Source organism: Marinitenerispora sediminis (genome assembly GCF_003336425.1).
Taxonomy (GTDB): Bacteria; Actinomycetota; Actinomycetes; order Streptosporangiales; family Streptosporangiaceae; genus Marinitenerispora; species Marinitenerispora sediminis.
Genome location: NZ_QEIO01000023.1, coordinates 1 through 51,229, shown reverse-complemented (window position 1 = coordinate 51,229; position 51,229 = coordinate 1). Strand labels below are relative to the sequence as shown.

The window sequence follows — 51,229 nt, the reverse complement described above, 5'->3', positions numbered from 1 at the left end:
CCGGTCCCGAGCTGGGGGAATGCCGGGACGGCCTGACCGAGGGTACGCATGACCTGCGCGTGACCAACACATGGGACCACAAAATGTGGAAGATGTCACGAATGTGAATGTTGTCGGGATTCGCGGCTTCCGCCATGTGTCATGCGGGCCGCCCGCGCACCGCCCGCCACCGCCCCGCCCGGCGGGTGCCGGTACCCCGCCGCCGGGGCTCCACCTTCGCGTGAGCTCGGCGCCGGCCCGAGCGCCTCGTGGCCCCGCCGGGCCCGGAAGTCCACCCGCCGACCGGGGCCGCGCCTCGCCGGCCCGTCCCCGGCGTGCCCGGCCGCCGTTGCGCGCGGTGCTCACGCACCCGGGGCGCGCGGCATGCACCCGGCGGAACCGGCCGCGAGGCGTCCGCGCCCGCCGCCGATCCGGACCGCGCGGTCACCGACCCGGGACGTAGCGGTCGCGGAACCCGCCGGGCCCCGGCCGCGGCGCGCACCATGCGGGCACTGCCGGGCCGCAGCGGGCGGCCCGGCCCGGTGAGACCCCGGTCGCGCCCGCGGAACGCCCCGTATCGAGGCCGCGGGCGCGGGCCGAGCGCCCCTCACGCGCGGCGCGGCGGGACCGCGATCCGGTCCAGGTCCGCCGCCAGCACGATGTCGCCGTCGAAGTAGCGCGCCGCCTCCGCCGCGAACCGCGGATCGTCATCGGTGCCGTAGCGCTCGGAGATGTGGGTCAGCACCAGCGTGCGCACCCCGGCCTCGGCCGCGATCCGGCCGGCCTGCCCGGCGGTGAGGTGCCGGTACTCCGCCGCCAGCGCGGCCTCGGCGTCGAGGTAGGTGGACTCGATCACCAGCAGGTCCGCGCCCTCGGCCAGCCGCACCGCGTTGTCGCAGACCCCGGTGTCCATGACGAAGGCGAACACCTGGCCGCGCCGCACCTCGCTGTAGTCCGCCAGCTCCAGCCGGGCGCCCGACGCGTCCACGATGCTGCCCTCGGCCTTGAGCCGCCCCACGTCCGGCCCGCGCACGCCGCGCTCCGCCAGCCGGTCGGCCAGCATGCGCACCCCGTCCGGCTCGGCCACCCGGTAGCCGTAGGTGGGGACGCTGTGGTCCAGCGGCAGGGCGGTGACCGTGAGGTCGTCCTCGCCGTCGAGCCGCGCCCGGGCGCCCTCGACCGGCTGCGCCACCAGCACGTCGCCACGGCCGAACGCCCCGGGCCGGGCGAACTCCGAGGCGAGCCGCAACCGTTCCCAGTACCGCCGCCCCGCTGCCGGGAACGCCACCCGTACCGGGTGCCGCACCCGGTCCCGCGCGATCCGCTGCACCACGCCCGGAAGGCCGAGGCAGTGGTCACCGTGGAAGTGCGTGACACAGATCCGCGTGACGTCGTGCGCCGACAGCCCCGCGTACCGCATCTGCCGCTGCGTGCCCTCCCCCGGATCGAACAGGATGCCGTGCGCGTCCCAGCGGAGCAGGTAGCCGTTGTGGTTCCGCCGCTTCGTCGGCACCGCGCTGGAGGTCCCCAGGACCACGAGTTCCCGCGTCGACATGCCGGTGATCATGACAGGTGGGGCGTGGAGCGGCAATTCTTGTGATGCGGACGCGTCATGACATGCCGCCCGGACATGAGGGCGAATCACGGAGACCCGGGTCCGGGCGCCGGTTGGCGGTGAAGCGCGCCTTCTTCTGGCGGTTTCCGCACGTGTTCATGTCACACCATTTGCGGGTGCGACTTCGGCTGGTGTCGAAGAAGGCGGCCCGGCAGGTCGGTGATGCGCACAGGGCCAATCTTCCGTCTCGTTCGCCGGCGATGATGCTGATCGCGTCGGCGGCGATCACGCTGAGGGCGTCCTCCACGCGGGAAGCCGGGCCGAGCCGCCATTGCCGCCCGCCCTCGGGCGTCAGGATCGCGGCGGCCCGCCCCTCGGTGCTGCGGTCATTGATGACGTGGACGGCGGATGCGGGGAGAGCGTTCCGGGTCGCGGCCGCCGTCGCGGCGGTGTGAATCGACTCCCGCAGTTCCCGGGCGAGGTCGAGCTGGGCGGTGGTGCACGAGTCCACGGCGAAGCCGTTCACCGCCAGCCAGTCCACGAGCCGGTGCGGCGTGGGGATGCGCTCCACGGCTTTGCCATGACGCTCCGTCAGCGTCGCCGTGAAGCTGGTCGCCAGCACGTTGCCGAGACGAAAGTCAGGGAACCCAGCACGCATGGAACCACCTTAGCCGGTTCCATGTCACCATGAAGCCATGCTAGAACCGTCTTAGCCGGTTCGTGATGGCGCGTGGCCGGTCCCGCGATGGCCAGGAGGTCCCATGCCCCGTCCGACCAGCGACGTGCGAGCGTTCGAAGCCCACGCGACCGACGCCGAACTCGAGGATCTGCGCGCGCGACTGGCCGCGGCGCGGCTACCGGAGGCCGAGACGGTGCATCGCGCCGCGCCCGGACCGCGCCGATGGGAACAGGGCGTCCCTCTCGCCGACCTCGTCGATGTCGTGGACCACTGGCGCACCGGGTACGACTGGCGGTCGTTCGAGGAGCGCCTGAACGGTATCGGCCAGTTCCGCACGACCATTGACGGTCTTGGCGTCCACTTCCTGCACCGCCGATCCGCGCGCGCCGATGCCACTCCGCTGATCTTGACGCACGGCTGGCCGGGCAGCATCGCCGAGTTCATCGACATCGTGGACGAGCTGGCGGATCCGGAAGCGGCGGACGCGCCGGCGTTCCACGTGGTGGTCCCGTCGCTTCCCGGCTTCGGTTACAGCGACAAGCCGGCCGCCACCGGGTGGGGGACCGAAAAGATCGCGGCCGCCTGGGTGGAACTGATGGGAAGGCTCGGCTACCGCAGGTTCCTGGCCCACGGCGGCGACTGGGGAGGGAACATCACCACGGTCCTCGGCGGCAGGTTCCCGGCACACGTTCTCGGCATCCACACGACGTTTGCGGAGGCACCGCCCGGATTGCCGACGGACGGGCTGACGGCGGCCGAGCGCGGATGGACCGAGGAGACCCGCCATTTCTGGCGGCACCGCGCGGCGTACGCGAAGCAGCAGGCCACCCGGCCGCAGACCATCGGCTACTCGCTCGTCGACTCACCGGTCGGGCTGCTCGCCTGGATACTCGACAAGTTCGCCGAGTGGTCGGACACCGAGGACAGCCCGTTCGAGACGATTTCCCGAGACCGGATTCTTGACGACGTCACCCTCTATTGGCTGACGCGGACCGGCGCATCGGCGGCCCGCATTTACTACGAGAGCCACAACTCGCTCGATCCCGAACTCCGGGTCGACGTCCCGTCGGCGATCACCATGTATCCCCGCGACATCGAGAAGTGCCCGCGCCCCTGGGCACAGGAGCGGTACCGGCGGATCGTCCGGTGGAGGTCGCCGGAAAGCGGGGGGCATTTCCCGTCGCTGGAGGTTCCCGGGTATTTCGTCAAAGACCTGCAAGACGGCCTCGCGGCGGTGCTGGCCGCTCATCGGTGAAACACTCGGCGGCCCGGCGAAGGGCGCCGACGCGCGCCGCTAACCCGGCGGCATCCGCGTCACCTCCGGTTCCCCGTCCGGGAACAGCGCCCGGGCGGGGTCCTCCAGCCGGACGCCGTTCAGCGCCGCTGCCGCCCGCGCCAGCTCCGGGTTGCGCAGGTGGCCGCCGACCGCGCGGATGACCGCGCGCAGGCCCTCCCGCACGTCGGCCCCCCGGGTCAGCGCCGCGTAGTGCGCCGCGACCGCGGGGGTCCGCGACTGGCAGGCCCAGCAGTGCAGCAGCACCCGCTTGCCCTCGGCGCGCAGGGCCGCGACGGCCCGGGCCGCGTCGTCGAGCACGAAGTGCAGGTTCGGGTTGGCGCCGGGGGTGTCGTACAGCCACACCTGCACGGTGTCGCGCGCCGGGAGGTGCGCGGGATGGTCGTCGGTCCCCATCCGGCACAGCGAGACGACCGCCTCGGCGTCGCGCGACGTGCGGACGTACTCCATGTCGCACAGCACCACCCCGGGATCGTGGGGGTGCGGCACCTGGAACGCCGGCTCGCGCAACCGCTCCGCCTCGCTCCTGGCCAGCGACCGGCAGTGCGGCCAGTCGCCCGGATCCGCGCCGGGGAGCGCCCCCAGCGCGATGGTGACGAGGAGCCGGGGCGGGAGGATGTCGGCCAGCCGCCGCTGCGAGTCGAGTGCGATCCCCGAGGCCCCCCACCGCGCACCGGCGAGCGCCCCCGCGTACATCGCGGCCTCGTCCCCGCCTCGGGCGTGCGCGGACCAGATCGCGCCCACCAGCTGCGAGCAGGGGAACACCCTGCGCACCGGGTCCAGCCGCGGCACCGGAGTCTCCAGGGCGCTGCGCCATCCGACCAGTGCGGGACCGTGCGGAAGCGCGAGGTCGGCCGGCGGCACCCGGCCGTCGGCGACCGTGCCGCGCAGGGCGACCGCCCACGCCCGCTCCGGTGCCGTACCGATCACCCCGGCCAGCCCGGCGGGGTCGTCCAGGTGGCCCAGTGCGGTGGTGACCAGCCAGGCGAGCTGGGAGGGACCGACGCTGTCGCCGTCGGGGTGGGCCAGCTCCCCGGCCATGGCCGGCGGCGCTCCTACGAGGCACACCGCCACCGCCGCGCCGAGCAGCGTCCCCGCCGCGCGGTCCAGGTGGGGTGCCTCCCGGTCCCAGGGGCGGTGGTTGACAGGCTCGTCGACGCTCAGTCCGGTCTCGGGGGGCATGCCGCTCCTCGCGTGGGGGATCACCGGCCATGACCGGTATTCCCCGCAATGGCAGCGGATCACCGGCGATGCCGGTTCCGGCCACGCCGTGGCCGACCGGAACGGGATCCGGGCACCGCGGGCCGCTCGGCCGGTCGCGGGTCCGTGGCAGGCCGCGGCCGCGTGCGCCGTCCGCGCGGTCGGCGGCCGGTCCCCGGCGCTCCCCGCTGCCGCCGCCGGCCGGGTCGCACCGGTTCCGAACAGCCCCACGGCATCCCCGCCACATGCGCGAGGCCGACGCGCACGGCAGGAAGAGGCCGACCCGCACAGCAGGAAGAGGCCGACCCGCACAGCAGGAAGCGACGGGAGGCCGGTCGCCGCCGGCCACCCGTGCCTTCCCAGCTGCCCCCGTACCGCCTCCCGGCGGGAGCAGCCCGAACGGTACGGCCCCGGGCGCCCACCGCAGGACGGCACCGCCGCCGGCTCCTCGACGGCGCCTGGAAGCACATCGCCGGACAGCCGCATCGGCACCGGAACCGGGCCACAGCACCAGCATCGCCCCCCGCCACGCCCCGCGGGACGCACTCCCGCGCCGCCCGGAGGCGGGAAAGGACGGGGCCCAGCCCGGCATGGAAGCGGCGGCTCCGAAGCGTTCCAGCGCACCGGGAGGCGGGGGACGGACGGCCGTGGCCGGGCCTCCGCGCCGCCCGGCCGGAGAACGCTCACCACCGCGCGGCGGCCCGGGCAGGCGCTGCCGCGGCGGTTCCGACCCCCCGGTGATCCCGGTAGGACGCCCGACGACCGGGACCGCCCGCTGGGGCGGCGGTACGCACCCGGGTGTCCCCCGCTCCCCGGGGCGCGGTTTCGGGCGCGGTCGCCCGGTCCGGGCGCGCGGCGGCAGGCCACCGGCCCGGAGGCGCGGCGCGAGGGCCGCGGCGTCACTCGGGCGCGGTCAGACCGCCGCCGGGAGCACCGCCGCCCGGAAGCGGGCGACGACGGCGTCGGCGACCGCGTCGTCCGGGCACAGCGGCGCCGCGACGGCGTCGGCACCGCTGCCGGACAGCCGGGTGTGGAACAGGCCCGGTGCCAGCAGCCACGAGCCGACGGCGACCCTCCGGTGGCCCGCGGCGCGCAGCCCGGCGACGGCGTCGGCGACCGTCGGCGCTCCGGTGGCGATGTAGCCGACCCGGACGGGGGCGAAGAGCTCCCGGGCGAGGCGGTCGGCGGCGTCGGCCACCTCGGCGCGCGCGGCCGGGTCGGAGGACCCCGCCGCGGCGAGCACGACCGCGTCCCCGGGCCGGTAACCGGCCCGGCGCAGACGGCGGGCGGCGGTGGCGACGAGCCGCGGATCGGAGCCGAGCGCCTCGGTGACACGGGCGTCGGCGCGGCCGGCCCGTGCGAGCTGCGCGGGAATGTCCACCCGCACGTGGTAGCCGGCCGCGAGGAACGCCGGCACCACGACCACCGGGCCGGTGATGGCACCGGCGACCTCGCCCACGTCGGGGGCCAGCACGTCGGCGAACCCGAGCCGCACCGGCATGCCCCCGAGCGCGGCCACCCGCCGGGCCAGCCCGTGCGCGACGGCCGTGCCGCGGGGGTCGCGGGTGCCGTGCACCGCGAGCAGCAGCGTGGGGTCCGGCCCGCTCACCTGGCTCGCCCCCTTCCGTTCATCCGCCACGAGGGCTCCGTTCTCTGTTCACTCGCCACGAAGAACCCGCTCCACCGTTCACTCGCCACGAAGAACCCGCTCCACCGTTCACTCGCCACGAAGGCTCCGCTCTCCGTTCACTCGCTCCGGGGGTCGCAGTCGCCCGTGTCGAGGGACAGCCGGTAGCCGCGTTTGACAACGGTCTGGATGATGCGGGGGTCGCCGAGCGCGGCGCGCAGCCGGGCCACCGCGGTCTCCACCGCGTGGGCGTCGGCGTCGCCGCCGAGGGAGGCGAGCAGCTCGGCGCGGGCGCGAACCTGGCCGGGCCGCCGAGCGAGTTCGCGCAGCACCCGCATGAGCGCGGGCGAGACCGGGCGCAGCTCGCCGTCGAGCAGCACCGCCTGACCGCGCAGCCGGAGCACGTGGCCGGCCACCGGCAGCGTCGGGGCGGACTCGGGCAGCTCCTCGGCGAGCCGCTTGACCAGGGCGCCGATCCGCGCGCGGGCCGGCCAGACGGCCGGGATGTCGCGCGCGGTCAGCGGACCCGCCGTGACCGGGCCGACGCACATCGCGAGCGTCGCGCCGCGCAGCGCCGCGACCAGCCGCCGCTCCGCGCCGGTGACGCGGGCCCGCTCCAGCAGCCCGGCGGCGGCGGGCGCGCTGGTGAACGTGACGGCGTCGACCTGCCCGGCGGCGACCGCATCGATCAGCCGGTCCAGTGGGGCGACGTCCTCGGGAGTGGTCCACCGGTACACCGGGACCTCCACGACCTCGGCGCCGGCCATCCGCAGCGCCGCACAGAAGTCCGGCAGCGGCTCCCCGTGCAGCTGGACGGCGACCCGCAGACCGGACACACCGCGTTCCAGCAGGTAGTCGAGGACCTCGCCGGAGGACTCGGAGGGAGGCGACCACTCCTCGGTGAGCCCGGCGGCACGGATGGCCCCCTTCGCCTTGGGGCCGCGGGCGATCAGCCGGGAGGAGCGCATGGCGGTGAGCAGCGGCTCCGCCAGTCCCCAGGTCTCGCATGCCTCGACCCAGCCGCGGAAGCCGATGCCGGTGGTGGCGACGACGATGTCGGCGGGGCGCTCGGCCAGCGTGGTGGACACGGCGCGCAGCCGGCGGTCGTCGCTGAGCGGCACGATCCGCAGCGCCGGGGCGCAGAGCACCTCGGCGCCCTTGCGGCGGAGCAGCGCCGCCAGTTCGTCCGCGCGACGGGCCGCCGTGACGGCCACCGTGAATCCGGCCAGCGGCTCGATCGGGGCAGCGGGTGCGGGGGCGCCCAGCACGTCGACCGGCTCGGCGAGGCGGTTCATGTCCGGGTGCGGGCGTCGGGGGCGGCGGCGATCTCGACGACGCCGCCCCGCTCGCGCACCGGGTGGGTGTCCAGGCGGACCTCGGGGTCGTCCAGGCAGGCCCCGGTGCGCAGTGCGAAGACCTGCTTCAGCATCGGTGAGGCGACGGTGGGCTCGCCGGCCCGGTCGCCGACGATGCCGCGCGACAGTACGGCCGCGCCGCTGAACGGGTCGATGTTGTCGACCGCGTACAGCTCGCCGTAGAAGGTGCGGAACAGCGCCGCCTGCCGGCCGTCCGGCAGCAGCACGGCCACGCCACGCTCCGCGGCGAGCCGGTTCGACGGGCAGGCGGGGATCCACGTACGGTCCGGGGCCAGGGTGGCGACGGTCATGGCGGTCACACCTCCACGTGGTGGGGTCGGGTCGTGGGCATGCCCAGGGACACGGGACCGGCGGGCACGGGCTGCTCGCGCTCGGTCCCGAAGGTGATCGTCGGGTCGGGCGTGTCCGGGGCGTTGGCGAAGGAGACGAACCGGGCCAGCTTCTCCGGGTCGTCCAGGACGCCGCGCCACTCGTCGGCGTAGCCGGCGACGTGCCGCGCCATGGCGGCCTCCAGTTCGGCGGCGATGCCGAGGGAGTCCTCCACGACGACGGCGCGAAGGTGGTCCAGTCCGCCGTCCATGGCCTCCATCCACGCGGCGGTGCGCTGCAGCCGGTCGGCCGTGCGGATGTAGAACATGAGGAACCGGTCGATGTAGCGGACCAGGGTGTCGTGGTCGACGTCGGACACCAGCAGCTCGGCGTGACGCGGCCGGAAGCCGCCGTTGCCGCCGACGTAGAGGTTCCAGCCGTTCTCGGTGGCGATCACCCCGACGTCCTTGCCGCGCGCCTCGGCGCACTCGCGGGCGCACCCGGACACGCCGGCCTTGATCTTGTGCGGGGCGCGCAGCCCGCGGTAGCGCAGTTCCAGCTCCACCGCCAGCGCCACCGAGTCCTGGACGCCGTAGCGGCACCACGTGGTGCCGACGCAGGACTTGACCGCGCGCAGCGCCTTGCCGTAGGCGTGCCCGGACTCGAAGCCGGCGTCGACCAGCCGCCGCCAGATGGCGGGGAGCTGCTCGACGCGGGCGCCGAACATGTCGATGCGCTGCGCTCCGGTGATCTTGGTGTACAGGCCGAAGTCGCGCGCCACCTCGCCGATCACCACGAGCTTGTCGGGGGTGATCTCGCCGCCGGGGATGCGCGGGACGACGGAGTAGGTGCCGTTGCGCTGGATGTTGGCGAGGAAGCGGTCGTTGGTGTCCTGGAGGGCGGCCTGCTCGCCGTCCAGGATGTGCCCGCCCTGGGTGGCGAGGATGGAGGCGATGGCGGGCTTGCAGACGTCGCAGCCGCGGCCCCGGCCGTAGCGGGTGATGAGCTCGGTGAACCCGGTGATGCCGGTGGCCAGCACGATCTGCATGAGCTCGGCGCGGCTCTGCGGGAAGTGCTCGCACAGCGCGCTGGACTGCGCGACACCGGACTCGGCGAGCAGGCTCTTGAGCATGGGCAGGCAGGAGCCGCAGCCGGTGCCGGCCTTCGTGCAGGTCTTGAGGGCGGGGACGTCGGCGGCGCCCTCGGCGATCGCCGCGGTGATCGCGCCCTTGGTCACCGCGTGGCAGGAGCAGACCTGCGCGTCGTCGGGCAGCGCGCCCACCCCGGCCCCGCCGTCGCCGCGGCCGGGGGCGATGAGGTCGAGGGGGTCGCCGGGCAGCGGGCGGCCGACGAGCGGGCGCAGCGAGGCGTAGGCGGCGGCGTCGCCGACCAGCACCCCGCCGAGGAGCGTGGCGGCGTCGTCGGAGACGACCAGTTTGGCGTAGCGGCGGCCCGGCGCGTCGTTGAGGACCACCTCCAGGGCGCCCTCGGTGCGGGCGTGCGCGTCACCGAAACTGGCGACGTCCACGCCGAGCAGCTTGAGTTTGGTGGAGGTGTCCGCACCGGGGAAGGTCGCCGAGCCGCCCAGCAACCGGTCCGCCGCCACCTCGGCCATGGCGTTGCCCGGCGCGAGCAGCCCGTAGACGGTGCCGTCGATGCTCGCGCACTCCCCCACCGCGTACACCGCCGGGTCGGAGGTCCGGCAGGCGGCGTCCACGGCGACGCCGCCGCGCGGGCCGAGCTCCAGTCCGGCGTCGCGGGCCAGCTGGTCGCGGGGGCGGATGCCGACCGCGAAGACGACGATCCCGGCCGGGATCTCCCGGGCCGACTCGCCCTCCCCGATCCGGACCCGGGCGACCCGCCCGTCCGCGCCGGGGACCACCTGGGCGACACCCGCGCCGGTGTGCACCGTGACGCCGGTCTCGGTGACGAGGTGGCCGAGCAGCGCGCCGCCGCCCTCGTCCACCTGGGCCGGCATGAGCCAGGGGGCGAGCTCGACGACGTGCGGCTCGACTCCGAGCAGCCGCAGCGCGTTGGCCGCCTCCAGGCCGAGCAGCCCGCCGCCGACCACGACGCCGGTCGTGGCGGTGCGGGCGTCGGCGGTGATGGCCTCCAGGTCGTCGATGGTGCGGTAGACGTGGCAGCCGGGCAGGTCGTGGCCGGGCACGGGCGGCACGAACGCCGAGGAGCCGGTGGCGAGGACGAGGGCGTCGTAGTCGAGCACGCTCCCGCCGGCGGTGCGCACGGCGCGCCGGGCGCGGTCGACGGCCACCACCGGGTCGCCGAGGCGCAGTTCCACGCCGTCGCGGGCGGTGAGGTCGGGGAGGCGCAGCCCCTCCTCGGTCGTGCCGTCGAAGTAGGAGGACAGCGCCACCCGGTCGTAGGCCGGGCGGGGCTCCTCCCCCAGCACGACGACATGCCAGGCTCCGGCCGAGTCGCGGTCGCGCACCGCCTCGACGAGGCGGTGCCCCACCATCCCGTTTCCGATGACGACGAGTTGTCTCATGCCGCGTTGCTCTCCTCGCGGTGGTCGGCGGGCGTCACGGCGGCGCGTCCCGAGAGCCGTGGTACGCCCTTCAGGCAACCCGGACGGTGTTTCACCCCCGTCAGACGGACGTGTCGGCCGTGTTTCGTTCTGCTGTCACCGCAGGTGACGAACCGGTGAGTGGCTCCAGAACCGGGAGAATCCAAGGTCAGAGCGGCTGTCCCGGGCGGTGCGCTGGGTGGGAGCGGGGCCCCGTCCGGGCACGCGTCCGCGCCCTCCGTCCGGGCGGCACCCCTCGGACAGCTCTGGACGGACCGGACGCGCCCGGGCGGTCGGAGGGTGCGGCGGCCACTGGCCGTGGACGGTCGGCGCCCGCTCGGACGGGGTGCCGACCAGCCGGCCGCAACGGATCGCGGACTCCGGTACCGGAGTCCGGTGGCGGGTGCGCGCATACGGCGGCCGCGAGCGGTGCGGACCCGCTCGGCGCGGCCTGCTTCGGGGGTCAGGCGACCGACGCGCCGCCGCGGTGGGCCGGTCCCGTTCCTCGGGCCAGCCGGCTCTCGGCCGCCCGGACCGTGCTGCGCCCCGCGCCGTGCCGGACGCCCCGGGCGACGGCGGTGGTCACGCCCAGCGGCGCGGCCGCGGCCGCCTGCGGAGTGGATCCGAGGACCCCGCGTGCGACGTCGATCGTGTGCCGGACCTCCCGGATCGCGTCCGCGACGAGCGTCTCCGCCTCTCGGTGGCCCCCGGCGTCGCGAGCGGCGCCCTGCGGCTCTCCCGGGGCGTCCGCACCGCGCGGGGCCGCGGCCGTGCCCAGCAGTCGGTCCATGGCCGTTTCCTGCCGGCACCGGTCCAACCGGTGCTCGGCCTCCGCGAGTGCTCCGGCACGCTCGGAGCCGGAGCGCGCGTCCCGCCGTGCCGTCGCGATCCGCGTCCGGAGGCCGTCGAGCTCCTCGTGCAGGGCGGCCAGTCTCGCGCCCTCCTGGACCAGGGTGAGGGCCTGCGACACCGTCATGTCCGGCAGCCTCGGAGCGGCCGCCGGCGCGTCGGCCGCCGTGGTGGTGGGGGCGGTCGTACGCGCGGAGGCGCCGGTGCCGGCGGCCGCCGCGTCCGGGGCGTCGGCCGGCTGGAGGCCGGGGTCGCGCCGGACATAGGCCCGCGCTCTCGCCGCGAGATCATTGACCACCCGCCGGGCGGACCGCGCCTTGTGCGTCGCGTCGCCGTACACCTGCAGGCTCTCGGTCAGGCGTTCCGCCTCCGTGGGCTGCTTCGGCGCCCGCCTGGTGAGCCTGCTCGCGGCGGAACGCCAGCGGGGCTGCGCGGCGCGGGCCTCGGCCAGCGCCTGCCGCAGGATGGCGTCGCCTGACCAGATGTCGGTCCGCAGGTAGTCCTTGAAGGGGAGTCCCTCACCCGGCTCCATGCTGGAGGCCGAGCGCCACGCGCCCCGGTCCATCCTCGCGCTGCGGACCCGGTCGGCCGCCTCGATCAGCGGGGCGGCGGCTTCCAACGCCGCCGCCAACTCGCGTGCCTCCGTCTCGAACTCGAGTCTCGCGGCGTCATGGACCCGCTGGAGCGCCGTGGGGCCCGGGGCAGATACGTCGTCGGCCATGTTCTGCCTTTCCAAGAGCGCGGGCAACGGGCGCGCCTCGGGACTCGACCGGGGGGCTTTCGGGCCGCTGCCTCGTCGCGTCATCCTAGCCTTCGGCGTCCGCCGCGGCCGGCGTCGCGCGGTGCGCGGGCTCCGCCGAGGGCCGCGGTCGCCGGGCGCCCGGAGGACGCGGGCGGCGCCGGTCTGCTGGTGCCGGGCTCACGGGCGTAGCGGGGCGCGCCGCGGGCTCGGCCGCTGCCGCCGGACGCGCTGCCCCTGACGGTGGCGAGGGCGCGACGCACCGGTCCACCGTGCGGCGGGTGCCCGTCGCTGCTGGCGCCGACGGCGGCCTGGCCGCCCGGGGTCCGGCTGGCGCACGCGGCGCGGCGGGGGGAGCGGCTGTCCCCTCGGCCGGAGCACGGCACACGCCGGCCGGCGTCCTGCCGGCCTCGTCGCCGAACCGGCGGTCGCGGTGCTGAGGCCGGCCGCGCGGCCGAGCTTTCCGTCACCGGCCGCCGGATCCGCGCTCCAGCTCGTTGTTGTAGAAGACCCCGAACACTCCGGCGACCACGAGGACCACGAGGGCGGTGACCCCCCAGCGGACGTCGCCGAGCCAGATCCACAGCAGCACCATGGCCGGGCCGCTGAGGCCGAGGACGGCGGCGATCCAGCCGTGGACGGTGGCGGCGGTGGAGCGGGGGCGGCGGGGGATGACGGAGTCGCGTCCGTCCTGGAGGACGGCGCTGGCGTCGATCCCGTAGCCGTCGAGCCACTCGTCGACGAGGTCGCCCATGTTGTCGGCGACGGTGGCGCTGAGGTTGCGCGCGGTCTCGTCCGCGGCCTCGGGCGAGTGGCGGATCAGGGCGCGCATGAGGTAGGCGACCGCGTAGGCGTGCACGGCGACCTCGACCGAGGCGGTCCGGGCGGCGGGGTCGGCGGCGGCGTCGATCCGGTCCAGCCGGCCCAGCTCGAAGGCGGCACGCGCGGTGTGAGCGCGCGCGATATGGCCGGCGGTGGCCTCGTTGGGGAGCTCGGGCCACGGGCGGAGGATGTCGGGGTCCACGGGGGGAGGGCCTTCCTGGCAGGCGGTGCGGTGCGGCCCGCCGTGTCGCGGGCGCTGATCATTATGGCCCGGCGCCGCCGCCGGATCCGCCGTGTGGCCGCTTCCCGCCGCCGGCGGCGGGCGGCGACGACGGCCGGGCCCGGGAGTTGCCTGCCCGCAATCCGCCGGAAGGCACGTCCGGTCGCGGCGCGGCACCCAGCGGGACTCCCCCGCCGCGGCCCCCGACCGGGCGCATCGCCGCTCCACGAGGCCGGCGCGGACGCGTTGGCGCGTCCCGCTGGCGGCCGGGCACGGCGCCGGCGGCCACGGCCGCGCCCGCCTTCCCGGCCTGCGGCGGTGCCGGCCCTCCGGCCCGGTGGGTCGTGGCGGGGGGACGGTCCTCGCTTCCCCGAGCCGCAGGCACCCGCGCTCCGGCAGGCGGCCGAGGCCGGCGCACGGATGGTGAGCCGGTACGGCCTGCCGGAACGGAGCGCCAGCACCGCCGGCCGCGGTGCTGAGGGCCCGCGACGCGGCCGGTCCCCGGCTCCCGGGGTCGCGGCCGGGGGACGGGCGCGGCTCCTCCGCCGCGCCCTGGGCCGGGTGCGGTCGCCGCCAGCGGTACGGGCGGCGGAGCCGCGAGCTGGGCCGGGCCGCAAGCGGCGCCCGTGTCTGCGCCGCCATGGCGACCCGGCCGGGTCGATGCGCCGCGGCCGCGGACCCTGCCGCTCCCTCCATGCGGCGCCGCTCGCCGCGGGCCCGGCCTTGCGTCCCGCCGGCCCCGCGTCTCCCGGGGCGGGCCAGGCGTACGCCGGGCGTTGGACCGGCACGCCCGTCGCCCGCGTGCCGGCCGCGGCGGCGCCGCCGCGGCGTCACCCCGGGACGGTCACCGGCGCGGTGTCGTCCCAGGCGGCCAGCAGGGCGTTGACGTCGCGGACGCACCCGCCGCAGCCCGTGGTGGCGCGCGTCGCCTCGGCGAGGGCCTCCCGGGTGCGGGCGCCGCACCGCCAGGCGTCGGACAGCTGGTCGCGGGTCACGCCGTTGCACCGGCAGACCAGAGCGGGGGCCGCCCCCTGCGGGTCACCGGCCGCGGGCTCGGGCAGGGCGCGGCCGAGCAGGAGGGCGAGCCGGTCGGCGGGGACCGGCGCCCCCAGGTCGAACAGCTGCGTGATGGTGGCGGCGGCGTCGGGGAAGCCGAGCAGGATCGCGCCCACCACCCGATCGGAGCGGACCGACAGCTTGGCGTAGCGCCGGCCGTGCGGGTCGGAGAGGGTGAGCGTCTCGGCCTCGGCGTCCACCTCGCCCAGCGAGGTCAGCTCGACCCCCTCGGCCTTCAGCCTGGTCACCACCGCGCCGCCGCGGTAGCGGGCGTGCGGGGCGCTCCCGGTGAGCAGGTCGGCGAGCACGGCGGCCTGCTCCCAGCCCGGCTGGACGAGGCCGGCGCCGCCGTCGGGGTGCTGGGCGCAGTCGCCGATCGCGTGCACGCGGGGCGCGGAGGTGGCGAGGGCGTCATCGACCAGGATGCCCCGGTCGACCGCGAGGCCGGCCGCGCACGCCAGCTCCGTGGCGGCCCGCACACCGGCCGCGACGACGACGCTGTCGGCGGCGACCAGCCGGCCGTCGTCGAGCAGCAGCCCGTGCCCCGGCTCCCAGCGCGCGGCGGTGCGGCCGGTGAGCGCGTCGACGCCGAGCGCCCGGAGTTCGACGGCGAGGATCGCCGCGGCGGCGGCGTCGAGTTGGCGCGGCATCAGCCGGGGAGCGGGCTCGACCACCGTCACGCGGGCGCCGCGCGCGGCGAGCGCGCGTGCCGTCTCCAGGCCGAGCAGGCCGCCGCCGAGGACGGCGACCGGCGCGCCCGGGCGGGCGTGGCCGAGCACGCGGCGGCAGTCGGCGAGGTCGCGGAGCGTGCTGGCACCGGGCGCGGGTCCGCCGTCGGCGGTCAGCCCGTCCACGGGCGGCAGGGCGGCGCGGCTGCCGGTCGCCAGGACCAGCTCGTCGTAGTGCAGCGTGTCGCCGTCGTCGAGGTCGACCCGGCGCCGCGCGGGGTCGAACGCGGTGGCGGCGACGCCGGTGCGCACCGTGACGGCCGGGCCCTCGACCGCGGGGAACAGCAGGTCCGGCCCGGCGAGGTCGCCGGCGAGCAGCCGGGGCAGCAGCACCCGGTTGTAGGCGGGTTCGGCCTCGGCGCCCACCACCGTCACGCGGACCCGCTCCCCCGCCGGGTCGCGGCGGGCGGCCTCCTCGGCGAAGCGCGCGCCGACCATCCCGTTGCCGATGACGACCACGTGCCGGGGTCGCTGTGTCATGGCTGTCGCCCTCCCTCGATCGTTGGCGGGGCCTGCCCCACCGGTGGTGCCTCCGGCGGGCCGCCGCCGGACGCGCGGGGCCCGGACGCGGCCGCCGGACGCTAGCCGTCGTCCGCCGCGAGCCGCACCGCGCACGCCTTGAACTCCGGCATCCGGCTGACCGGGTCCAGCGCCGGGTTCGTGAACAGGTTGGCGCGCTGGTCGCCGGCGAAGTGGAACGGCAGGAACACGGTGTCCAGCCGGGCGTCCGCGCGGTAGCGCACGCGGGCGCGGGTACTGCCGCGCCGCGAGCTGACCAGCGCCCATCCGCCGTCGGTCAGCCCGCTGCGGGCCGCGGTGTCGGGGTGGACCTCGACGTAGGCCTCGGGCTCGGCCGCGGCGAGCTCGGGGACCCGGCGGGTCTGCGCGCCCGACTGGTACTGGGCGAGCACGCGGCCGGTGGTCGCGATGAGCGGGTAGGCGTCGTCGGGCACCTCGGCGGCGTCGCGGTGCTCCACGGCGGTGAACCTCGCCCGGCCGTCCGGGTGTCCGAACCGGTCCAGGAACAGCCGCGGCGCGCCCGGCGCGCCGGCGGGGCACGGCCAGTGCAGCGCCTCTCCGGAGTCCAGCCGCTCCGGCGTCACCCCGGAGTAGTCGGCGGCGCCGCCCGCCGACGCCGCGCCGAGTTCGGCCAGCACGCGGTCGGGGTCGGCCGGGAACTCCGCGGCCCGCCGCCCGAGCCGCACGGCGAGGCCGTGCAGCACGTCGAGGTCGCCGCGCACTCCGGTGGGCGGGGCGCAGGCCCGGCGGCGGCGCAGCACGCGGCCCTCCAGGTTGGTCATGGTGCCGTCCTCCTCCGCCCACTGGGTGACCGGAAACACCACGTCGGCCATCTCCGCGGTTTCGGACATGAAGGAGTCGGCCACCACCAGGAGGTCCAGGGCGGCGAGCCGGTTTCGGACGCGGTCCGCGTCCGGCGCCGAAACCACGGGGTTGGAGCCCAACAGCAGCAGCGCGGCGGGGCCGCCCCCGGTGCCGAGGGCGTCGAGGAGCTCGTAGGCGCTGCGGCCGGGGCCGGGCAGCGTCTCGGCGGGCACTCCCCAGACGCCGGCCACGTGGGCGCGGGCCGCGGGGTCGTCGATGCGCCGGTAGCCGGGGAGCTGGTCGGCCTTCTGGCCGTGCTCGCGGCCGCCCTGCCCGTTGCCCTGCCCGGTGAGGCAGCCGTAGCCGGAGCCGCGGCGGCCGGGCAGGCCGAGGGCGAGGGCGAGGTTGATCCAGGCCGACACGGTGTCGGTGCCCTTGGCGTGCTGCTCGGTGCCGCGCCCGGTGAGCACGTAGCCGTTCGCGGCGCGGCCGAGCAGCCGGGCGGCGGCGCGGATGTCGGCGGCGGCGACCCCGGTGACGCGCTCGGCGCGCTCCGGCCACCAGGCGGCGGCGTGCCGCCACGCGGCGTCGAACCCCGTGGTGCGCTCGGCGAGGAAGCCGGCGTCGAGGAGCCCCTCGGCGCGCGCGGCGTGCAGCAGGCCGAGGGCGAGCGCGAGGTCGGTGCCCGGGCGCGGTGCCAGGTGCATTCCGTCGTGGGCGAGGGCGTGCTCGGCGGTGGCGCTGCGCCGCGGGTCGACGACGATCAGCCGGGCGCCGGTCAGGTGGCCCATGAGCGGGGGCATGGTCTCGGCGACGTTGGCTCCCGCGAGCAGGACCGCGTCGGCTTCGGCCAGGTCGGTGACCGGGAAGGGCAGCCCGCGGTCGACGCCGAACGCGCGCAGGCCCGCCGCGGCGGCCGAGGACATGCAGAACCGGCCGTTGTAGTCGATCTGGGAGGTGCCGAGCGCCACCCGGGCGAACTTGCCCAGCAGATAGCTCTTCTCGTTGGTCAGACCGCCGCCGCCGAACACCGCCACGGAGTCGGCGCCGCGCTCCTCGCGCAGGGCGCGCAGCCGGCCGGCGACGTGGTCCAGGGCGGTGTCCCAGTCGACGGGGCGCGGCGGCGCGCCGCGTTCGGTGCGCAGCAGCGGCGTGGTGAGGCGGTCGGGGCTGCCGAGCAGCGATCCGGCGGTCCAGCCCTTCCGGCACAGCCCGCCGCGGTTCGTGGGGAAGGCCGCGGGCCGGGTCCGGTACCCGCCGTCGGCGGCGGGCTCGACGTGCATGGCGCACTGGAGCGCGCAGTAGGGGCAGTGGGTGAGCGTCATGAGGCGGCCACGGCGGCGGGCCGCTCGCTGCGGACCGGGCGGCGCAGGTAGACGGTGTAGGTGACGGCGATGCACACCACGTAGAAGGCGAGGAAGGCGGTCAGCGCGGGCACCGCGCTCCCGGCGCCGGCGAAGGACTCCCGGAACGCCAGGTTGATGGCGACACCGCCGAGCGCGCCGACGGCGCCGGCGATGCCGATGAGGGCGCCGGACAGCCGCTTGGCCTCCGCGGCGGCCTCCGGGCGCGGCACTCCGGCGGCGACGCGGTCCTCGGCCTTGGCGGCGAAGATGGCCGGGATCATCTTGTAGGTGGAGCCGTTGCCGACGCCGCTGAGCAGGAACAGCGCGATGAACCCGGCGAGGAAGAGCGGCAGCGACGCCTGCACGGAGGCGGCGATGATGACGGCCGTGCCGCCCGCCATCGCGGCGAACGTCCACAGGGTGATCCGGCCGCCGCCGAAGCGGTCGGAGAGCCAGCCGCCGACCGGCCGCGACAGCGATCCCAGCAGCGGTCCGATGAAGGTGACGGCCGCGGCCTCCAGCGGCGTGCGGTCGAACTGGTTCTGCAGGACGAGGCCGAACGCGAAGCCGTAGCCGATGAACGATCCGAACGTGCCGATGTAGAGGAACGACATGATCCAGCTGTGCCGGTCCCGGCAGACCGCGATCTGCGCCGCGGCGTCGGAGCGCGCGCCGGCGAGGTTGTCCATGTGCCGCCAGGCGACCCAGACCGCCGCCAGGATCAGCGGCAGGTAGGCCAGCGGGAGCAGCCGCGCCTCGCCGAGCCCGAAGACGGCGATCACCGCGAGCCCGATGAGCTGCACGGCGGGGACGCCGAGGTTGCCGCCGCCGGCGTTGAGACCCAGCGCCCAGCCCTTGCTGCGTTCGGGGAAGAAGAAGTTGATGTTGGACATGGAGGACGCGAAGTTGCCGCCGCCCAGGCCGGCGGTGGCGGCCAGCAGCAGGAACAGCCAGAACGGTGTCTCGGGCCGCTGGACGAGCACCGCGGCGACCGCGGTCGGCAGCAGCAGCACGGCGGCGGCGAAGATCGACCAGTTGCGTCCGCCGAACCGGGGGACGGCCAGCGTGTAGGGCAGCCGCAGCACCGCTCCCACGAGGGTCACGACGGAGACGAGCAGGAACTTCTGCTCCGGGGAGAACGCGAAGCCGTTCTCCGGCGTCATGAACAGGACGAGGACCGACCAGATGCTCCACACGGAGAACCCGAGGTGCTCGGCGAAGATGGAGGCCCACAGGTTGCGGTTGGCGACGCGGCGTCCCCTGGTCTGCCAGAAGTGCGGGTCTTCGGGCTCCCAGTGGCTGATCCAGCGTCCGCCCGCGCGCTGCTGCCCGGCCGCGGTCTCGGTTTCGGTGTGCACCGTTTCCCGCCTTCCTCAAGGTCGTCACCGGTTCGCCGACGACAGTAGGGCGGGGTGTTTGCCGATGTGTGACCGCTCGTAACGCCGGCGAAACAGCCGCCTCACGTTACGGACCTCGGCGCGGTGAGATCGCGGGATGGGTGGTGACTGCGTCTCGCTGCTACATGCACCGAATGACCGTTTTTGTCTAACGAGATTAGACTTGAATGTCTAATCCAGATAGACTACAGCCATGAAACACGGAGCACTGATCAGCCGACTTCAGGACATAGCCAAACGCACGGGGTTGTCACTGGATCTCGTCCGCCATGGCGGCAATCACGACCTCTACCGCATCGGCTCAGTGGCGCGGGTCGTCGGCCGTCACCGGGAGATCCCGGAGCAGACAGCGCGCGGGACCATCCGAAAGGCAGAGCAGGCATGAGTGTGAACGTCGAAGCAACGGCCGTCCGCGAAGGGCGGTGGTGGGCCGTCACCATCCCGTCACAGGATGCCGTGCCGGCGGGTCCGCATTACACGCAGGGGAAGAACCTCAAGGATGCCGAGGCCATGGCCGCGGACGCCGTCGCGCTGCTCCTGGACGTCGATCCCGCCACCATCACGGTGAACCTGACGGTTGAAGCCCCCGAGGAAGCGCGGGTTCACCTGCGCGCCATGGCCGACGCCGAGTCCGCCCGGGACGAAGCCGAGCGGAAGCGTCTCGCGGAACTCGCGGCAGCCGCACAAGCCCTCGTTGACGCGGGGATGACCGTGCGCGACGCGGGGCGGGTGCTGGGGACGTCTCATCAGCGGGTCGCCCAGTTGACCAAGCGGCCGGGCGCGCCCGCGTAGCCGCCGCCCTCGTGCGCTCCTGATCCGGCCGGTGCAGGGGCGATTGGCCGGACGCCGGTCCGGCGCGTGCGAAGACCCCGGCGTCCGAGTGATCCGGTGATTGCCCGGGCGGCGGGCGGTCCGCGATCGTGCTCATTCGCGACGGCGCAGCCGCCACAGGCGCACGGTCATCGGGTACAGCGACCCGGTTTCGTCCAGCCGCCGCTGCGCCGCGCGGGCGACGGCGTCGAAGAACGCCACCTGGCGGTCGGGGCCGGCGAGACGGCTGAAGTGGTCGCCGAACGTGGCGAGGTGGAAACGCACGTGCTCCGCCCCGTCCGCCGGGCGCATGGCGGGCCGGCGTTCCCGCACGATCTCGCTCTCCAGCGCGGGGGCGAGCAGCGCGGCGACGTCGGCGGCGGGCCGGGCGCGACGCCCCATCGGGGTGACGCCGTGCCGGCGGAGCAGGTCGGGGAACTTCTCGGGCGAGGCGAGACCGAGGTCGGCGGCCGCGTCGCGGACGATCTCGTCCTCGCCGCCCAGACCGTCCGCGTCCAGCGCCGGGTGGTGGGTGGTGAGCAGCACCCGGCCGTCGGGGGCGAGGTGGGCGGCGATCCAGCGGAACACGGCGTGTTCGTCGGGGTGGAGCCAGTGCAGCACCGAGGTCATCGTGATGACGTCGAACCGGCGTCCGAGGCCGGGCGGGTGCCGCAGGTCCGCGTGGCGGAACCGGACCCGATCGCCGAGGTCGGCGAGCACGGCGCGCGCCCGGGCCAGGCGGTGCGCGGAGCCGTCGACGCCGAGCCCCGTGGCGGCGGGTTCGGCGTCGAGGAACGCGCGGAGCAGTGCCCCGGTGCCGCACCCGAGGTCGGCGACCGTCCGCCAGCCCGCCGGGGCGTGCCGGCGTACCCAGTCGATGTCCTGTCCCTGGCGCAGGTGCCGGATGTCGTCGTAGCCCTCCATGGTGGCGGCGCGGCCGGTCAGCTCGGCGTCGGTGGTCATGGTCTGCTCCGTGTCGTGGGGCGGGCGGAGGGCCGGTGCCGGGCGAGCGGGCTCGCGGGCCGCGCTCACAGGGGGCGGGAGATCAGTTCGCGGACCCGGCCGAGGACGTCCTCCTGGTCGTGGCGCAGGAAGAGGTTGATCCGGTTGCGGGCGAGGTCGCCGCGGTGCACGAACTCATAGAGGTCCTGGCGCTGCCCGAAGCCGTCGCCCACCAGGTCCCACGCCAGCCGGAACAGCCGCGACTTCTCGGCGGCGCCGATGTCGCGCCCGCGCATGTACCGGTCGAGCTGCGGCCGCAGTTCGGAGGCCAGGTCGCGTTCGGTGGGCTGCATGAGCACCCCGGAGCCGCCGATCCGCCGCAGGATCTGCACGGCGCGCCCGGACGTCTCGGCCGCCCACACCGCGGTGGCGGCGAGGTCGCCGGGCGCCAGCAGCCCGCCGTCGGTCGGGCGCGCGTCGGCCTCGCCGGCGGCGATGAAGTGGTCCAGCACGCGGACGAACGAGGTGAGCTCCCCCAGGTCCTCCTGGATGTTGCGGAAGGCGGCCACCCCGATCGAGTCCGCGGCTAGCGTGGCCACCGCCAGCAGGGTGCGCAGCCGTTCCCGGTAGCGGACGAGACCGATGTAGGCGCTCCAGGCGGTGATCCGGCGCAGCCCTTCAAGAGCGAGCGCGCCGTCGTGCAGCAGGAACACCCGGTCCCACGGCACCAGGACGTCCTCGAAGAACAGCATGGCGTCCTGCTCGTCGAACCGCGCGGCGAACGGGTGCGCGTGGCCGTAGGGGGCGGCGCCGAACGGCTCGCGGCACAGGATGCGCAGGCCGGGCGTGGCGAGGGGCAGCGCGAACCACACGACGAACCGTTCGGCGCCGCGCCGCGCGAAGGACGCCGAGAGGTAGACGAGCACCTCGTTGGCGAGCGGTGCCAGCGTGGTGAGCTGCTTGGCGCCGCGCACCACGATCCCGTCCGGCCGCTCGGCGACGATCCGCAGGGCGTTGTCCGGGTGCTCGACCGGGTCGGCGGACCGGTCGATCTGCGGGTCGCCGAGCGCGTGCGTGAGGACGAGATCGTTCTCGGCGACGTGGGTGTAGTACCGCTCGGCGTTCGCGCCGAACTCCGGCCGCGCCGCCGCCAGCCGGTTCCGGAAGTCGTAGAGGCCGACGAGGATGGTCGCCATGAACGCGGGCGAACGCCCGTGCTGGCCCCAGGACTCGCGGAACCAGAACTCGGCGCCGCGCCGGACCGCGCGCAGGTCGGCCACCGAGCGGGGCGGCCGGTAGGACTGCGCGAGCCGGTTTCCGGTGCGCGGTGACTCCCAGGTGAGCAGGTCGCGGTGGTCGGGGTGATGCTGGAGGTCGAACTGGCGGGCGAGTTCGCGCGCGGCGCCGCGGAACGCCGGGTGCCCGGCGACGTCACTGACGCGTTCGCCATCGAGCCAGACCTCCCGCCCGTCGTCGAGGCTGTCGAGGTAGCGCTTGCCGTCCAGCACGCCCTGGGCGGCGGTGAGATCCTCAAGGTCGCTCATGCGGCGGCTCCGATCGGCGTCGGTCGGGTTCGGGCGGGGGTTTCACGGCGAAGGCGCACGGTGCCGTGCCGTGCAGGCGGCCGCGGTGGTAGATCAGGGGCGCTCCGGGGGCGTGCGCCGTCTCCAGGACGCGGCCGAGCAGGATCGTGTGGTCGCCGCCGGGCAGCCGGTGGTGCAGCGCGCAGTCGAACCTGCTGAGCGCGTCGTCGAGCAGCGGTGCGCCGCTGCGCCCCGGGCTGGTCGCGACGGCGGCGAACCGCCCGCGGGTCCGGCCCTGCCCGGGAGCGGCGAACCGTTCGGCGAGGTGGCGCTGTCCGGCGTGCAGCACGCTGACGGCGAACCCGCCGCTGGCGCAGATGACGGCGACGATGGGGCTGCGGGAGTCGACGGCGACCGAGATGAGCGGGGGCTCCAGCGACACCGATGTGAAGGAGGAGACGGTCTTGGCGAAGCTGTGCTCGCCGTCGCTCGCGGCGAGCACGGCGACTCCGGTCGCGAAGCCGCCGGCGGCCGCGCGGAAGGCGGCGGTCCTGCCGGTCACCGGATCCGCACCCGGTGGCCGCGCAGCCAGGCGTCCAGCGCCAGCAGGTAGTCGAGTCCGCCGGTGGGGTGCGGCGCGGCGCGCGGGCCGGGCAGCACCTGCCCGGCCGCCAGCGCGCGCCGGATCCGCGAGCGGTCCACCAGGGTGAACACCGGCGCGTCGGGGGTGGCCAGCAGCTCCCGCACGCCGTCGCGCAGCGCCGTGGCGTAGCTGTCGGCGGAACTGGCCGGGTACCCGCTCTTGCGGCGGTGTGCCACGGCGGCCGGCAGCAGGTCGCCGACCGCGCGCCGCAGCAGCCCCTTGGCGGCGCCGCCCGGGGTCTTGTGGTCCCAGGGCACGTTCCACAGGTACTCGGCGAGCCGGTGGTCGGCGAAGGGGACCCGCACTTCCAGGCCGGTGGCCATGCTCATGCGGTCCTTGCGGTCGAGCAGGGCGGGCAGCCAGCGGGTCAGGGCGAGGTAACCGATCTCCCGCTGCCGCGCGTCGCGCGGTGTCTCGCCGGCCAGGCGCGGCACCTCCGCCAGGGCCTCCCGGTAGCGCCGGGCCCGGTACCGCCCGGGGCGGATCTCGGCGCGGGCCTCGGGGGTCAGCAGCTCCTCGGGCAGGACGGCGGCGTGCAGCCACGGAAAGGTGTCGGCGGCCACCGCGGCGGGGTCGTGGAAGTAGGGGTAGCCGCCGAAGACCTCGTCGGCCACCTCACCGGACAGTGCCACGGTGACGTGCCGCCGGATCCCGCGGAACAGCAGGTGCAGCGACACGTCGGGCTCGCCCCAGCCGGGCAGGTCCCGGGCGGCCAGGCCGACGCCGCGCTCGGCGGCGAGTTCGGTGCCGGCCACGACGACCACGGTGTGCGCGGTGCCCAGGTGCGCGGCGGCCGCCCGCGCGTAGGGGGCGTCGTCCTCGCTGTTCCAGGCGCCCAGCGTCTCGGGCCGCTCGTCGGCGGGGAACTCCACGGCGAACGTGGCGAGCTTGTCGGTGCCGCCGGCTTCGCGGGTGTGCGCCGCGGCGAGCGCGGTGACGGCGGTGGAGTCGAGTCCGCCCGAGAGCAGCAGGCCGAGCGGCACGTCGCTGACCAGTTGCCCGGCCACGATGTCCGCCAGCAGGTCGCGGACGGTGCGGACCGTGGTCGGGAGGTCGTGCGGATGCGGGTGGGACTCCAGCCCCCAGTACCGGGTCTCGGTGACGCCCTCGGGGGACACCCGCACGAGGTGACCGGGGCGGACCGCGCGCATGCCCCGGTACACGGCGGCGCCGGGGGTGGGGGCGGCCGGGACGGCGAAGAGCTCGGCGAGTCCCTCCGCGTCGACCTCGGCCGGGAACTCCGGGTGGGCGAGGATGGCCTTGGGTTCGGATCCGAAGAGCACGCCGCCGCCCAGAGGCGCGTAGTACAGCGGTTTGACGCCGAGGCGGTCGCGGACGAGGAGCAGTTGGCGGGCGCGCACGTCCCAGATCGCGAACGCGAACATGCCGACCAGCCGGGTGACGGCGCCGGCGCCCCAGTGCAGGTAGGCGCGCAGCACCACCTCGGTGTCGGATCGGGTGCGGAAGCGGTGCCCGGCCGCGCTCAGCTCGCGGCGGAGGCCGGAGAAGTTGTACACCTCGCCGCTGTAGGTGATGACGGCCACCGGGGCGCCGTCCTCCTCGGCGACCATGGGCTGTGCACCGCCTTCGACGTCGATCACCGCGAGTCGGCGGTGCCCGAGCGCGGCGTGCCGGCTCAGCCAGACGCCGTGCGCGTCCGGGCCGCGGCAGGCCATGGAGTCGGCCATGCCGGCGGCGATGTCGCCGGCGCCGCGCAGGTCACGGTCGAAGTCGACCTGTCCGGAGATGCCGCACACCGCTCAGCCCTCCCGTCCCGGAGCCGGCGGAGCGGGCCGGTGCCCGGCGGGGGCGGACGCCTCCCACTCGCAGCCGTGCCCGTCGGGGCCGTCCAGCAGGCGGTGGCCGGCGCGGTAGCCCCGGACGGTGAAGTTCGCGGAGGTGGCGAGCGTGCAGTACTGGCAGGGTGACTCCAGGGTGATGGGGACGCCGCGCGCTCGGGCGCGTTCGCGGTAGTCCCAGATGGCGCAGTGCGTGATGGTGATCCCGGCCCGGTAGGGACCGGCGTGGGTCACCTCGTAGTCGGAGCCGTACAGTTCGGCCTGCCCGGCGAGCCGCGTGACGACGTCGGCGGCGCCGCCGCCCCGTTCGGGCTCCACTCGGCGGTGCACGGTGGCGTTGGCGCGCGCCCAGTGCTGGAGTTCGGCCAGGCCGTAGCGGGAGACGAGGAAGTGCTCCATCAGCGCCTGGGCGCGGAAGAACACCCGTTGCCACGCCGCCGGGTCCTCGTCGCCGGGTTCGGGGAGGCCGGCGAGGATCTCCGACAGGGTGTGCGGCCATTCGGTCACAGCGGTCTCGGGGTGCCGGCGGACGAGGTGGTCGGTCATGCCGGCGGTGGCCTCGACGACGCGCCGCCGCCACAGCGCGGCGCGTTCGGCGGCGGACATGGTCACGACGGCGGCCGGGCGTGGGTGGCGTGGTTCCAGGTCGGTCGACGTCACGTGGGGTTCCCTTCGGCGAGGACACGGGTGTCGGAGGCGAGTGGGCGGCCGAGCGCGCGCAGGAGGGGGCGCAGGTCCGCCATGAGCCGGTCGAAGTCGGTGGCCGTGAGCGCCTGCGCCCCGTCGCAGCGTGCGGTCTCGGGCGCGGTGTGCACGTCGAGCAGCAGACCGTCCGCCCCTGCGGCCGCGGCGGCGAGGGCGAGCGGGCGCACGAGCTCGCGACGGCCGGTGGCGTGGCTGGGGTCGACGAGTACGGGAAGGTGGCCGCGGCGCTTGGCCACGGCGACGGCGCCGAGGTCGAGGGTGAACCGGGTGGCGGGCTCGAAGGTGCGGATGCCGCGTTCGCAGAGGATGACGTGCGGGTTGCCGGTGCGCAGCACGTACTCGGCGGCGCCGAACCACTCGTCGACGGTCGCGGCGAGGCCACGTTTGAGCAGCACCGGGCGGCCGCTGCGCCCGGCCTCCTTGAGCAGTTCGAAGTTGTGCATGTTGCGCGCGCCGATCTGGAGGATGTCGGCGCTCTCGGCGACGGCCGCGACGTGCCGCGGGTCGAGCACCTCGGTGACCACGGGGATCGCGGTGATCTCCCGCTGCCGGGCGAGCAGCGCCAGCCCCTCGGCTCCGAGCCCCTGGAAGCTCGCCGGGTGGCTGCGCGGTTTGAAGGCCCCACCGCGCAGGATGGACGCGCCGCCGAGGGCCACGACCGAGGTGATGTCGTTCAGGACGGCCTGGCTCTCCACGGCGCAGGGGCCCGCGGCCACGACGAAGGCGTCCCCGCCGACCTCGACCCCGAACCCGACGTCGACGCGCGTGGTCCGTGGCCGGACCCGCCGGGCGGACAACCACTGGTCGCCGGGAGCGGTGAGGACGTCGATGACGCCGGGGGTGGCGGCCAGCCGGGTGACGGTGGCGGTGCCCGCGTGGCCGTCGACGGCGAACACGCACCGGTCCGGGCCCGGGTGGCGGGTGTGGGTGAGGCCGTTCTCCACGAGGATCCGGTCGATCCTCGCGAGGACGGACGGTCGCGCGTTCGTGATCACTAGCACAGTCGGGGTTTCCGTTCCTGGCCGTGGCGGCAGCGATTAACTCGAATTTAGAAACCGGAATAGTAGGAAAACAAGGATCCGATCGGATCCTCTCCCTCCGTGTCGCTCTCGACTCGGCCGGCCGGCGCGGCGACGCGGGTCACATTGCCGGGCGGCCGCTCGTCGGTCATCGACTCCCACATCGGCATCCGGGGTTCGGCTCGGCCTGCCGCGCGGTTCCGTGATCGCTGGCCACGGCGAGGTCCACCCACTGGCCACAGACGCGCACGCCGGGTCCGGCGGCCATCGTCCCCGGCGTCGGCGCGGACGGGACGACGAGGGGTTGTGGCGCCCGGACCCGGGCTCCATTCTCACCGGGATCGGGCCTGACAGGAGGGCGCAGGATCGTCAGGCCGCACCCGGCACCGGCCGCCGCCCCGTCAGCCTGTGACCCGAGGTCACAGCACATTCCCAGTTCTGGCCCGCGCGCGGCGTGCTGCCGAGAATCGGTGCCGTGGCCGCCGCATGCCCGGCCACAGCCCACGCCTCCGCCTGCGCTCCGGCCGTGCCCGCCGTGGCACGGGGAGGCCCGGCGCAGACGCGCAGACCCGCACCCGCACCCATGAGGAAGAGAAGAGTCGACCGTGTCCGAGACCGCCCCCTCCGGCACCTCCACACCGGCAACGTCACGCCGCGCCCCCGCCTGGCTCGGCTACACGGGTGTCTATCTGCTGCTGTTCCTCATCGGCACCGAGACGTTCCTGGTCTCCCCGCTGCTGCCCACGATCGCCGCCGACCTGGACGTCAGCGAGGTGGCGGCAGCGCACACCGTCACCGCCTACACCCTCGCCTACGCGGCCGGGGCGCCGTTCCTCGGCGTGCTCTCCGACCGCTTCGGCCGCTACCCCACCATCGTGGCCGGCGCGGCGCTGTTCTGCGTGAGCAACGTGGTCGCCGGTCTGGCACCGTCCCTGGCCGTGCTGATCGCGGCGCGGGTGCTCGGCGCGCTCGGCGCGGCGATGGCCGGGCCATCGATCTGGGCACATCTGGCCGAGACGTCGCCCGAGGAGAGCCGGGGACGGGCCATCGGCACGGGGATGGCGCTGTTCGCGGCCGGCCAGGTGTTCGGGGTACCGGCGGGCGGATTCAGCGTCGGGCTCGGCGGGTGGCCCGCGCCGTTCCTGCTGCTCGCGCTGCTCTCGGCGGTCGCCGTGGCCGGGGTGGCCGTGCAGACCCGGCCCGGCCGCTGGCCGGACGCCCCCCGGCCGGGCGGGACGGACCTGCGGGCCGTTCTCACGGTGTGGACGGACGGCACCCTGCGGCACGTGCTGGTGACGGTGCTGTTCCTGCAGGCGGCCAACCTGGGCGCCTACACCTTCCTCGGCGTGGTGCTGCACGCCCGCTTCGGGCTCACGGTGGACCAACTCGGCCTGCTGGGAATCCTGGTCGGCGCGGGCAGCTTCGCCGGATCGCTGGCCGCCGGGCGGCTGGGCGACCGGGCCCGCCGGCTCGGGCGCAGCGGGACCGGCCTCGTCGTGCTGTGGTGCGCGCTCCTCGCCGCGGGCGTGGTGGTCGCCGCCCTGGGCGCGCCGCTGTGGGTGTGCCTCGCCGCGGTGATGGTGTGGTTCTTCGCCAGCGGAGCGTTCGGCACCGACGTGCAGACGCTGCTCATCAACCTGCGTCCGCGCCTGGGTGCGACATCGAGTTCCTGGAACACCGCCTGCCTGTACATCGGAGCGGGAGCGGGGACCTGGGCCGTGGGGCTCGTCGCCGACCAGCGGATCGGGATGGCGGCGGTCGGCGGGGCGCTGGCCGGGGTCGCGGCGCTGCTCGCGGCCGGGCTGGCGCCACGTGTCCGGCGCGGTGCCGCGATGCCGCCGTCCGGGCCGGACGAGGCGTGACCGTTCCCACCGCCGGACCGCCGGGGCGGCGAAACGACCACGAAATTCTATTTCACAAGTGGGAAATAGGTAGATTGGCGGGGTCGCGTCCGTCGCCCCAGGGAGGCGCCATGCCCGGCCCCGATCACCGCCCGACCTCCGCACGCCGGAAGGAACCGGCCCGTGGCAAGGAACTGGGACGGTTCCTGCGCTCGCACCGCGAGCAGATCCCGCCGTCCGCGGTCGGTCTACCGGAGACCCCCCGCCGGCGCACCCCGGGGTTACGCCGCGAGGAGGTCGCCACCCTGGCCGGCGTCGGGCTCGCGTGGTACAGCTGGCTGGAGCAGGGCCGGGTCAACGCCTCCAAGCAGGTCCTCGACGCCATCGCCCGCGCGCTGCGCCTGGACGGCGCGTCCTACCGCTACATGCTGATCCTCGCCGGCCTGCAGCCGCCGCCGGCCGACGAGGAGCGGCACGACTCACTCGCCCGGCGCCTCGACCCGCTGCTCGACCAGTGGACCAACGGGCCGGCCGTCCTGCTGGACCGCCGCTTCGACTTCTCCGCCTGGAACCTCGCCTACGCCAGCGTCTGGGGTGACCCCGCCGAGCTGCCGGAGAGCCGGCGCAACCTCATGTGGTACCTGGCCGCCGACCCCGGCGCCCGCCGGCTGGTGGTGGACTGGCGGGCCTACGCGGTGGCGGTGCTCCACCAGTTCCGCGCCCAGACCGGGCCGATCGGCGACGACAAGCGGGTCCAGGAGGTGTACGGCCTGCTCCGCGAGGACGCTCCCGACCTGGCCGACTGGTGGGACTGCCAGGGCGTCGCCGACCTCACCGTGGCGGAGCTCGCCGTGCGGCCGGCCGGTGATCCGGTCCGGCTCACCTACGCCGCGCTGCGCCCGGTCGACGACCCCGACTCGCTGCTGATCCTGCAGAGCCCGGCCGATCCGGAAAGCCAGCGACGGCTGGCCCGGCACATGATGGCGGGCGGCCGGCCGCGCGACCTGGGCCGGGGATGCGACGAACGGCCCACTGCAAGCCTGTGAGTGATGGTCACCGTACAAACGCCGATCTGCCTGGCATATCGGCGCCGGGATCATGATGGGCGGCGTCCGCGCGGCCGCCCCCGTCGGCCGCCCTGTCCCGCGCGACGCGCCCCTGCCCACGGCCCGCGTCGCGGCGCCGCCCCTGGAAGGGTCCATGCCCGTCTCGCGATCACCGCACGTCCGCACCGGGTCCGCCGTGGTCCTGCTCAGCGCCGTCCTCACGGCCTGCGCGGGCTCCCCGACGGCGGAGGCGCCCGCCGACGGCACCCTCACCTTCGCCGTGGACGTCGGGCCGGACTGCTACGACCCGCACGTCAGCCCGGCCGACATCACCGCCGCCCTCCAGCGCAACGTCTACGACTCGCTGGTCGCCCAGCGCCCGGACGGCACCGTCGAGCCGTGGCTGGCGCGGTCCTGGGAGGTGTCCGAGGACGGCACGCGCTACACCTTCCACCTGCGCGAGGACGTGACCTTCCACGACGGGACGCCGTTCGACGCCGAGGCCGTCAAGATCAACCTCGACCGGATCGCCGACCCCGAGACCGGCTCCCAGTACGCCGCCCAGCTGATCGAGCCCTACGCCTCCTCCGAAGTGCTGGACGACCACACGGTCGAGGTGGAGCTGACCGAGCCCCACGCCCCGTTCCTCCAGGCGCTGAGCACCACCTATCTCGGCTTCCACTCCCCCGCCTCCATCGAGGAGTACGGCACCGACCTGTGCAACGGCGGCCCGCGGCACGTCGGAACCGGGCCGTTCACCTTCACCGGGTTCACCGAGGGCCAGCAGGCGGTCCTCACCCGCAACGATGACTACGACTGGGCGCCGCCGACGGCCCGGCACACCGGGCCGGCCCACCTTGAAGAGCTGGTGATCCGGTTCATCCCGGAGAACTCCGTACGCACCGGCGCACTGACCAGCGGCGAGGTCGACGTCATCGACCAGGTCCCGGCCGCCGACATCACGACGCTGGAGACCGCGGGCGGCGCCCGGATCGTCCGCCAGGACTCCCCCGGCGCCGGCTACACCTACTTCTTCAACACCACCCGGCCGCCCTTCGACGACCGCCGCGCCCGGCTCGCCGTCCGCGCCGCCCTCGACCTCGACCAGATCACGGAGACGCTGTACTCCGGCCAGTACGACCGGGCGTGGAGCCCGCTGACCCCGGCCACGTTCGGCTACGACGAAGGGCTGGAGGGCGGCTGGTCCCACGACCCGGCCGAGGCCGGGCGGCTGCTGGACGAACTCGGCTACACCGGGCGCGACGGACAGGGGTACCGGACCCGCGGCGGCGAGCGGTTCAGCATCGAGCTGCTCTACGATCCCACCTACCAGCGCGAGGACCGCATCACCTACGACACCGCGGTGCAGGACCAGCTCCGCCAGGCCGGCATCGAACTGCGCATCACCCCGCTCGGCGACGGCTCCTACGTCCCCACACGCGACGACGGCGAGTACGACATCATCGCCTTCAGCTGGGGCCGCGCCGACCCGGACATGCTGCGCACCCTCTACCACTCCGGCCAGCAGCTCGCCGACGGCGGGGCCAACGCCTCCCGGCTGTCCGACCCGCGGATCGACGCCTGGCTGGAGACCGGGCTCACCGAGTCCGACCCGGAGGCGCGCGCCGCCGCCTACGCGCAGGTCCAGCGCCGCGTCGTCGAGGAGGGCTACGCGCTGCCCGCGTTCGTGCAGCCGCGCGTCATCGCCGCCGCGCCCGCCGTGCAGGGACTGGCGTTCGACCCGTCCGCCTGGCCGGTGTTCTACGACGTGCGCCTGGGCGAGGGCGGCTCAGAGTGACGCCGTCCCTGCCGCGCCGAGCCGCCCGGCGGCTCCTTTCGGCGCTGCTGGTCGTCTGGGGAGCGGCCACGATCTCCTTCTGCGTCCTGCACCTCATCCCCGGGGATCCGGTCGACGCGGTGCTGGGCCCGCTCGTCGGAGCCTCACCGGAACTGCGCGCCCGGGTCCGCGCCGAACTCGGCCTGGACGCGCCGCTGTGGGTCCAGTACCTGACCGCGCTCGCCCGGCTGGCGGCCCTGGACCTGGGCTGGTCCTACCGGCTGGACCGGCCGGTGGCCGACGTGCTGGCCGACCAGCTGTGGCCCACGGTGGAGCTGGCCGTGGCCGCGCTCGTCCTCGCGGTCCTGCTGGCCGGCACCGCGGCCCTGGCGACGGCGGGGCGCCGGGGCCTCCCGCGCGCCGTGATCTCCGGCGCCGAGCTGGTCGGCGCCGCGGTCCCATCGTTCTGGGTGGGGGTGGTGGCGCTGACCTTCCTGTCCTTCCGCTGGGGGCTGTTCCCCGGACCCGGCGCCGTCGGCCCGCACGCCCTGGTGCTGCCCGCCCTCACGCTCGCCGTCCCGATCGCCGGCGTGCTGGCGCAGGTGCTGCGGCGCGAGCTGGACGACACGCTCGGCCAGCCGTTCGTGACGTCGGTCCGCGCCCGCGGGGTGGGTCGGACCGGTGTGCTGGTCCGGCACGCGCTGCGGCACGCCGCCGTTCCGCTGCTGACGCTGGCCGGCTGGGTGTTCGCGGGCCTGCTCAGCGGCACCGTGCTCGTGGAGACGGTGTTCGCGCGGCCCGGGCTCGGCAGGGTCCTCGTCTCCGCCGTGACCGCCCGCGACATCCCGGTCGTCAACGCCGTCGTGGTGATCTCGGCGGCGGCGTTCGTCACCGTCAACCTGGCCGTCGACGCGCTGTACCGGGTCGTCGACCCGCGGCTGCGCGCAAGCGAGGCGCCATGACCACGCTCGGAGTGCCCGAGGCGGCCCTGCGGGCGGCCGGCCCACGGTGGCGGGTCCCGCCGGCGCCGGTGCTGGCCGGCACCGTGCTGCTGCTGTTCGCCGTCGTGGCCGCCCGCCCGGAGTGGTTCGCCGTGCACTCGCCCACCGCGTCCGACCTCGGCGCGGCCCTGCGGCCGCCCGGACCGGAGCACCCCTTCGGCACGGATCAGCTGGGGCGCGACGTGTTCGCGCGGGTCGCGCACGGGGCGTGGCCGTCGCTGTCCATCGGCGTCGGGGCGACCGCCCTGGGCGTGCTGCTGGGCACGGCCGTCGGCTCGGTGTCGGCGTTCGGCGGCCGGCTGCTGGACCGCGTGATGATGCGGGCGGTCGACGTCGGGCTGGCGTTCCCGGAGCTGCTGCTGGCGCTGATCGTGCTGACGGTGCTCGGCCCGGGGCCGGTCAACGTGCTCGTCGCGATCGGCCTGGCCGCCGCCCCCGGCTACGCCCGGCTGGTCCGCTCCCGGGTGCTGGTGGTGCGCGAGTCGGCGTACGTGCAGGCCGCCGTGGTGATGGGGATACCGCGCCCGCTGATCGTCCTGCGCCACGTCCTGCCCAACACCCTGGGACCGGTCAGCGTGCTGGCCACCATCAGCGCGGGGACGGCCATCGTGCTCTCGGCCGGACTCAGCTTCCTCGGGTTCGGCCCGCAGCCGCCCGCCGCGGAGTGGGGACTCATGCTCTCGGAGGGGCGCGACCACCTGCAGCGCGCGTGGTGGATCGCGGTCTTTCCCGGCGCCGCGGTCACCACGGTGGTGGTGGCGGTGACCGTCGTGGGCCGCTGGCTCAAGGCGAGGCTGGACGGTGGGCCGCAGTGACCTCCGCGCCGCGCCCGCTCCGGCTCCACGCCCCACGACTCCGCACGCTCGGCCCGCCGCCCCGGCCGGTCGGCCCGGCTTCCGCGGAGATGCCGGCATTCCACGACCGCTCCCCGGCCAGGGCCACGGGCCGTCCCGCCCGTTGCGCACGGGAACGTCCCGGCGACGGCCCGTGGAACGCCCCGCCCGGCCGGCCGTCCACGCCCCGGAAGCCGCTCGCGGCACGCCCCGGGCGGCCGCATCCGGCCCTCCCGGGCCGCCCGACGACCTCCGGAGCCCACCGATGACCGACACCGGAACGGACGACGACCTCCTCCTCAGCGTCGACGGCCTCGACATCACGTTCGGGCGTGGCCGGCGCGCGGTGCACGCGGTCCGCGGCGTCTCGCTGCGCCTGCGCCGGGGCGAGTGCCTGGCCATCGTCGGGGAGTCCGGGTCCGGCAAGAGCGCGACCGCGCGGGCGCTCGCCGGGCTCGCCGGACCGGCGGCCACCGTGGCCGCCCGCGCGTGGCGGCTGCTCGGCCGGAACGCCGCCCGGTTCACCGAACGCGACTGGCGTGCGGTGCGCGGCCGCGGCATCGGCCTGGTCCTGCAGGACGCCCTGGTCTCGCTCGACCCGCTGCGCACGGTCGGCGCCGAGGTGGCGGAGCCACTGCGAGTGCACCGGATCCTGCCCCGTGACCGGCGCGCCGCGGAGGTGGTCCGGCTGCTGGACGAGGCGGGGGTGCCCGAACCCGGGGAGCGCGCCGCCCAGCACCCGCACGAGCTCTCCGGCGGACTGCGGCAGCGGGCGCTCATCGCTTCCGCGCTCGCCGCCCGGCCCGCGGTGCTGGTCGCCGACGAGCCCACGACCGCGCTCGACGTCGTGGTGCAGGACCAGGTGCTGCGGCTGCTCGGCGGGCTGCGCTCGGACGGGCTGGGGCTACTGCTGATCAGTCACGACCTCGCCGTGGTCGCCCGGATCGCCGACCGCATCGCCGTCATGCACGACGGACGGATCGTCGAGGAGGGGCCGACCGCCCGGATCCTGGACCGGCCGGCGCATCCGCGCACGCGCGCGCTGCTGGCCGCGGTGCCCGGCCCCACGACCCGGGGACGCCGGCTCTCGGACCGCGCCCCGGCCCGGACCGCCGGGCCCACGCCGGCCGAGGCGGCGGCTCCGCCCCACCCGGACGGGGGTGCGGCGGTCCTGGCGTGCGAGGGGGTCACCAAGGTCTTCGCGAGGGCGGGCCACCCGGCGCGCACGGCCGTCCGCGATGTCTCGCTGCGCCTGGCGGCCGGCGAGGCTCTGGGCGTCGTCGGGGAGTCGGGGTCGGGGAAGTCGACCCTGGCGCTGCTGGCCATGGGCCTGCTCCCCCCGGACTCGGGGACCGTCACGCTGGAGGGCCGCCCGTGGAGCGGCCTGCCCGAGCGCGCCCGGCGGCCCCGGCGCTCGGCCGTCCAGCTGGTGCAGCAGGACCCGCTCGGCTCCTTCGACCCTCGGTACCCGGTGGGCCGGGTGCTCGACGAGGCGCTGCGCGCCGCCGGCGAACGTGACCGGTCCCGCCGCCGGGCGCGGGCCGCCGCGCTCCTGGCGCAGGTCGGCCTCGATGAGGGACACCTGCGGCGGCGGCCGCTGGAACTGTCGGGCGGGCAGCGCCAGCGGGTGGCGATCGCGCGGGCGCTGGCGCCGCGCCCCCGCGTCCTCGTCTGCGACGAGCCGGTCTCGGCGCTGGACGCCTCCGTTCAGGCGCAGATCATCGACCTGCTCACCCGGCTGCGCCGGGAGCTGGGGCTGGCACTGCTGTTCATCTCCCACGACCTGGGGGTCGTCCACCATCTCTGCGACCGGGTCGTGGTGATGCACGGCGGCGCGGTCGTGGAGGAAGGACCGGTCGAGCGGGTCTGGCGGGCGCCCGCCCACCCCCATACCGAACGGCTGCTGGCGGCCGTACCGGCCCTGCCACCCGGTTCGGCCGCGGGCGAGCGGCCCGGCCCGGCCCGCCTGCCCGGCGCGACCTGATCGGTGCCGCGAGGCATCCGTCCCCGGCGTGGCCACGACCCGCCGGTGACGTCCGGACACCACCTACCCGAGGAAGGCGAACATGGCACTCGAACTACGCGGCGGGATCCGGGCGGCGGCTCCGCCCGGCGCGACCGCGGAGCTGCGCCGGGCGGCACGCTTCCTTCCGGATCCACGGGCGCGCGACGCCGACCCCGCCTACGTCGCGGAGCGCGCCCGCGCTGAGGAGGCGGACGGCTTCGACAGCGCCCTCGTCACCACCTACAGCTCCTGGCCGGACCCGTGGCTGGTGGCCGGCTGGGCGCTGGCGGCCACGCCGCGGCTGCGGGTCACGGTCGCGCACCGGCCGGGGGTCACCGCGCCGACGGCGGCGGCGCGCACGCTGGCCACCCTGGACCGGCTCTCGGGGGGCCGCGCCGGCGTGCACGTGGTGATCGGCTCCAGCGACGTCGACGTCCGCCGCGACGGTGACGTCGCCGGCAAAGAGACCCGCTACCGCAGGGCGCGCGAGTACCTGAGCGTCTTCACCCGCGCCCTCACCGCCCCCGAGCCCTTCGACCACGACGGCGAGTTCTACACCTTCCGCGACGCGTGGTCGGGGCTGCGGCCGGTGCAGCTCCCCCGGCCGCCGATCTCGTTCGGGGGCACCTCGGAGCCCGGCGTGCGGCTGGCAGCGGAGTTCGCCGACGTGTACGCGGTCGGTCAGCGGACCCCGGAGGAGGTACGCGCGGCCGTCTCCCGGGTGTCCGCGCTCGCCGCGGGGCACGGCCGGCGCCTGCGGTACTGGCGGCACGTGCGGTGCGTGCTCGGGGCCGACGGCACGGCTGCGCGGGAGCGGGCGGCGGAGATCGTGGCGACCGGGGTCCGTGTGATCGGCGAACGGCCGCCCGAAGAACTGGCGGCATCCGCGCAGCTGGCCCGCGACACCGAGCGGGACCTGCGGTCCGTGGCCGCCGACATCCGCGCGGCGGCGGAACGGCAGCTGCGCGCGGGCATGACGGGGGTGCTGGTCGGCACGCCGGCCGACGTGGCGGGCAGGATCCTGGAGTTCCACCGGGCGGGGGTCGACATCGTGCAGATCGACGCCTCGACCGAAACGGCGGAGGACGCCGAGCTGCGCCGGGAGCTCGTCGCCCTGCTGCGCTCCGGTGCCGGATCGCCGCCCGCCGCCCCGAACGGCTGACCTTCGGGGACGCGCCGGCCCGGGGCCGGTGTGGTGCGACGGGGCCGATGCGCCCGGCCCCGGATCACCGCCCGCCGGAGGTGTGCGGCATCGGTGGCCGGGCGGTGGCCGTGAGGAACGCGCGCAGGTGGCGGGTGGTGGCCTCGGGGGCCTCCTCGGCGAGGAAGTGCCCACTGTCCAGGGCCGCGCCGCGCACGTCCTCGGCCCAGCGGCGCCACACGGCGAGCACGTCGTACCAGGCGTGCACCGTGGAGCGCGCGCCCCAGAGGGCGAGCACCGGGCAGCGGATACGCCGCCGGCCGCGGTCCGCGGCGTCGTCCGCGCGGTCGACGGTGCTCGCGGCGCGGTAGTCCTCGCACATCGCCTGCACGGCGCCGGGGCGCGCCACCGCCGCGCGGTAGGCCGCGAGCGCCTCGGGCGCGAACACCTCCGACCCGGTCCCGAAGAAGAAGGTCTCGGGGTCAGCCGCGATGATCCGCTCGGGAATCGGGTGGCGCTGCGCCATGAGGAACCACCGCCAGAGCCCGTGGGCGAGATCGGCGTCGACGCGCTCGTAGGCGTCCAGGGTGGGAACGATGTCGAGAACGGCGAGGGCGCGCACCCGCTCGGGGTGGTCCAGGGCCATCCGGTAGGCGCACCGGCCGCCCCGGTCGTGGCCGGCCACGGCGAAGGCCGGGAAGCCCAGGCGGCGCATCACCTCGACCTGGTCGCGCGCCATGGCGCGCTTGCCGTAGGGCCGGTGGTCGGCGGTGGCCGGTGGCCGGGAGCTGGCGCCGTAGCCGCGCAGGTCGGAGAGGACCACGGTGAAGTCCTCGCTCAGGGCGGGGGCGACCCGGTGCCACATGACGTGGGTCTGCGGGAACCCGTGCAGCAGGAGCAACGGGGGGCCGGAGCCCGCCACGGCCACCGCGATCTCGGCCTCGCCGGTGTCGATCCGGGTGGTGCGGAACCCGTCGAGCACGCCGTTTTCCCTCCCCTCGGCCCGGCGGCGTTCCCGTCGCACCGCCCGCCGACCAGCCTGACCGAATCGCGGGGAATAGTCCATGGCGGATTTCCCGCCAGGGTAGTAGTGAAAGTCAGCGTATAACCGGAAACCGGATTAGCACTCATAAATGAGGCAGGTCACACCGCGATCTTGCGGGGCAGTTGATATGAATAACTGCGACATTTCGCAACGCACGGGGAGCGAAACGGCGTGAAACAACATAACGGGGCGGGAAACTCGGATTCCGCGGCGGAGATCTCACCGGAGGAAGCCGGCCTCAACGACCGGGAACGCGACGTGTTACGGCTGCTCGGTGCGGGTTACACCAACCGCCAGATCGCGCGGGAACTCCACCTCGCCGAACCCACGGTGAAGAAGTACCTGTCCCGCGCCATGCGGAAGATCGACCAGCCCGACCGGCTGCGCGCCGGCCTCTACGCGTACCGGCATCTCATCGGCGGCTAGCCGCGCGAACCACTTCCCGCGCCACCCCGGCGAGACCACTCCGGTCCGCCCGCCCGAATTCCGGCACCGCCATCCGTCCCGTTTCCCGGCAAGCCGCCCCGTCTCCGCCCCGGACCGCACCGGCGCTACTCCGCCTCCGTCCAGACCACCTCGCCGTCGGCCCACCGGTCGGTCGGGTGCAGCCCGCAGTTGCGGGCGATCGCCGCCGAGGCGGCGTTGCCGGGGTGGATGTGCGCGGTCACCGGCCGCACGCCGCGCGCGTGCAGCCACTCCACGAGCGCGCGGGTCGCGCGGGTGCCGATACCGCGCCGCTGCCACGGGGCCCCGACCAGCCAGGCGAGCACCGCGGCGCGACCGCCCGGGACCGGCCCGACGGTGGCCTGCACCGTTCCCACCGCCGTCCCGTCCGCGGTGCGGATCACCCAGTTGCACCACGAGACACCCGGCTCCTCGGAGCCGGCGAGCATGTCGGTGTAGCGGGACCGGAGCCGGGCGACGCTGGGCGGCGAACCCCCGATGTAGCGGAACAGCTCGGGGTCGGCCAGCGCCGCCGACATCTCCTCGGCGTGCGTGACCCGCAACGGCTCCAGGATGAGGTCGCCCGCCTCGATCACGGTCGGGGTCAGCCCGGGCGGCCGTCCCCGCCCGGGAGGCTGTGCCCGCCCTCGACCCGGATGTGCACCCATGCGACCCACTGTCACGCACCCGACCGCGCGGGCACAAGCACCCCGCCCGGCCCGGCTCCCCGGCGACCCCTCGGCCGCAGGCCCGCGCCGCGTGGCGCGCCAGGGACGGGCCGCCCGCACCCGGCCGGCCTCCTTCGGCGTGGGCGCAGGCGGTCCGGCGAGCACCTCGACCGGCTAGCGGGCCGGTACCGTCTCACCCGCCCGCGCGGTGCGGGCACGGCCCCGCCACACCACCCCCTGCCGCGGCGCGAACAGGTAGGCGAGCGTGAACGCCAGTGCCTGGGCGACGACGATCGTCCCGCCCGTGGCGACGTTGAGGTGGAAGCTCGCGTAGGTACCGAGCACCGACGCACCCACCGACACCGCCACCGAGATCACCAGCATCCGCTCGAACCGGTCGGTCAGCAGGTACGCGGTCGCGCCGGGGATGATCATCATGGCCACCACCATGATGATGCCGACCGCCTGCAGCGCGATCACCACCGTCACCGACAGCAGGCCGAGCAGCAGGGCCTCCAGCCGGCGCGGGTTCAGCCCGATGGCGTGCGCGTGCGTGGGGTCGAACGCGAACAGCGTGATGTCGCGGTGCTTGAACAGCACGACCAGCAGCGTGGCCGCCGCCATGACGAGGATCTGCGCGATGTCGGCGTCGGAGACCCCCAGCACGTTGCCGAACAGGATGTGCATGAGGTCGGTGTCGCTGGGGATCCGCGAGATCAGCACCACCCCGATCGCGAACATCGCCGTGAACACGATCCCGGTCGCGGCGTCCGCCTTGACCCGCGAGGTGCGGCGGACCACCCCGATCAGCGCGACCGACCCGGCACCGAACACCAGCGCGCCGGCGGCGAACGGGAGACCGAACAGGTAGGACAGCACCACGCCGGGCAGCACGGCGTGCGAGACGGCGTCGGCGAGCAGCGACCACCCGATGAGGGTCATCCAGCACGACAGCACCGCGCACACCGCTCCCGCGACCACGCTCACGAGCAGCGCCCGCCGCATGAAGTCGAACTGGAACGGCACCGCGAACCACTCCACCAGCGCCTCCATCAGACCGCCCTCCCGGTGCCCGCGCCCACGCCGAACGCCGCCAGCAGGCGCTGCGGCGTCAGCACCTCCTCCGGCCGGCCGTGCGCCACGACCCGCTGCTGGAGCAGCACCGCCTCGTCGCAGAAGTCGGGCACGCTGGCCAGGTCGTGCGTGGAGACCAGCAGGGTGCGGCCGTCGTCGCGCATCCCGCGCAGCACCTCCACGATGGTGGCCTCCGACCCCTTGTCCACCCCGGCGAACGGCTCGTCGAGCAGGAACACCCGGGCGCCCTGCGCGATCCCCCGCGCCACGAACGCGCGCTTGCGCTGGCCGCCGGACAGCGCGCCGATCTGCCGATGGGCCAGGTCGGTGAGCCCGGTCCGCTCCAGCGCGTCGGCGACGGCCGCGCGGTCGGCGGCGCGGGGCCGGCGGGTCGGGCCCATGTGGCCGTAGCGGCCCATCATGACGACGTCGACGACGCGGACCGGGAACGCCCAGTCGACCTGCTCGGCCTGCGGCACATACCCCACCACTCCCCGGGCGCGGGCCCGCGCCGGCGGGTGGCCGTGCAGCCGGACGGTGCCGCGCTCGGGGGTGAGCATGCCGATCACGGTGCGAAACAGTGTGGACTTGCCGGAGCCGTTGGTACCGAGCAGGCCGCAGATGCGGCCGGCGGGCACCGAGAACGCGACGTCCTCCAGTGCGAGCACGTCGCCGTAGCGGACGGTCACCCCGTCCACGGCCACCGCTGCCTCGGTCATGAGCGGGTCTCCTCTCCGGTCAGCCCGGCCGCGATCGTCTCGGCGTCGTGGCGCAGCAGGTCGAGGTAGGTGGGCACGGGGCCGTCCGGCTCGGACAGCGAGTCGACGTAGAGGTCGCCGCCCCAGGCCGCGCCGGTCTCCCGGGCCACCTGGCGCTGGGCCCCGTCGTTGACCGTGGTCTCGCAGAACACGGCGGGCACGTCGTTCGCGCGGACGAAGGTGATCACGGCGGCGATCTGCTGGGGGGTGCCCTCGGAGTCGGCGTTGACCGGCCACAGGTACCGCTCGGTCAGCCCCGCGTCGCGCGCGAGGTAGGAGAAGGCGCCTTCGCAGGTGACGAGCGCGCGCTGGTGCTCCGGGAGCCCGCCGAGCCGCTCCCGCAGGTCGTCGCCGATCTCGGTGACGCGTGCCTGGTACTCCTCGGCGTTGGCGGCGAACGCGTCGGCGTGCTCGGGGGCGAGGTCGGTGAGGGCGTCGCGGATGTTGTCCACGTACACCAGCGCGTTGCCGGTCGACATCCAGGCGTGCGGGTTGGGCCGCCCCTCGTGTCCGCCGGCGTCGATGGCGATGGCGGGCACACCGTCGCTGAGCGTCGCGGTGGGGGCGTCCACGCGGGAGGTGAACCGGTCGAACCACGCCTCCAGCCCGAGCCCGTTCCGCAGCACGAGGTCGGCGTCCTGCGCGCGGACGAGGTCGTCGGGGGTTGGTTCGTAGCCGTGGATCTCGGCGCCCACCCGGGTGACGGACTCGACCCGGACGGCGTCGCCCGCGACGTTGCGGACCATGTCGGCCAGCACGGTGAAGGTGGTGAGGACGAGCGGCCGGCCGTCGTCGGCCGGTTCGGGGGACGCGGCGGCGCAGCCGGTGGCGACGACCACCGCCGCGATGGGGATGATCGCCGCGAAGTGGATTGCGATCGGCCAATCTCTCAAGTTCGGCACACCGAACTTTCTATCACGCAGGCCCCGAACTCAACACGCCGGCGGCAGGCCGGGTGCGGACGGCCTTTCTGGAGGCGGCACAGGCGGTGTGCCGGGTGTGGTCGCGCCGCCTCGCGTTGTGCGGCGGGCGGCGCAGGCGGTCCCCGCCGGTTACCGGGGACCGTCGCGCGCCTCTTTCCCCAGGCAGGCGGGAGCGGGGTCCCCGTCTCCGCGTCAGCGCGGGCCCACCATCCACGGCCGGCGCGGCCCTGGGCCCCTCCCGCACGGGACGCACCAGGGGTCGGGGCAGGCCGCTGGGCACGGCCTCGTGCGGTCGCGCCCGTGAGCGCATATCGCCTGACGGGTCCCGGACGACACGCGTTTCGCCCCTCGTCCGGGGCCATCTGGAGCGATCCCACCGGTGCGGTCACGGCCACCGCTCCAGCATGCGCCGGGCGGACCGGGCGCGACGTGCCCTTGGACCGTGTGCGCGGCTCATTCCGCTGCGCGGAGGAACGTGGAAAGCAGGTGCCTCGCGGCATCACCACCGGAGGCCCATCAGACGGCCACCCGCGTCCGCCCGCGTGGGTTCATCCCCGCACACCAACGGCGAACGCCCCCGCTTGGACCGCCGCGCCGCTATTGCTGAGCTCGGCCGCGCGCGGAAGCGGACAGGGGTCACCGGCCGGTTCTGCCGAGTGGTGCGGACTCATCCCCTCGCGAGGGGCGCGGACCGCCCCGAAACATCTGGTCAGAGCAGGAGTCGCGGGTTCATCACCATGCGCGGCGGGCCAGACCGGAGTCCCACCACCGGATGCACCAGCTCGGCGGGCTGGTTCTACGTCCCCGGAATCGCACGGTGGCGTCGTGCCCTACGCGCGGGGTGCACTGGGACTTCTCCAAGCAGACCGCCGCGCGGCAGGTGCGTCCCCGCACGCGCGGGGCGGACCGGCTGGTGGCCACCGGCGGAAGCCAGGGCGCGGGTTCATCCCCACACGCGCGGGGCGGACCTTGTTGACCTGCGCTCCTCTCCGCCGGAACCGTCGGATTCAGCAACTAGCGTCACCCGAGGAGCGGTTGAGCGCACCGTCACGGCAGAGCGTAGCGGAACCGGCGGCCGCGCCGACGCCGTGTGGCGCCCGTCCTCCCCGCAAGCCCGGGTGCGGGCCTCCCGTGGGCACCGCCGACGCACCATCGGCGGCCGCCGCGCCTACGGGACCGCCTCCCCTACGGTGCCGCGTCCGGCCGCAGCAGGTCCAGGTCGATCGACTCCGCGACCGCGCGCAGTCCGGCGTCGCCCGGGTGCAGGTGGTCGCCGGAGTCGTAGGCGGGCAGCAGCCGGGCGGGGTCGGCGGGGTCGCGCAGGACCGCGTCGAAGTCGAGCACGCCGTCGAAGGTGCCGCCGTTGTCGCGGATGAAGGCGTTCACCTCCTGCCGGCGGGCGTCGACGTCGGCCGTGCAGTCGCGGTAGCCGCCGCACGGCGCGATCGTCGCGACGAGGACCCGCAGCCCGTGCGCCCGGGACCGGGCAGCGATGTCGCGCAGGCCCGCGATGACGTCGGCCGAGCTGGCACCCCACCGGACGTCGTTGACGCCCTCGAAGACGACGACGGTGTGCGCGCCGGTCTGGGCGAGCACGTCGCGGTCCAGCCGGTTGCGGGCGCTCACGCCGCCGGTGTCGGTGCTGACGCCGTCACCGGTGTAGCGGTCGGAGGCGACCCGGTTGGCGGAGATCCCCTGGTTGAGGATGCCGTATCGGGGAACGGCGGACTGGGCGGCGAGCCGGTCCGCCAGTACGTCCGGCCAGCGGCGGTTGGCCCCGGAGGTGGAGCCGACCCCGTCGGTGATGGAGTCGCCGAGGGCGACCACGCTGCCGGGGCCGCCGACCACGTCGATCCCGGTGAGGAACGGCCACACCGTGACGCGTTCGGTGAACGCCGCGCCCGAGGCGTCCCCGGTGTGGTCGCCGGTGCCGGCCGCCGTGCCGTAGTTGGTGCCGGTGGCGGCGGTGTGCACGGGGGCCGCCGCGACGGGTTCGGGCAGGTGCATGCTGACGAGCAGTTCGGCGCCGGCCGGGATCCGCAGCGCCACGGCGTCGCTGCGGGCCTGTCCGCCGGCCGGGATCCGCACCTCCTCCGCGCCGCCGAAGGAGACCGGCACCGGCGTGGTGCGGGCCGCCGCGCCGGAGGAGCGCAGCGCCACCGTGACCCGGCCGATGGCCACCGGCCGCGCCGCGAAGGTGTTGTCCAGCCGGAGGCGCACCGCCGGGCCGCCCGAGGTGGCGCGTACCGCCAGCCGCAGCGTCTGGTCCTCCCACGGGCCGACCGGCGCGTATCCGGAGGTGCTGGCCGACCAGCTGCCGGTCCATCCGGTGCCGTGCCGGAGCGCGACCGCGAACACGTGCAGCCGGGCGGCCGGGTCGGCGACCCGGGGCAGTTCGACGTGGGCGACCGGGCGGGCGCGGTCGACGGGCACCGTGACGGCGTACAGCCGGACCGGTCCGCTCCGCTGCCCGCCGGGGGTGTTGCCGTACGGAAGGGCGACGGCCTTGGTGGCGAGCGGGCCGGTGTCCCAGTCGGGGGCGGTGAGGGTGTAGGCGGCGCGGGTGCCGTCGCGGTAGCCGATCCGCCCGGTCCCGGTGGCGGGGCCGCCGGTGCCGGCGACGAGGAAGGTGACGGCGTCGCCGCGCCCGCTGACCTGTACCCGCTGACCGTCGGCGATGGCGTTGTCCGGCCGCCCGGGACGGGTGTCGGGCCAGGTCAGCGCGGTGGCGTGCACGGTGAGCCGGGCCCCGGGGCTCCAGCCGGCGGCGGCGAGGGCCTGCGCCGACAGGCTGCGCCCACTCCCGTCGAGGTCGGCGGCGCCGGGCGCGGAGTCGTCGGAGATCCCCGCGTTGTCGAAGTAGTGCGCCAGGGGGCGCGCCCCGGAAGTGGATTCCGCGGGGGGCCGCGAGACGTCCTCAGCGGCGACGGCGGGCGTCGTCGCGACCGCACCAAGACCCGCGACCAGCCCCGTCACCAGCAGCAGCACCGCCAGTCGCCGCCGACCGCCCCAGCCCCGGCCGGGCCCGTTCCACGCACCACGCACGGTCGCGCCTCTCACTGTCGGCCGCGCCCCAGGCACACGCGGTCACCGCGTCACACCATAGATCGGCGGCCCCGCCCGCACGAGTCACAGTTGTGTCGCCGGTTCCTGACGCAGGAGTGAATTCGCAGGATCTCGGCTCTCCTGACGCGTCACCGCTGACGGATTCGGGTGATAGGCCGGGCTCGGCCCGGCGTACCTGGCCCGTCTGCTGTCTGGCTCTGCCAGAACGTTCGCAATCGCGCTCCTTTCGTGGTCGACTATGGGCATCAAATCCGGAAAATCGTTGAATCCGTCGATTTTCCAACCTGTCCAGCAGCAACGCGACAAGCCGCACGTGCCCGTGTCCACGTCACGCGCCGACTGCCTCGAAGGAGACGCATATGGCCGAGCGCTCATTCACCGCTCCCAAGGCGGGCCCGATCGCCCTGGACCTACACCTGTCGGGTGGAACGGCTTCAGTACTGGTCTCCGACCGTGTCACGACTGCCTCCCTCACCGTGACGGGAACGCAGGCCGATGTCGACGAGGCGGAACCCCGGAACTTCGGTGATCAATGGACGGTACGGTCCACGGCCCGGGGCAGATCCGATAACGGGGGCGGCGTCCACAACGTCATCAGCGGCGGGGTGCAGCACGGACCCGTCATCCAAGTCGTCAACGCCGTCAGCGTCTCCTTCGGCCCCGGTGGCATGAGCGTCAACGGTCAGCCGGTCAGCACCGGGCACCATGTATCCCATACCGAGAGCGCGTTCCATATCGAGGCTGTCCTGCCCGCGGGTTCCTCTCTGAACGCGAGGACCAAGTCCGCCGGCGTCGACGTCAAAGGCTTGCCGGACACGATCACGTTCTCGTCCAACTCCGGCGAGCTGACCACCGACGGAGCACGTAGTCTCAACGCCGACACCGTATCTGGAGAGGTCATCGTCGATGGCGCTGTCAACGACGCCGAGATCACTACGGTCAGCGGCAGCGTCAGTCTCAACCGGACCAGCATGACCGGCACGGTGGAAGCGACATCCGCAAGTGGACGCATCTCCATCGACGCGGCTAGAGGTTCCGTACGCGCGCAGACCACCAGCTCCCGTATCAAGGTGCATGCTGTAGGACCCACCAACATCACGGCCACGTCAATATCGGGCAACGTCAAGATCACCAAGGACGACGAGGTGCCCGTTGACGACGTGCAAGTCAACGCCTTGTCGGTGTCAGGGAAGGTCTCCACCCCACCCGGCACCAGCCAGCGACCGCGCCGCCCCGCAGGGGGTCTCGCCTCCCCCGCGCGTGGGACCTCCCGCTGGCCCTTCGGGCGCCCCCGGGGGCCGCGCCGGTAACCGCCCCGCACCGTCGCAACGGCCCTCTTTCCGCAGCGGGTCCCTTCGGGGCGAGGCTCGGGGTCAACGCCCCCGCGCGGGCTTGGGCCTGCCCATGGACGCACCGACCGGCGGGCACCCGGCCCACCGCCCAGTCACCCGTTCCGGACGGCGTGCGTCTCCCGCTGTTCGCCGGCCTCCTGGCCGGGTGCGATCCACAGCGCGTCGGCGGCGACGAGGCCGATGGGCTGGTCGCGCTGCGCGCCGGGGGCGCCGAGGCGGATCACCAGCGGGCCGCCGAAGGGCTGGCGTTCGACGACCTCCACGCGCATCCCGATCGCGATCCGCTGGTCGGCGAGGTAGCGCAGCAGCTCCGGGTCGGAGTCGTTGACCCGGACGATCACGCCGACGGTTCCGGCGTCGGCGTGCGAGAGCAGGCGGGTGTCGCGCGCGACCACCTCGCCGTCGCGGGTGGGGATCGGGTCGCCGTGCGGGTCCACGGTCGGGTCGCCCAGCCGGTCGGCGATGCGTTCGACGAACTGGTCGGAGACGACGTGCTCCAGGATCTCGGCCTCGTCGTGGACCTCGTCCCAGGAGTAGCCGAGCGCCTCGACCAGGTACAGCTCGATGAGCCGGTGCCGGCGCAGCACCGCCAGGGCGAGCCGGTTGCCCTTCGAGGTGAGCCGGACGTCGCCGTAGCGCTGGTGCTCGACCAGGCCGAGTTCGCCGAGCTTGCGGAGCATCCCCGAGACCGAGGAGTTGGAGACCGACAGCCGCTCGGCCACCCGCGAGGTGGTCACCGGCCCGGCGCCGCCGCGTTCCTGAAGGTCGTAGATGACCTTCACGTAGTCCTCGACCGAGGTGGAAGGCCGGTTCGATGCAGTCCCCATGTCAGATACCGTATCGCTCCCCGGCGGACAGGGCCGGGTGGCCGCCGGGGAGAGGGCGTTGCGGTCACCTCCCGGGGGTGCGGGACGGCGGCGGGCATCCACGCAGGTCACGGGTTTGGGACAGCGCACCTCCTGAGTTATAATCCGTACATAAGTTCGATTTCGGCCAGTCTTCCCCAGGCGCGGCAGCACCCGCCCCGCCATGGCCGCCGCGGCGGCGGGGAGGCGTCATGGGAACCGACGGCCGGGCCACGGCGCGCGGAGGGAAGCGCGACTGATGCCCGATCCCTTCACCCACCTGGACGTGGTGTCCTCAGCTTCCATGCGGTACGGGACCGTCCACCCGCCCGCGCTGGTGGAGCGCGCCGCCGAACTGGGCATGGAGGCGCTCGCCCTCACCGACCGCGACGGCGTCTACGGCGCGGTCAAGCACCTGCGCGCCTGCCGGGAGGCCGGCCTGGGCGCCATCCTCGGCGTCAACCTCGCCGTCGCCGCGCCCGAGGGGGGCCGCGTCACCGTCCTGGCCCGCGGCCGGCGCGGCTGGGCGTCGCTGTGCCGGCTGGTCAGCGCCGCCCACGCCACCGGCGGACGCGGCGTGCCGGCCTTCTCCCGCGACACCCTCGCCGCGCACGCCGAGGGCCTCGTGGTGCTCCTGGGCCCCGACTCCGACGTCGGCCGCGCGGTCCGCGACCGCCACCACGAACGCGCCCGCCGCCTGCTCGACCGCTGGCGCGCGATCGCGGAGGTCGCCGTCGAACTCGTCGACCACTACGGCACCGACCAGCGCTCCCAGGCCGCCGCCCTGCTGCGGCTGGCCGCCGAGACCCGCACCCTCGCCGTGCTGGGCAACGCCGTCCGCTACCCCCGACCCGCCGACGCCGAGGTCGCGCACGTCCTCGACGAGGCCCGGCGCTGGCTGCCCGGCGGTACCGCCCCCGGACCCGCCGTCACCCAGGCCCACCTCAAGAGCGGCACGGAGATGCTCCAGGTCGCCGAACGGATCTGCGGCCCCGACCCCGCGGCCGCGCGGCGGCTCATCGCGCACACCCGCGCCCTCGCCGCCTCCTGCGTCCTGGACCCCGCCGCCGACCTCGGGATGGACCGCCCGCACCTGCCCCGCATCCCCGACGCACGCGACCGGCTGTGGCGGCGCTGCACCGAAGCCCTGCGGCACCGCGGGCTGCACCGCGACGACCGCGCCCGCTCCCGGCTCGCCCACGAACTGGAGATCATCGAGCACAAGGGCTTCCCCGCCTACTTCCTCACCGTCGCCGACATCACCGACCGCATCCGCGACCGCGGCATCCGGTGCTCCATCCGCGGCTCCGGCACCGGCAGCCTGGTCAACCACCTGCTCGGCATCTCCGCCATCGACCCGCTGGCCCACGGCCTGCTCATGGAGCGGTTCCTCACCCCCAGCCGCACCGGCCTGCCCGACATCGACCTGGACGTGGAGTCCGCCCGCCGCCTCGACGCCTACCAGGCGATCTTCGACGCCTACCCCCACGCCGCCTGCGTGTCGATGATGGAGACCTACCGCGCCCGCAGCGCCATCCGCGACGTCGGCGCGGCCATGGGCATCCCGCCACACGAGATCGACATGCTGGCCAAGGCGTTCCCGCACATCCGCGCCCGCCAGATCCGCTCGGCCCTGGAGGACCTGCCCGAACTGCGCGCCGGCGGACTGGACCGGCACCCCGCCCGGGCGCTGTTCCGACTGGCCGAACGCCTCGACGGCCTGCCCCGCCACATCGCCATGCACCCGTGCGGCATCGTCGTCTCCGACCCCGGCCTGCGCGACCGCACCCCGCTGGAGCCCAGCCAGCTCGGCTACCCCATGACCCAGTACGACAAGGACGACGTCGAGCAGATGGGGCTGATCAAGCTGGACGTCATCGGGGTCCGCATGCAGTCGGCCATAACCCACGCCCTGGCCGAGATCGAACGCACCGAGCACCGGCGCGTCGCCATCGACACCGTCCCCCTCGACGACCCCGCCACCTTCGCGATGGTCCGCACCTCCCGCACCCTCGGCTGCTTCCAGATCGAGTCGCCCGGCCAGCGCGAACTGGTCAGCCGGCTGCGCCCCGCCGACCTGCACGACCTCATCGTCGACATCTCGCTGTTCCGCCCCGGGCCGGTCAACAGCGACATGATCACCCCGTTCATCGCGATCCGCGACGGCCGCCAGCGGCCCGAGTACCCCTCCCCCGTCCTGCGGGACGCGCTCGCCGAGACCGGCGGCGTCGTCATCTTCCACGAGCAGGTCCTCAAGGTGCTGCACGCCATGACCGGATGCGGGCTGGACCAGGCCGAGGCGATGCGCCGCCGGCTGGGCACCGAGGCCGGCAAGGAGGAGGTGCGCGAGCTGTTCACCACCATGGCCCGCGACTGCGGGCACCCCGAGGAGACCGTGCGGCGGGTGTGGGAGGTCCTCTCGTCCTTCGGCGCGTTCGGGTTCTGCAAGGCCCACGCCGCGGCGTTCGCGCTGCCCACCTACCAGTCCGCCTGGCTGAAGCGGCACCACCCCGCGGCGTTCTACGCCGGTGTCCTCACCCACGGGCCCGGCATGTACCCGCGCCGCGCCATCATCGACGACGCCCGCCGGTTCGGGATCGCCGTACTCGGCGTCGATGTCAACCGCTCCGCCCGGGACTGGCGGGTGGAACCGGCCGGGGGCGGCGCCCCCGGGATCCGCGCCGGGCTCGCCGACGTCCGCGGCATCACCGACGCCGAGGTGGACGCGATCCTCGGCGGGCGCCCCTACACGTCGCTGGCCGACTTCGTGAACCGCGCCCGCGTCTCGCGCGACGTGGTGGACCGGCTAGTGCGGGTCGGCGCCTTCGACGGCCTCCAGCCCGCCGACGGCCGCGCGGCGCTGACCCGGCGTGACCTGATGCTCCAGGCCGGCGCGCTGGAACGGGCCGGCCGGCGCGGCCCGGGCGGGGCCCAGCTGCCGATCGGCTTCGTGGAGCGGGTGCGCACCGGCGAGCTCCCGGAGATGACCCCGGCCGAGGTGGTGCGCACGGAGCTGGAGGTGCTCGGCTACGACGCCGGAGGCCACCTGCTGGACGAGTACGCCGACCTGCTCGCCGCGCTCGCCGCCGGCCACGGGGCGGTGCCCGCCCGGGACCTGGGGCGGGTCCCGGCGGGCGCGGAGGTGCTGGTGGCCGGCGTCAAGGTGGCCACGCAGACCCCGGCGGTGCGCTCGGGCCAGCGGATCATCTTCACCACGCTGGACGACGCGACCGGCCTGGTCGACCTGACGTTCTTCGAGTCGGTGCAGGACCGGTGCGCCGCCACCGTCTTCGGCTCCTGGCTGCTGGCGGTCCGCGGCCGGGTCCGCCGGGTCGGTTCGGGCCTGCCCACCATCAACGCCACCCACGCCTACGACCTGGCGGAGCTCGCCCGCGCCTGGCGGGAGGACGGCTCGGCGGGGCTGCGCGACGCGCTCACCGAGGAGGCCCGGCGCGGACCCCTGGCCGGGGTCGGCGGCCGCCGCATCCGCTACGCCAACGGCTACGAGCTCTCCGGGTACGCCGACATCACCCCGGCCGGCGCCTCCGCCCCGCCCCGCCGGCTCTGGCACGCGAGCCCGGGAAGCTCGGGAGGCTGAGCCCGGCGCCCCGGCCGCGGGGCGCGCCCGGGCTCCGGGCTCCCACGGGCGCGCTCAGCGCGGTCGCCGCAGCGTCGCCGCGACCACCGCGAGCCCCGCTCCGAAGGCGCCGAAGACCGCGGCCACGCCCACCCCGCCGGCCAGCGCGCCCGCGGCGAGCGGCAGGACGGTCTGGCCGAGGTGGTTGCCGGACATCCGCAGCGCCATGGCGGTACCGCGCGCGTCGGGGGCCGCGGCGTCGGCGACCCACGCCATGGTGAGCGGCTGCCCGATCCCCAGGCCGAGCCCCGCGACGGCGAGCGCGGCCGCGAGCGCCCAGAGCGGCAGCTCCACGGTGAGGACCGCCACCGAGACCGCCGACACCGCCAGGCTGGCGACCAGGACGAAGTGCCGTCCCCAGCGGGCGACCGCCACCCCGAGGAACGCCCGCGAGACCACCGAGGCCGCCGCACGCACCGCGAGCAGCAGGCTGACCGCCGCGGCGCTGATCCCGCGCTCCTCCCCCAGCGCGGGCAGGTAGACGACCGTCATGTCGATGGCGGAGAGCACGATCAGGCTGGCGACGATGGCGGGCCCGACCCCGGGGGCGCGCAGCACGTCGAGGGCGCGGTGCCGCGCCGGCCCGCCCTCGCGGGCGCCGCGGCCCGGGCGAGCGGCGGGCGCCGGCATGCCCACGAGGGCGACCAGGGCCCCGGTGGCCGCCACCCCGGTGCCGAGGAAGGCGGGGACGGTGAGCGAGGCGGGCTCGCTGGCGGCCAGCCCCGACAGCAGCAGCGGACCGAGGAGCTGGCCGGCCGAGCCGGCGAGCGCGAACATGCCGAACCGGGTGTCGAAGCGGGAGCGCGGCGAGCGGTTGGCCACCATGGCCTGCGCGGCGACCATCGCCAGGATCAGCCCGATCCCGGCCCCCACGGAGCACAGGACGATGACCCACGGGTCGTAGGCGAAGGTGAGGCCGAACGCCGACGCCACGAGGAACGCGCTTCCCGCCAGGTAGGCGGGGCGCTCGTCGTGCAGGTCCACCCAGCGGCCGATGGGGATCGCGACGACGAGGGGGATGACCGAGATCGCCGCGCTGAACACGCCCAGCCACCCGGGGGCCAGTCCCATCTCCAGCGCCCGGTAGGAGACGACCGGGCGCAGGACGGCGACCGCGCCGTGGAAGAGGACTCCGTGGATGAGGATGCGGACGAACCAGCCCACCGGACGACCTTTCGCGCCCGGGGCGGCCCCGCCGCCCCGGAAGAGTTCGTTAGCGTAACTAAATGCTTTACGGTGGCTAGCCCTATCAACGACACACGCCGGCCGCAACCCCGCGCCGACCGGCACTCCCCGCGGATCCCGGGCC

Annotated in this window: 39 protein-coding genes; 13 read left to right on the top strand and 26 right to left on the bottom strand. The window is 75.1% G+C overall.

What is annotated here, in order from left to right:
- Positions 1-586: 586 nt before the first annotated feature.
- Both DEF28_RS06840 and DEF28_RS06835 read right to left on the bottom strand, forming a co-directional pair.
- A complete protein-coding gene (locus tag DEF28_RS06840; RefSeq protein WP_114398399.1) occupies positions 587-1,534 on the bottom strand; it encodes a ribonuclease Z in 948 nt (315 codons plus the stop codon).
- A gap of 55 nt (positions 1,535-1,589) precedes the next feature.
- Positions 1,590-2,192: a CGNR zinc finger domain-containing protein gene (locus DEF28_RS06835; protein ID WP_114398394.1), complete on the bottom strand. Its 603-nt coding sequence runs from the start codon at positions 2,190-2,192 to the stop codon at positions 1,590-1,592.
- Between the two features lie 103 nt (positions 2,193-2,295).
- Here DEF28_RS06835 and DEF28_RS06830 point away from each other — a divergent pair, with 103 nt between their 5' ends.
- Positions 2,296-3,468, top strand: a complete 1,173-nt coding sequence (locus DEF28_RS06830) for an epoxide hydrolase family protein (RefSeq protein ID WP_114398393.1) — start codon at positions 2,296-2,298, stop codon at positions 3,466-3,468.
- A gap of 39 nt (positions 3,469-3,507) precedes the next feature.
- On the opposite strand, the gene DEF28_RS06825 is transcribed toward DEF28_RS06830, so the two are convergent.
- The 10 genes from DEF28_RS06825 to DEF28_RS06780 all read right to left on the bottom strand — a co-directional run bounded on the left by DEF28_RS06825 (position 3,508) and on the right by DEF28_RS06780 (position 18,984).
- Positions 3,508-4,689, bottom strand: a complete 1,182-nt coding sequence (locus DEF28_RS06825; RefSeq protein ID WP_233515137.1) for a hypothetical protein — start codon at positions 4,687-4,689, stop codon at positions 3,508-3,510.
- Positions 4,690-5,620: 931 nt separating this feature from the next.
- Positions 5,621-6,346, bottom strand: a complete 726-nt coding sequence (locus DEF28_RS06820; RefSeq protein ID WP_233515136.1) for a sirohydrochlorin chelatase — start codon at positions 6,344-6,346, stop codon at positions 5,621-5,623.
- 107 nt (positions 6,347-6,453) lie between these two features.
- Complete coding sequence (locus DEF28_RS06815) at positions 6,454-7,629, bottom strand: uroporphyrinogen-III synthase (RefSeq protein WP_114398392.1); 1,176 nt, start codon at positions 7,627-7,629, stop codon at positions 6,454-6,456.
- Positions 7,626-8,000, bottom strand: a complete 375-nt coding sequence (gene nirD, locus DEF28_RS06810) for a nitrite reductase small subunit NirD (RefSeq protein WP_114398396.1) — start codon at positions 7,998-8,000, stop codon at positions 7,626-7,628. The genes DEF28_RS06815 and nirD overlap by 4 nt, the downstream gene beginning before the upstream one ends.
- Positions 8,001-8,005: 5 nt before the next feature.
- Positions 8,006-10,525, bottom strand: a complete 2,520-nt coding sequence (gene nirB / locus DEF28_RS06805) for a nitrite reductase large subunit NirB (RefSeq protein ID WP_114398391.1) — start codon at positions 10,523-10,525, stop codon at positions 8,006-8,008.
- 481 nt (positions 10,526-11,006) lie between these two features.
- Positions 11,007-12,113 (bottom strand): hypothetical protein, encoded by a 1,107-nt coding sequence (locus DEF28_RS06800; protein WP_114398390.1) that lies wholly within the window; start codon positions 12,111-12,113, stop codon positions 11,007-11,009.
- A 484-nt stretch (positions 12,114-12,597) separates the two neighbouring features.
- A complete protein-coding gene (locus DEF28_RS06795) occupies positions 12,598-13,155 on the bottom strand; it encodes a hypothetical protein (RefSeq protein WP_114398389.1) in 558 nt (185 codons plus the stop codon).
- A gap of 848 nt (positions 13,156-14,003) precedes the next feature.
- Complete coding sequence (locus tag DEF28_RS06790) at positions 14,004-15,437, bottom strand: FAD-dependent oxidoreductase (RefSeq protein WP_114398388.1); 1,434 nt, start codon at positions 15,435-15,437, stop codon at positions 14,004-14,006.
- Positions 15,438-15,538: 101 nt separating this feature from the next.
- Positions 15,539-17,605 carry a molybdopterin oxidoreductase family protein gene (locus tag DEF28_RS06785; RefSeq protein WP_114398387.1) on the bottom strand — a complete coding sequence of 689 codons (2,067 nt, stop codon included), beginning with the start codon at positions 17,603-17,605 and terminating at the stop codon, positions 15,539-15,541.
- A complete protein-coding gene (locus DEF28_RS06780; protein WP_114398386.1) occupies positions 17,602-18,984 on the bottom strand; it encodes an MFS transporter in 1,383 nt (460 codons plus the stop codon). The genes DEF28_RS06785 and DEF28_RS06780 overlap by 4 nt, the downstream gene beginning before the upstream one ends.
- 232 nt (positions 18,985-19,216) lie before the next feature.
- On the opposite strand from DEF28_RS06780, the gene DEF28_RS27225 reads away from it, so the two are divergent.
- Complete coding sequence (locus DEF28_RS27225; protein WP_147280142.1) at positions 19,217-19,408, top strand: type II toxin-antitoxin system HicA family toxin; 192 nt, start codon at positions 19,217-19,219, stop codon at positions 19,406-19,408.
- Positions 19,405-19,815 carry a type II toxin-antitoxin system HicB family antitoxin gene (locus DEF28_RS06775; protein ID WP_147280141.1) on the top strand — a complete coding sequence of 137 codons (411 nt, stop codon included), beginning with the start codon at positions 19,405-19,407 and terminating at the stop codon, positions 19,813-19,815. The genes DEF28_RS27225 and DEF28_RS06775 overlap by 4 nt, the downstream gene beginning before the upstream one ends.
- Before the next feature lie 132 nt (positions 19,816-19,947).
- Here DEF28_RS06775 and DEF28_RS06770 read toward each other — a convergent pair whose 3' ends face one another.
- The 6 genes from DEF28_RS06770 to aroF form a co-directional block, all read right to left on the bottom strand.
- The gene (locus tag DEF28_RS06770) at positions 19,948-20,796 is read right to left on the bottom strand and encodes a class I SAM-dependent methyltransferase (RefSeq protein WP_114398384.1); all 849 of its coding nucleotides are present in this window, start codon (positions 20,794-20,796) and stop codon (positions 19,948-19,950) included.
- Positions 20,797-20,861: 65 nt separating this feature from the next.
- Complete coding sequence (locus DEF28_RS06765) at positions 20,862-22,319, bottom strand: 4-hydroxyphenylacetate 3-hydroxylase family protein (RefSeq protein ID WP_181874324.1); 1,458 nt, start codon at positions 22,317-22,319, stop codon at positions 20,862-20,864.
- The gene (locus DEF28_RS27465; RefSeq protein WP_158562771.1) at positions 22,306-22,860 is read right to left on the bottom strand and encodes a flavin reductase family protein; all 555 of its coding nucleotides are present in this window, start codon (positions 22,858-22,860) and stop codon (positions 22,306-22,308) included. The genes DEF28_RS06765 and DEF28_RS27465 overlap by 14 nt, the downstream gene beginning before the upstream one ends.
- The gene (gene asnB / locus DEF28_RS06755) at positions 22,857-24,698 is read right to left on the bottom strand and encodes an asparagine synthase (glutamine-hydrolyzing) (RefSeq protein WP_114397805.1); all 1,842 of its coding nucleotides are present in this window, start codon (positions 24,696-24,698) and stop codon (positions 22,857-22,859) included. The genes DEF28_RS27465 and asnB overlap by 4 nt, the downstream gene beginning before the upstream one ends.
- 3 nt (positions 24,699-24,701) lie before the next feature.
- Positions 24,702-25,400 (bottom strand): hypothetical protein, encoded by a 699-nt coding sequence (locus tag DEF28_RS06750; RefSeq protein ID WP_114397804.1) that lies wholly within the window; start codon positions 25,398-25,400, stop codon positions 24,702-24,704.
- Positions 25,397-26,446, bottom strand: a complete 1,050-nt coding sequence (aroF, locus tag DEF28_RS06745; RefSeq protein WP_181874291.1) for a 3-deoxy-7-phosphoheptulonate synthase — start codon at positions 26,444-26,446, stop codon at positions 25,397-25,399. The genes DEF28_RS06750 and aroF overlap by 4 nt, the downstream gene beginning before the upstream one ends.
- A 623-nt stretch (positions 26,447-27,069) precedes the next feature.
- On the opposite strand from aroF, the gene DEF28_RS06740 reads away from it, so the two are divergent.
- The 7 genes from DEF28_RS06740 (at position 27,070) to DEF28_RS06710 (ending at position 36,129) form a co-directional block, all read left to right on the top strand.
- Entirely contained in the window at positions 27,070-28,326 is a 1,257-nt protein-coding gene (locus tag DEF28_RS06740; protein ID WP_114397803.1) for an MFS transporter, read from the top strand.
- 110 nt (positions 28,327-28,436) lie between these two features.
- Positions 28,437-29,351, top strand: a complete 915-nt coding sequence (locus DEF28_RS06735; RefSeq protein ID WP_114397802.1) for a helix-turn-helix domain-containing protein — start codon at positions 28,437-28,439, stop codon at positions 29,349-29,351.
- Positions 29,352-29,505: 154 nt separating this feature from the next.
- Positions 29,506-31,149, top strand: coding sequence for an ABC transporter substrate-binding protein (locus DEF28_RS06730; RefSeq protein WP_147280116.1), 1,644 nt, complete (start codon positions 29,506-29,508; stop codon positions 31,147-31,149).
- Positions 31,146-32,090 carry an ABC transporter permease gene (locus DEF28_RS06725; protein WP_114397800.1) on the top strand — a complete coding sequence of 315 codons (945 nt, stop codon included), beginning with the start codon at positions 31,146-31,148 and terminating at the stop codon, positions 32,088-32,090. The genes DEF28_RS06730 and DEF28_RS06725 overlap by 4 nt, the downstream gene beginning before the upstream one ends.
- Complete coding sequence (locus DEF28_RS06720) at positions 32,087-32,944, top strand: ABC transporter permease (protein ID WP_114397799.1); 858 nt, start codon at positions 32,087-32,089, stop codon at positions 32,942-32,944. The genes DEF28_RS06725 and DEF28_RS06720 overlap by 4 nt, the downstream gene beginning before the upstream one ends.
- A gap of 283 nt (positions 32,945-33,227) precedes the next feature.
- The gene (locus tag DEF28_RS06715) at positions 33,228-34,946 is read left to right on the top strand and encodes a dipeptide ABC transporter ATP-binding protein (protein ID WP_114397798.1); all 1,719 of its coding nucleotides are present in this window, start codon (positions 33,228-33,230) and stop codon (positions 34,944-34,946) included.
- A gap of 82 nt (positions 34,947-35,028) precedes the next feature.
- Positions 35,029-36,129 carry an LLM class flavin-dependent oxidoreductase gene (locus tag DEF28_RS06710; RefSeq protein ID WP_114397797.1) on the top strand — a complete coding sequence of 367 codons (1,101 nt, stop codon included), beginning with the start codon at positions 35,029-35,031 and terminating at the stop codon, positions 36,127-36,129.
- Positions 36,130-36,193: 64 nt separating this feature from the next.
- On the opposite strand, the gene DEF28_RS06705 is transcribed toward DEF28_RS06710, so the two are convergent.
- A complete protein-coding gene (locus DEF28_RS06705; protein ID WP_233515135.1) occupies positions 36,194-37,090 on the bottom strand; it encodes an alpha/beta fold hydrolase in 897 nt (298 codons plus the stop codon).
- 234 nt (positions 37,091-37,324) lie between these two features.
- On the opposite strand from DEF28_RS06705, the gene DEF28_RS06700 reads away from it, so the two are divergent.
- The gene (locus DEF28_RS06700) at positions 37,325-37,579 is read left to right on the top strand and encodes a response regulator transcription factor (RefSeq protein WP_158562770.1); all 255 of its coding nucleotides are present in this window, start codon (positions 37,325-37,327) and stop codon (positions 37,577-37,579) included.
- Positions 37,580-37,704: 125 nt separating this feature from the next.
- Here DEF28_RS06700 and DEF28_RS06695 read toward each other — a convergent pair whose 3' ends face one another.
- The 5 genes from DEF28_RS06695 to DEF28_RS06675 all read right to left on the bottom strand — a co-directional run bounded on the left by DEF28_RS06695 (position 37,705) and on the right by DEF28_RS06675 (position 44,065).
- Positions 37,705-38,265, bottom strand: a complete 561-nt coding sequence (locus DEF28_RS06695; protein ID WP_114397794.1) for a GNAT family N-acetyltransferase — start codon at positions 38,263-38,265, stop codon at positions 37,705-37,707.
- A gap of 174 nt (positions 38,266-38,439) precedes the next feature.
- On the bottom strand, positions 38,440-39,318 hold the full coding sequence (locus DEF28_RS06690) for a metal ABC transporter permease (RefSeq protein WP_114397793.1): 879 nt from the start codon (positions 39,316-39,318) through the stop codon (positions 38,440-38,442).
- A complete protein-coding gene (locus tag DEF28_RS06685) occupies positions 39,318-40,058 on the bottom strand; it encodes a metal ABC transporter ATP-binding protein (RefSeq protein WP_114397792.1) in 741 nt (246 codons plus the stop codon). The genes DEF28_RS06690 and DEF28_RS06685 overlap by 1 nt, the downstream gene beginning before the upstream one ends.
- Positions 40,055-40,999, bottom strand: a complete 945-nt coding sequence (locus DEF28_RS06680) for a metal ABC transporter substrate-binding protein (RefSeq protein ID WP_114397791.1) — start codon at positions 40,997-40,999, stop codon at positions 40,055-40,057. The genes DEF28_RS06685 and DEF28_RS06680 overlap by 4 nt, the downstream gene beginning before the upstream one ends.
- A gap of 1,206 nt (positions 41,000-42,205) precedes the next feature.
- A complete protein-coding gene (locus DEF28_RS06675) occupies positions 42,206-44,065 on the bottom strand; it encodes an SGNH/GDSL hydrolase family protein (protein ID WP_199493161.1) in 1,860 nt (619 codons plus the stop codon).
- A 380-nt stretch (positions 44,066-44,445) separates the two neighbouring features.
- On the opposite strand from DEF28_RS06675, the gene DEF28_RS06670 reads away from it, so the two are divergent.
- Positions 44,446-45,396: a DUF4097 family beta strand repeat-containing protein gene (locus DEF28_RS06670; protein WP_114397790.1), complete on the top strand. Its 951-nt coding sequence runs from the start codon at positions 44,446-44,448 to the stop codon at positions 45,394-45,396.
- Between the two features lie 134 nt (positions 45,397-45,530).
- Here DEF28_RS06670 and DEF28_RS06665 read toward each other — a convergent pair whose 3' ends face one another.
- Entirely contained in the window at positions 45,531-46,265 is a 735-nt protein-coding gene (locus DEF28_RS06665; RefSeq protein WP_114397789.1) for a metal-dependent transcriptional regulator, read from the bottom strand.
- A gap of 277 nt (positions 46,266-46,542) precedes the next feature.
- Between DEF28_RS06665 and DEF28_RS06660 the strand changes: the two genes are divergently transcribed.
- Positions 46,543-49,881 carry a DNA polymerase III subunit alpha gene (locus DEF28_RS06660; RefSeq protein WP_114397788.1) on the top strand — a complete coding sequence of 1,113 codons (3,339 nt, stop codon included), beginning with the start codon at positions 46,543-46,545 and terminating at the stop codon, positions 49,879-49,881.
- A gap of 54 nt (positions 49,882-49,935) precedes the next feature.
- Here the strand turns inward: DEF28_RS06660 and DEF28_RS06655 are convergent, their stop codons facing one another.
- On the bottom strand, positions 49,936-51,084 hold the full coding sequence (locus tag DEF28_RS06655) for an MFS transporter (RefSeq protein ID WP_114433206.1): 1,149 nt from the start codon (positions 51,082-51,084) through the stop codon (positions 49,936-49,938).
- Positions 51,085-51,229 lie beyond the last annotated feature (145 nt).

Coding starts and splice junctions, on each gene's coding strand:
- DEF28_RS06840 (WP_114398399.1), bottom strand. CDS start 1,534: ATGTCGACGCGGGAACTCGTGGTCCTGGGGACCTCCAGCGCGGTGCCG.
- DEF28_RS06835 (WP_114398394.1), bottom strand. CDS start 2,192: ATGCGTGCTGGGTTCCCTGACTTTCGTCTCGGCAACGTGCTGGCGACC.
- DEF28_RS06830 (WP_114398393.1), top strand. CDS start 2,296: ATGCCCCGTCCGACCAGCGACGTGCGAGCGTTCGAAGCCCACGCGACC.
- DEF28_RS06825 (WP_233515137.1), bottom strand. CDS start 4,689: ATGCCCCCCGAGACCGGACTGAGCGTCGACGAGCCTGTCAACCACCGC.
- DEF28_RS06815 (WP_114398392.1), bottom strand. CDS start 7,629: ATGAACCGCCTCGCCGAGCCGGTCGACGTGCTGGGCGCCCCCGCACCC.
- nirD (WP_114398396.1), bottom strand. CDS start 8,000: ATGACCGTCGCCACCCTGGCCCCGGACCGTACGTGGATCCCCGCCTGC.
- nirB (WP_114398391.1), bottom strand. CDS start 10,525: ATGAGACAACTCGTCGTCATCGGAAACGGGATGGTGGGGCACCGCCTC.
- DEF28_RS06800 (WP_114398390.1), bottom strand. CDS start 12,113: ATGGCCGACGACGTATCTGCCCCGGGCCCCACGGCGCTCCAGCGGGTC.
- DEF28_RS06790 (WP_114398388.1), bottom strand. CDS start 15,437: ATGACACAGCGACCCCGGCACGTGGTCGTCATCGGCAACGGGATGGTC.
- DEF28_RS06785 (WP_114398387.1), bottom strand. CDS start 17,605: ATGACGCTCACCCACTGCCCCTACTGCGCGCTCCAGTGCGCCATGCAC.
- DEF28_RS27225 (WP_147280142.1), top strand. CDS start 19,217: ATGAAACACGGAGCACTGATCAGCCGACTTCAGGACATAGCCAAACGC.
- DEF28_RS06775 (WP_147280141.1), top strand. CDS start 19,405: ATGAGTGTGAACGTCGAAGCAACGGCCGTCCGCGAAGGGCGGTGGTGG.
- DEF28_RS06770 (WP_114398384.1), bottom strand. CDS start 20,796: ATGACCACCGACGCCGAGCTGACCGGCCGCGCCGCCACCATGGAGGGC.
- DEF28_RS06765 (WP_181874324.1), bottom strand. CDS start 22,319: ATGAGCGACCTTGAGGATCTCACCGCCGCCCAGGGCGTGCTGGACGGC.
- DEF28_RS06735 (WP_114397802.1), top strand. CDS start 28,437: ATGCCCGGCCCCGATCACCGCCCGACCTCCGCACGCCGGAAGGAACCG.
- DEF28_RS06730 (WP_147280116.1), top strand. CDS start 29,506: ATGCCCGTCTCGCGATCACCGCACGTCCGCACCGGGTCCGCCGTGGTC.
- DEF28_RS06720 (WP_114397799.1), top strand. CDS start 32,087: ATGACCACGCTCGGAGTGCCCGAGGCGGCCCTGCGGGCGGCCGGCCCA.
- DEF28_RS06715 (WP_114397798.1), top strand. CDS start 33,228: ATGACCGACACCGGAACGGACGACGACCTCCTCCTCAGCGTCGACGGC.
- DEF28_RS06710 (WP_114397797.1), top strand. CDS start 35,029: ATGGCACTCGAACTACGCGGCGGGATCCGGGCGGCGGCTCCGCCCGGC.
- DEF28_RS06695 (WP_114397794.1), bottom strand. CDS start 38,265: ATGGGTGCACATCCGGGTCGAGGGCGGGCACAGCCTCCCGGGCGGGGA.
- DEF28_RS06690 (WP_114397793.1), bottom strand. CDS start 39,318: ATGGAGGCGCTGGTGGAGTGGTTCGCGGTGCCGTTCCAGTTCGACTTC.
- DEF28_RS06685 (WP_114397792.1), bottom strand. CDS start 40,058: ATGACCGAGGCAGCGGTGGCCGTGGACGGGGTGACCGTCCGCTACGGC.
- DEF28_RS06670 (WP_114397790.1), top strand. CDS start 44,446: ATGGCCGAGCGCTCATTCACCGCTCCCAAGGCGGGCCCGATCGCCCTG.
- DEF28_RS06665 (WP_114397789.1), bottom strand. CDS start 46,265: ATGGGGACTGCATCGAACCGGCCTTCCACCTCGGTCGAGGACTACGTG.
- DEF28_RS06660 (WP_114397788.1), top strand. CDS start 46,543: ATGCCCGATCCCTTCACCCACCTGGACGTGGTGTCCTCAGCTTCCATG.